Source organism: Priestia sp. JNUCC 25 (genome assembly GCF_053667915.1).
In genome coordinates this window covers 4259210-4316880 of record NZ_CM132211.1, presented here as the reverse complement: position 1 = coordinate 4316880, position 57671 = coordinate 4259210, and the positions used below count along the sequence as shown (strand labels likewise).

Annotated in this window: 64 protein-coding genes, 2 pseudogenes and 1 riboswitch (2 of these 67 running past the window's edge); of the genes and pseudogenes, 59 read left to right on the top strand and 7 right to left on the bottom strand. The window is 38.7% G+C overall.

Annotation, left to right across the window (positions count from 1 at the left end; translation table 11 throughout):
- From JNUCC25_RS22660 to JNUCC25_RS22590, 15 genes are all read left to right on the top strand, one after another.
- On the top strand, positions 1 to 838 hold the final stretch of the coding sequence (locus JNUCC25_RS22660) for a peptidoglycan D,D-transpeptidase FtsI family protein (RefSeq protein ID WP_025601560.1). Its footprint begins 1340 nt before the window's first position; the window shows 838 of its 2178 coding nt (coding positions 1341-2178); its start codon lies beyond the left edge, outside the window; the stop codon is at positions 836 to 838.
- A 143-nt stretch (positions 839 to 981) separates the two neighbouring features.
- Positions 982 to 1104 (top strand): hypothetical protein, encoded by a 123-nt coding sequence (locus JNUCC25_RS22655; protein WP_013059195.1) that lies wholly within the window; start codon positions 982 to 984, stop codon positions 1102 to 1104.
- 367 nt (positions 1105 to 1471) lie between these two features.
- Complete coding sequence (pstB, locus tag JNUCC25_RS22650; RefSeq protein WP_370506071.1) at positions 1472 to 2269, top strand: phosphate ABC transporter ATP-binding protein PstB; 798 nt, start codon at positions 1472 to 1474, stop codon at positions 2267 to 2269.
- A 22-nt stretch (positions 2270 to 2291) separates the two neighbouring features.
- Entirely contained in the window at positions 2292 to 2951 is a 660-nt protein-coding gene (phoU, locus tag JNUCC25_RS22645) for a phosphate signaling complex protein PhoU (protein ID WP_013059193.1), read from the top strand.
- 193 nt (positions 2952 to 3144) lie between these two features.
- Positions 3145 to 3639: a DUF4912 domain-containing protein gene (locus JNUCC25_RS22640; RefSeq protein WP_025601556.1), complete on the top strand. Its 495-nt coding sequence runs from the start codon at positions 3145 to 3147 to the stop codon at positions 3637 to 3639.
- Complete coding sequence (locus JNUCC25_RS22635; RefSeq protein ID WP_025601555.1) at positions 3632 to 5950, top strand: glycosyltransferase; 2319 nt, start codon at positions 3632 to 3634, stop codon at positions 5948 to 5950. Before JNUCC25_RS22640 ends, JNUCC25_RS22635 begins: the two co-directional genes overlap by 8 nt.
- Positions 5947 to 8226 (top strand): sugar phosphate nucleotidyltransferase, encoded by a 2280-nt coding sequence (locus JNUCC25_RS22630; protein WP_025601553.1) that lies wholly within the window; start codon positions 5947 to 5949, stop codon positions 8224 to 8226. Before JNUCC25_RS22635 ends, JNUCC25_RS22630 begins: the two co-directional genes overlap by 4 nt.
- Positions 8227 to 8468: 242 nt before the next feature.
- Positions 8469 to 8618, top strand: coding sequence for a 50S ribosomal protein L33 (rpmG, locus tag JNUCC25_RS22625; protein ID WP_013059189.1), 150 nt, complete (start codon positions 8469 to 8471; stop codon positions 8616 to 8618).
- A 46-nt stretch (positions 8619 to 8664) separates the two neighbouring features.
- On the top strand, positions 8665 to 9231 hold the full coding sequence (locus JNUCC25_RS22620; RefSeq protein ID WP_013059188.1) for a 5-formyltetrahydrofolate cyclo-ligase: 567 nt from the start codon (positions 8665 to 8667) through the stop codon (positions 9229 to 9231).
- Positions 9218 to 10015 carry a DUF92 domain-containing protein gene (locus JNUCC25_RS22615; RefSeq protein ID WP_013059187.1) on the top strand — a complete coding sequence of 266 codons (798 nt, stop codon included), beginning with the start codon at positions 9218 to 9220 and terminating at the stop codon, positions 10013 to 10015. Before JNUCC25_RS22620 ends, JNUCC25_RS22615 begins: the two co-directional genes overlap by 14 nt.
- A gap of 51 nt (positions 10016 to 10066) precedes the next feature.
- Positions 10067 to 10243, top strand: a complete 177-nt coding sequence (locus JNUCC25_RS22610; protein ID WP_013059186.1) for a hypothetical protein — start codon at positions 10067 to 10069, stop codon at positions 10241 to 10243.
- Positions 10244 to 10377: 134 nt separating this feature from the next.
- Positions 10378 to 11898 (top strand): rhomboid family protein, encoded by a 1521-nt coding sequence (locus JNUCC25_RS22605; protein ID WP_064472131.1) that lies wholly within the window; start codon positions 10378 to 10380, stop codon positions 11896 to 11898.
- 181 nt (positions 11899 to 12079) lie between these two features.
- Positions 12080 to 12286, top strand: a complete 207-nt coding sequence (locus JNUCC25_RS22600; RefSeq protein WP_013059184.1) for a YqgQ family protein — start codon at positions 12080 to 12082, stop codon at positions 12284 to 12286.
- A 2-nt stretch (positions 12287 to 12288) separates the two neighbouring features.
- Positions 12289 to 13257 (top strand): ROK family glucokinase, encoded by a 969-nt coding sequence (locus JNUCC25_RS22595; protein ID WP_013059183.1) that lies wholly within the window; start codon positions 12289 to 12291, stop codon positions 13255 to 13257.
- Positions 13258 to 13368: 111 nt separating this feature from the next.
- Positions 13369 to 14271 carry a M14 family metallopeptidase gene (locus tag JNUCC25_RS22590; protein ID WP_029320197.1) on the top strand — a complete coding sequence of 301 codons (903 nt, stop codon included), beginning with the start codon at positions 13369 to 13371 and terminating at the stop codon, positions 14269 to 14271.
- A 35-nt stretch (positions 14272 to 14306) separates the two neighbouring features.
- On the opposite strand, the gene JNUCC25_RS22585 is transcribed toward JNUCC25_RS22590, so the two are convergent.
- Entirely contained in the window at positions 14307 to 14483 is a 177-nt protein-coding gene (locus tag JNUCC25_RS22585) for a DUF2759 domain-containing protein (RefSeq protein WP_013059181.1), read from the bottom strand.
- A 208-nt stretch (positions 14484 to 14691) separates the two neighbouring features.
- Between JNUCC25_RS22585 and JNUCC25_RS22580 the strand changes: the two genes are divergently transcribed.
- On the top strand, positions 14692 to 15324 hold the full coding sequence (locus tag JNUCC25_RS22580; RefSeq protein WP_014458225.1) for an MBL fold metallo-hydrolase: 633 nt from the start codon (positions 14692 to 14694) through the stop codon (positions 15322 to 15324).
- Positions 15325 to 15361: 37 nt separating this feature from the next.
- Here the strand turns inward: JNUCC25_RS22580 and JNUCC25_RS22575 are convergent, their stop codons facing one another.
- Positions 15362 to 15598: a DUF2626 domain-containing protein gene (locus tag JNUCC25_RS22575; protein ID WP_013059179.1), complete on the bottom strand. Its 237-nt coding sequence runs from the start codon at positions 15596 to 15598 to the stop codon at positions 15362 to 15364.
- Positions 15599 to 15859: 261 nt separating this feature from the next.
- Here JNUCC25_RS22575 and JNUCC25_RS22570 point away from each other — a divergent pair, with 261 nt between their 5' ends.
- The 9 genes from JNUCC25_RS22570 to JNUCC25_RS22530 all read left to right on the top strand — a co-directional run bounded on the left by JNUCC25_RS22570 (position 15860) and on the right by JNUCC25_RS22530 (position 20700).
- Positions 15860 to 16243, top strand: a complete 384-nt coding sequence (locus JNUCC25_RS22570) for a Spx/MgsR family RNA polymerase-binding regulatory protein (protein WP_013059178.1) — start codon at positions 15860 to 15862, stop codon at positions 16241 to 16243.
- A 268-nt stretch (positions 16244 to 16511) separates the two neighbouring features.
- Positions 16512 to 17564 (top strand): competence type IV pilus ATPase ComGA, encoded by a 1053-nt coding sequence (gene comGA / locus JNUCC25_RS22565; protein WP_454222492.1) that lies wholly within the window; start codon positions 16512 to 16514, stop codon positions 17562 to 17564.
- On the top strand, positions 17555 to 18601 hold the full coding sequence (gene comGB, locus JNUCC25_RS22560; RefSeq protein WP_013059176.1) for a competence type IV pilus assembly protein ComGB: 1047 nt from the start codon (positions 17555 to 17557) through the stop codon (positions 18599 to 18601). Before comGA ends, comGB begins: the two co-directional genes overlap by 10 nt.
- 14 nt (positions 18602 to 18615) lie before the next feature.
- A complete protein-coding gene (gene comGC / locus JNUCC25_RS22555; RefSeq protein ID WP_013059175.1) occupies positions 18616 to 18927 on the top strand; it encodes a competence type IV pilus major pilin ComGC in 312 nt (103 codons plus the stop codon).
- Entirely contained in the window at positions 18914 to 19351 is a 438-nt protein-coding gene (gene comGD / locus JNUCC25_RS22550; RefSeq protein ID WP_057233454.1) for a competence type IV pilus minor pilin ComGD, read from the top strand. The genes comGC and comGD overlap by 14 nt, the downstream gene beginning before the upstream one ends.
- Positions 19335 to 19673 carry a type II secretion system protein gene (locus tag JNUCC25_RS22545; RefSeq protein WP_064472129.1) on the top strand — a complete coding sequence of 113 codons (339 nt, stop codon included), beginning with the start codon at positions 19335 to 19337 and terminating at the stop codon, positions 19671 to 19673. The genes comGD and JNUCC25_RS22545 overlap by 17 nt, the downstream gene beginning before the upstream one ends.
- Positions 19670 to 20107, top strand: coding sequence for a competence type IV pilus minor pilin ComGF (comGF, locus tag JNUCC25_RS22540; protein ID WP_029320214.1), 438 nt, complete (start codon positions 19670 to 19672; stop codon positions 20105 to 20107). Before JNUCC25_RS22545 ends, comGF begins: the two co-directional genes overlap by 4 nt.
- Positions 20097 to 20471, top strand: a complete 375-nt coding sequence (comGG, locus tag JNUCC25_RS22535) for a competence type IV pilus minor pilin ComGG (protein ID WP_013059171.1) — start codon at positions 20097 to 20099, stop codon at positions 20469 to 20471. Before comGF ends, comGG begins: the two co-directional genes overlap by 11 nt.
- Before the next feature lie 43 nt (positions 20472 to 20514).
- A complete protein-coding gene (locus JNUCC25_RS22530; protein ID WP_013059170.1) occupies positions 20515 to 20700 on the top strand; it encodes a YqzE family protein in 186 nt (61 codons plus the stop codon).
- Between the two features lie 24 nt (positions 20701 to 20724).
- On the opposite strand, the gene JNUCC25_RS22525 is transcribed toward JNUCC25_RS22530, so the two are convergent.
- Positions 20725 to 21549, bottom strand: coding sequence for a YqhG family protein (locus JNUCC25_RS22525; RefSeq protein WP_013059169.1), 825 nt, complete (start codon positions 21547 to 21549; stop codon positions 20725 to 20727).
- On the bottom strand, positions 21536 to 23209 hold the full coding sequence (locus JNUCC25_RS22520) for a DEAD/DEAH box helicase (protein WP_014458233.1): 1674 nt from the start codon (positions 23207 to 23209) through the stop codon (positions 21536 to 21538). The genes JNUCC25_RS22525 and JNUCC25_RS22520 overlap by 14 nt, the downstream gene beginning before the upstream one ends.
- Positions 23210 to 23389: 180 nt before the next feature.
- Positions 23390 to 23482: riboswitch (glycine riboswitch) on the top strand.
- Between the two features lie 212 nt (positions 23483 to 23694).
- Between JNUCC25_RS22520 and gcvT the strand changes: the two genes are divergently transcribed.
- The 3 genes from gcvT to gcvPB are packed head-to-tail and all read left to right on the top strand — an operon-like array spanning position 23695 to position 27633.
- Positions 23695 to 24795, top strand: coding sequence for a glycine cleavage system aminomethyltransferase GcvT (gene gcvT, locus JNUCC25_RS22515; RefSeq protein ID WP_029320217.1), 1101 nt, complete (start codon positions 23695 to 23697; stop codon positions 24793 to 24795).
- A 20-nt stretch (positions 24796 to 24815) separates the two neighbouring features.
- Positions 24816 to 26162, top strand: a complete 1347-nt coding sequence (gene gcvPA, locus JNUCC25_RS22510; protein WP_029320219.1) for an aminomethyl-transferring glycine dehydrogenase subunit GcvPA — start codon at positions 24816 to 24818, stop codon at positions 26160 to 26162.
- Complete coding sequence (gene gcvPB, locus JNUCC25_RS22505; protein ID WP_013059165.1) at positions 26155 to 27633, top strand: aminomethyl-transferring glycine dehydrogenase subunit GcvPB; 1479 nt, start codon at positions 26155 to 26157, stop codon at positions 27631 to 27633. Before gcvPA ends, gcvPB begins: the two co-directional genes overlap by 8 nt.
- Positions 27634 to 27677: 44 nt before the next feature.
- On the opposite strand, the gene JNUCC25_RS22500 is transcribed toward gcvPB, so the two are convergent.
- Entirely contained in the window at positions 27678 to 28061 is a 384-nt protein-coding gene (locus JNUCC25_RS22500) for a rhodanese-like domain-containing protein (protein WP_013059164.1), read from the bottom strand.
- 230 nt (positions 28062 to 28291) lie between these two features.
- Between JNUCC25_RS22500 and JNUCC25_RS22495 the strand changes: the two genes are divergently transcribed.
- The 5 genes and pseudogenes from JNUCC25_RS22495 to JNUCC25_RS22475 all read left to right on the top strand — a co-directional run bounded on the left by JNUCC25_RS22495 (position 28292) and on the right by JNUCC25_RS22475 (position 33980).
- Positions 28292 to 29125 (top strand): lipoate--protein ligase family protein, encoded by an 834-nt coding sequence (locus tag JNUCC25_RS22495; protein ID WP_013059163.1) that lies wholly within the window; start codon positions 28292 to 28294, stop codon positions 29123 to 29125.
- 312 nt (positions 29126 to 29437) lie between these two features.
- Positions 29438 to 30874 (top strand): annotated as a pseudogene (locus JNUCC25_RS22490) (vitamin B12-dependent ribonucleotide reductase); the annotation flags it as partial.
- Between the two features lie 285 nt (positions 30875 to 31159).
- Positions 31160 to 32281 (top strand): annotated as a pseudogene (locus JNUCC25_RS22485) (ribonucleoside-diphosphate reductase); the annotation flags it as partial.
- A gap of 284 nt (positions 32282 to 32565) precedes the next feature.
- Positions 32566 to 32997: a transcriptional regulator MntR gene (gene mntR, locus JNUCC25_RS22480; RefSeq protein WP_013059162.1), complete on the top strand. Its 432-nt coding sequence runs from the start codon at positions 32566 to 32568 to the stop codon at positions 32995 to 32997.
- A gap of 101 nt (positions 32998 to 33098) precedes the next feature.
- A complete protein-coding gene (locus JNUCC25_RS22475) occupies positions 33099 to 33980 on the top strand; it encodes a patatin-like phospholipase family protein (protein WP_013059161.1) in 882 nt (293 codons plus the stop codon).
- Between the two features lie 30 nt (positions 33981 to 34010).
- On the opposite strand, the gene JNUCC25_RS22470 is transcribed toward JNUCC25_RS22475, so the two are convergent.
- Positions 34011 to 34409 carry an SA1362 family protein gene (locus JNUCC25_RS22470; protein ID WP_013059160.1) on the bottom strand — a complete coding sequence of 133 codons (399 nt, stop codon included), beginning with the start codon at positions 34407 to 34409 and terminating at the stop codon, positions 34011 to 34013.
- 48 nt (positions 34410 to 34457) lie between these two features.
- Positions 34458 to 35414 carry a DUF1385 domain-containing protein gene (locus JNUCC25_RS22465; RefSeq protein WP_013085002.1) on the bottom strand — a complete coding sequence of 319 codons (957 nt, stop codon included), beginning with the start codon at positions 35412 to 35414 and terminating at the stop codon, positions 34458 to 34460.
- Positions 35415 to 35727: 313 nt separating this feature from the next.
- Between JNUCC25_RS22465 and JNUCC25_RS22460 the strand changes: the two genes are divergently transcribed.
- The 26 genes from JNUCC25_RS22460 to spo0A all read left to right on the top strand — a co-directional run.
- Complete coding sequence (locus tag JNUCC25_RS22460; protein WP_029320228.1) at positions 35728 to 36264, top strand: YqhR family membrane protein; 537 nt, start codon at positions 35728 to 35730, stop codon at positions 36262 to 36264.
- A 121-nt stretch (positions 36265 to 36385) separates the two neighbouring features.
- Positions 36386 to 36823, top strand: a complete 438-nt coding sequence (gene aroQ, locus JNUCC25_RS22455) for a type II 3-dehydroquinate dehydratase (protein ID WP_013059157.1) — start codon at positions 36386 to 36388, stop codon at positions 36821 to 36823.
- Position 36824: 1 nt separating this feature from the next.
- Complete coding sequence (locus JNUCC25_RS22450; RefSeq protein WP_013059156.1) at positions 36825 to 37883, top strand: M24 family metallopeptidase; 1059 nt, start codon at positions 36825 to 36827, stop codon at positions 37881 to 37883.
- 19 nt (positions 37884 to 37902) lie between these two features.
- The gene (gene efp, locus JNUCC25_RS22445) at positions 37903 to 38460 is read left to right on the top strand and encodes an elongation factor P (protein ID WP_013059155.1); all 558 of its coding nucleotides are present in this window, start codon (positions 37903 to 37905) and stop codon (positions 38458 to 38460) included.
- 135 nt (positions 38461 to 38595) lie between these two features.
- Positions 38596 to 38877 (top strand): YqhV family protein, encoded by a 282-nt coding sequence (locus JNUCC25_RS22440; protein WP_013059154.1) that lies wholly within the window; start codon positions 38596 to 38598, stop codon positions 38875 to 38877.
- A 65-nt stretch (positions 38878 to 38942) separates the two neighbouring features.
- On the top strand, positions 38943 to 39890 hold the full coding sequence (spoIIIAA, locus tag JNUCC25_RS22435) for a stage III sporulation protein AA (protein ID WP_013059153.1): 948 nt from the start codon (positions 38943 to 38945) through the stop codon (positions 39888 to 39890).
- Positions 39891 to 39896: 6 nt separating this feature from the next.
- Complete coding sequence (spoIIIAB, locus tag JNUCC25_RS22430) at positions 39897 to 40409, top strand: stage III sporulation protein SpoIIIAB (RefSeq protein WP_013059152.1); 513 nt, start codon at positions 39897 to 39899, stop codon at positions 40407 to 40409.
- 19 nt (positions 40410 to 40428) lie between these two features.
- Positions 40429 to 40635 (top strand): stage III sporulation protein AC, encoded by a 207-nt coding sequence (gene spoIIIAC / locus JNUCC25_RS22425; RefSeq protein WP_013059151.1) that lies wholly within the window; start codon positions 40429 to 40431, stop codon positions 40633 to 40635.
- 20 nt (positions 40636 to 40655) lie between these two features.
- Entirely contained in the window at positions 40656 to 41039 is a 384-nt protein-coding gene (spoIIIAD, locus tag JNUCC25_RS22420; RefSeq protein WP_013059150.1) for a stage III sporulation protein AD, read from the top strand.
- A 24-nt stretch (positions 41040 to 41063) separates the two neighbouring features.
- Positions 41064 to 42248, top strand: coding sequence for a stage III sporulation protein AE (gene spoIIIAE, locus JNUCC25_RS22415; protein ID WP_013059149.1), 1185 nt, complete (start codon positions 41064 to 41066; stop codon positions 42246 to 42248).
- Positions 42249 to 42253: 5 nt separating this feature from the next.
- The gene (gene spoIIIAF, locus JNUCC25_RS22410) at positions 42254 to 42874 is read left to right on the top strand and encodes a stage III sporulation protein AF (RefSeq protein WP_013059148.1); all 621 of its coding nucleotides are present in this window, start codon (positions 42254 to 42256) and stop codon (positions 42872 to 42874) included.
- Positions 42871 to 43533: a stage III sporulation protein AG gene (spoIIIAG, locus tag JNUCC25_RS22405; protein ID WP_013084996.1), complete on the top strand. Its 663-nt coding sequence runs from the start codon at positions 42871 to 42873 to the stop codon at positions 43531 to 43533. The genes spoIIIAF and spoIIIAG overlap by 4 nt, the downstream gene beginning before the upstream one ends.
- A 7-nt stretch (positions 43534 to 43540) precedes the next feature.
- Positions 43541 to 44191 (top strand): SpoIIIAH-like family protein, encoded by a 651-nt coding sequence (locus JNUCC25_RS22400; protein ID WP_223268967.1) that lies wholly within the window; start codon positions 43541 to 43543, stop codon positions 44189 to 44191.
- A 352-nt stretch (positions 44192 to 44543) separates the two neighbouring features.
- A complete protein-coding gene (accB, locus tag JNUCC25_RS22395; RefSeq protein ID WP_029320234.1) occupies positions 44544 to 45050 on the top strand; it encodes an acetyl-CoA carboxylase biotin carboxyl carrier protein in 507 nt (168 codons plus the stop codon).
- Between the two features lie 12 nt (positions 45051 to 45062).
- Complete coding sequence (gene accC / locus JNUCC25_RS22390) at positions 45063 to 46415, top strand: acetyl-CoA carboxylase biotin carboxylase subunit (protein ID WP_013059144.1); 1353 nt, start codon at positions 45063 to 45065, stop codon at positions 46413 to 46415.
- Between the two features lie 29 nt (positions 46416 to 46444).
- Positions 46445 to 46846, top strand: coding sequence for an Asp23/Gls24 family envelope stress response protein (locus JNUCC25_RS22385; RefSeq protein ID WP_013059143.1), 402 nt, complete (start codon positions 46445 to 46447; stop codon positions 46844 to 46846).
- A 221-nt stretch (positions 46847 to 47067) separates the two neighbouring features.
- Entirely contained in the window at positions 47068 to 47460 is a 393-nt protein-coding gene (nusB, locus tag JNUCC25_RS22380) for a transcription antitermination factor NusB (RefSeq protein ID WP_029320236.1), read from the top strand.
- Positions 47461 to 47544: 84 nt separating this feature from the next.
- On the top strand, positions 47545 to 48885 hold the full coding sequence (xseA, locus tag JNUCC25_RS22375; RefSeq protein WP_064472126.1) for an exodeoxyribonuclease VII large subunit: 1341 nt from the start codon (positions 47545 to 47547) through the stop codon (positions 48883 to 48885).
- 3 nt (positions 48886 to 48888) lie between these two features.
- Positions 48889 to 49122 carry an exodeoxyribonuclease VII small subunit gene (locus JNUCC25_RS22370; RefSeq protein WP_013059140.1) on the top strand — a complete coding sequence of 78 codons (234 nt, stop codon included), beginning with the start codon at positions 48889 to 48891 and terminating at the stop codon, positions 49120 to 49122.
- Positions 49122 to 50018 carry a polyprenyl synthetase family protein gene (locus JNUCC25_RS22365; RefSeq protein WP_454222486.1) on the top strand — a complete coding sequence of 299 codons (897 nt, stop codon included), beginning with the start codon at positions 49122 to 49124 and terminating at the stop codon, positions 50016 to 50018. Before JNUCC25_RS22370 ends, JNUCC25_RS22365 begins: the two co-directional genes overlap by 1 nt.
- Before the next feature lie 321 nt (positions 50019 to 50339).
- The gene (dxs, locus tag JNUCC25_RS22360) at positions 50340 to 52241 is read left to right on the top strand and encodes a 1-deoxy-D-xylulose-5-phosphate synthase (protein ID WP_454222484.1); all 1902 of its coding nucleotides are present in this window, start codon (positions 50340 to 50342) and stop codon (positions 52239 to 52241) included.
- Positions 52238 to 53065, top strand: coding sequence for a TlyA family RNA methyltransferase (locus JNUCC25_RS22355; RefSeq protein ID WP_064472124.1), 828 nt, complete (start codon positions 52238 to 52240; stop codon positions 53063 to 53065). The genes dxs and JNUCC25_RS22355 overlap by 4 nt, the downstream gene beginning before the upstream one ends.
- 161 nt (positions 53066 to 53226) lie before the next feature.
- Positions 53227 to 53676: a transcriptional regulator AhrC/ArgR gene (gene ahrC / locus JNUCC25_RS22350; RefSeq protein WP_013059136.1), complete on the top strand. Its 450-nt coding sequence runs from the start codon at positions 53227 to 53229 to the stop codon at positions 53674 to 53676.
- A gap of 16 nt (positions 53677 to 53692) precedes the next feature.
- A complete protein-coding gene (recN, locus tag JNUCC25_RS22345) occupies positions 53693 to 55420 on the top strand; it encodes a DNA repair protein RecN (RefSeq protein WP_013059135.1) in 1728 nt (575 codons plus the stop codon).
- A 182-nt stretch (positions 55421 to 55602) separates the two neighbouring features.
- On the top strand, positions 55603 to 56883 hold the full coding sequence (spoIVB, locus tag JNUCC25_RS22340) for a SpoIVB peptidase (RefSeq protein WP_016765539.1): 1281 nt from the start codon (positions 55603 to 55605) through the stop codon (positions 56881 to 56883).
- Positions 56884 to 57110: 227 nt separating this feature from the next.
- Positions 57111 to 57671, top strand: partial view of a sporulation transcription factor Spo0A gene (spo0A, locus tag JNUCC25_RS22335; RefSeq protein ID WP_013059133.1) — the 5' portion only. 228 nt of this gene lie beyond the right edge of the window; 561 of the gene's 789 nt are visible here — the first part of the coding sequence; it begins with the start codon at positions 57111 to 57113; the stop codon falls past the right edge of the window.

Sequence of the window (57671 nt, the reverse complement as noted above, 5' to 3'; positions counted from 1 at the left end):
TGAGGCTGAAGGGCTAGGACCCTTAACGTATTCATCTGCGTTAAAATATTCATCCAACGTATTTATGTTTAAAACGGTAATGGCTATGGCTGGGTTACAGTATCATAAAAACATGACTTTACCGATTAAACCTGATACATTCAGCGAACTGCGTTCTTACTACAGTCAGTTCGGCTTAGGCGTATCAACAGGCATAGACCTTGATAACGAATCAACAGGTGTCCAAGGTGGAAGCGATGTTCCAGGTACGGCGCTTGATTTAGGAATTGGTCAGTATGATACGTACACGCCGCTGCAGCTTGTTCAATATACTTCTGCAATAGCTAATGGAGGGTATCGCATTAAGCCGCAGCTAGTAAAAGAAATCCGAAAACCAACGATTAAAACCGATGAAATTGGCGGTACGCAGCATTCATTTGAGCCTGATGTGTTAAATCGTATCACGATGAAAGAAGAATACATTAAAGATGTTCAAAGTGGCTTTAAGCGCGTTACGCAAGAACAAGGCGGTACAGGGTATGCAGCTTTCCATACAGCGAACTATAATCCTGCTGGTAAATCAGGAACGGCACAAGCCTATGAGAAAAACCCAAGCGGAGGGGACCCTATTAAAGTTAATAATTCAAACTTTGTGGCCTTTGCTCCGGCAAATAATCCTGAAATTGCAGTAGCTGTGGTGGTACCATCGGCATTTGTGCCAAGTGCACCAAATACCATTACAAAAGAGCTTGCTCGTTCTGCGCTCGATACGTATTTTGATTTAAAGAAAAAAGGTGAACAAGAAGTAAAAGACCAAGAAGAGAATCAACAGGCTGTCATTGCAAACGACGCCAATTAAAGAGGCTGGAACAAAAACATATTAATTGAAGTTAAGATCCGAACAAAGTTGGTTAAGAATCAACTTTGTTCGGATTTTTTATTTGTAGGGTGAACGTAGATTTCGTGTATGTAGGTGCTTTTAGCGGTTGATTGGAGGGCAAGGTGAAGACTCCTGCAGGAAAAGCGAAGCGACGAGGAGACTCACCGGCCGTTCGTGGAAAGCGAAGTCTTGCACGAAAATCAACAGTGGTGTCGGAAGTAATTCATACTGGCTTATTTATCTAATTTATCCATCTTTAGATTGAGTTGATTTAGTTATGTCTCTACCTCTTCTTTTTTTGTTAAAAATCTTTACATATATGGTTTTTTATTGAATTTAAGGGTCGTAAGAACTAGTTTTTTACCTAAAAAACACGCAGATAGACCTTCGTTTACAAAAGCTTTACATTGAGTTAAAACACAATTAATAGTCGGCTATTATTCTGTAAGTGTAAGGATTAATAGAAATGATCAAAATAAGGGGAAGCGTTTCGGCTTCTCGTATTTATTTACACTGATAGTAAACAATAGATATTAAATAGACATAGAGAGACTTTTATTGTGCTCAAAACGGTTAAAGACGATGAAGGAGGATTATCCAATGGCAATAACAATGGAATTGACTAACAAAGAAAAAGTAAATACTCCGCAAACAAAAGAAATTGTATATAAAACAAAAGGTTTGAATTTATGGTATGGCAACACACATGCCTTAAAAAATATTGATTTAGACATTCATGCTAACGAAGTTACCGCGATCATCGGTCCATCAGGCTGCGGAAAATCAACATATATTAAAACGTTAAATCGTATGGTAGAAATGACTCCAATTGTCCGTACATCAGGTGAGATTGAGTATAGAGGGAAAAATATTTTTGATAAATCGTACCACGTGGAAGAGCTGCGCACGCAAGTAGGAATGGTTTTCCAAAAGCCAAATCCGTTCCCGAAATCTATTTATGATAATATTGCGTACGGTCCAAGAATTCATGGCGTTCGCAACAAGAAAAAACTAGATGAAATTGTTGAAAAAAGTTTACGAGGAGCAGCTATTTGGGACGAAGTTAAAGATCGTTTGAATCAAAATGCAAATGGGTTGTCAGGTGGACAACAGCAGCGTATCTGTATTGCGCGCTGCTTGGCAATTGAACCTGACGTTATTTTAATGGATGAGCCTACTTCTGCGCTCGATCCAATTTCAACATTAAAAGTAGAAGAGTTAGTACAAGAATTAAAGAAAGACTTCAGCATTATTATTGTTACCCACAATATGCAGCAAGCGGCACGTATTTCAGATAAAACAGCATTTTTCTTAAATGGAGAAGTGGTAGAGTACGCAGAAACAGATAAAATCTTCTCAATGCCATCTGATAAACGCACAGAAGATTATATTACAGGTCGTTTCGGTTAAGACATACAAGGAGATGGGATGAGTGGTTGTACGCGAAAAGTTTCATGGTGATTTAAAGATATTACGTGAAAAATTATTAGAAATAGGGCGCTTAACGCATGAGGCGCTATCAAAATCAATTGAAGCGTTGCAAACAAGCAACGTTGAGCTGGCGCTAGAAATTATCGACGGCGATTCATACGTGGATGACTTAGAAGAAGAAATTAATGACCTAGCTATCTTACTGATCGCAAAGCAGCAGCCGGTGGCTATCGATTTAAGACGTATCATTGTGGCAATTAAAATTGCTTCGGATGTTGAGCGTATGGCAGATTTTGCGGTTAACGTAGCAAAATCAGCTATACGAATTGGAAACGAAGAATTAATTAAGCCGTTAGAACACGTAAAGAAAATGCACGATATTTCGATTGAAATGTTGAGCCTTTCGTTAAAAGCTTATCACGAGGAAGATCTTGTGCTGGCTAAAAAAGTAGCGGAAATGGACGATCAAGTGGATGAACTTTACGGAATAACAATCAAAGAACTTTTAAGTCTTGCTAAAGAAAAGCAGGAGGCTATGAACCAAATTACGCAGCTTTTATTTGTAGCCCGCTATTTAGAGCGTATGGCTGATCATACCACTAACGTAGCAGAAAGCGTATTTTACCTTGTAAAAGGCAAACGCTACGACTTAAACGAATAGTAGAAAAACCTCTTCTAATAAGCGAAGAGGTTTTTTTGTTAGTAAATTATAATTACTATGTTAACCTGAATTTTTAACACAAATCGACAAATTGCGTTTATTGTGGCAACTTTTTCTGAATGGTAAGATGTTAATAAGTTTATACGGCATTTATATGTAGAAAAAACATTCTAAGAAACGAAGTGATAAAACAGTGGCTGCTAATCTTATTCAAAACTTAAATGTGTGTATAGCTACTCAGCTTGACTCATCTCGTATTTATGTTCACTGGTCGTTTTCTGAGCATATTCGAGAGATGGTAGAAAGTATGTTTTCGACACGGTGGGAAGAATTGAATCTAGCTATGTGTACGTATGATATAACAGGTCTTCATTTTAACGGCCATGAATCACACCGCTATTATATGAAGGGTCTTACTCCTAAGCAAGACTTCATGTTTATGAACAGCTTGGAAAGTGAGCGCACGTATGTAATAGATATTGGTATTCAAGATAAAGAAGGAAGTTTTTTTTCCCTTCTTCGTTCGAATCCAGTTTATTTGATGAAAGAACAACATGAACAAGTGAATGTAACTTCGTTAGGCTGGATGTACGAACCTGTAAAAGTTCACCAGGGTGTTCAAAATGAATTTAGCACATATTCCTTATATTCAAATGACTTGGAGCAGGTGAAGAAGCAATATGAATAGTGATGACTGTATTTTTTTAACTTATATGCATTGTCCGTTGCTACATGTACTTCAAACAGAGAGTGAGTATCCGCTGTTTGAACAAGTAACGAACGAGTTCATCCCTTTTTTAGATCAAATTGAGTCTAAGAAATTGATAGGTGCAACAGCTGTGATGTCTTGTGTGTTTTTGAACGCATTAAACGACGAGGAGTTTAACACTCGTTACGCTCAATATTTACACCAGTTTTCAAGCCGGCAGCATCAGAGAGCACTCACTTTTTTAAAAAAGTGGAACGGGAGCTTGTTCTCAGCCTGCAAATATTTCTTTCAGCATGACATGATGGAATGTATTCCTACTACCGTAACGAACGCGTTCGTTTCCACCCTTAAAACCGAACAAACATTAAATCTCCAAATTACAGAAGCAATACGTGTTTTTCAACAGTTTTTTGAAAAAAAGCCCGTCGGTTTTTTTATACAGCAAGGAGAGTATACTCATCAAGTAGATATGCTCCTAAAATCTCATGAAATGCGCTATACCTTTGTGAAGTCATCAACAGATGAACTAAAAAAGTCGCCTGCTGGCATTATCTTGTTTCCATATCCTAAGCAAGGAAAACAAGTTGAGGAAGGAACAATGAATAAAGCGAGCGCTGTTTTGGATTTGAAGGCTAAGGACACGCTTGGCTTTCAGCGAATACAAGCAGCAAGCGGTACATTTCAATATCCTTTAGATTACGCGAGGGATATAGAGTTTCATCAAAACGAAACTCTTGCACTCTACGGTGCAACAAAAAGCGCTGAATTTGTTAGTGAGAACAATCAATTGTTTATTTCAACCGTACAGAAGTCAGAGGCGATGCTAGATTTTATCGATTCTAAACATCCTAGCGTGGTGAATGCTATCTACCGACAGTGGCTCCTTTTAAGTAGCAGCGATTGGCTTTATAATTTTGAAAAAGTCAGAGATGAATACGAAAGGCAAGTAAAACTATTTGATTTTCTTTGTCACGAAGAGAATCCAAGGATGGATAGCGAAAACAGTTTTCTTTCAGGAAGTTCTTTTTTATACCCTACAAAAGAGATAGAGCCGGCGGCTTTATCAGTAAATCAATATAAAGGCGGTCTCTCCATTTTAATGCTTGCATGGGAATTCCCTCCTCTAGTTATCGGAGGACTTGCACGACATGTATTTGATTTATCCAGAGCGTTAGCAAAGGCGGGCCATCATGTTAGTGTATTAACAACGTATGTAGAGGGGCTGCCGGAATATGAGCGTTTATACGGTGTTCACGTTTACCGAGTTAAAAGCCTGCAGCCTCATCATCCGGATTTTTTGACATGGGTAAACAGTTTGAACGTGGCTATGGCTCTTAGAGGACTGCAGTTAGGCTACAAGCTGTCTTTTGACGTTATTCATGCCCATGACTGGCTTGTTGCATCCGCTGCAAAATGTTTAGCAGATAAAACGGATAGACCGCTAATTACGACCATTCATGCAACAGAACATGGGCGCAATAATGGTATTCATAATGACATGCAGCAGAAAATTCACTTGCAAGAAGAGGAGCTGATTCGACAATCAAGCTCAATCATTGTCTGCAGCGACTATATGAAGAAAGAATTAATCACTTTATTTCACGTAGAGCAAGATAAAATTGCTATATTTCCAAATGGAATTGACAAGCAGCTGGTAGTCGACGCAGTAAATGAGCGGTTAAAAGAAAGTTTACAAAAGAAATATAATTTTAGAAAGGCCCCTATTATTTTTTCAATTGGACGAATTGTATATGAAAAAGGATTTCAGCTATTTATTGAAGCAGCGGAACTATTTAAGAAAAAACAAATAGATGTTCAATTCGTTGTGGCAGGAAAAGGGCCTTTACTTCATGAGTTTCGAACACAGGTAAGTGAAAAGCAATTAGACAAATACGTGTATTTTATTGGATACATTACCGATAACGAACGAAATCAGCTTCTTCAAGCTTGCAAAATGGTTGTTTTTCCAAGTCTATATGAACCTTTTGGAATTGTGGCTTTAGAGGGGATGGTAGCCAAGAAGCCAACTATCGTTGCCGATACAGGAGGTCTAAGTGATATTGTTTCACATTTCGACACGGGCCTGACGTTTGCCCGAGGAGATACGCTCGAATTAATCAACTGTATTGAATTTTTGTTAAAAAATGAAAAAACGGCTGCGAAAATCAGCGAAAATGGGTATAGAAAAGCAACAACTATGTTTAGCTGGGAAAAAATCGCTATTGATACAAGTAAGCTGTTTCAACATCACATTTGCCAGGATAAAAAAAGGAGGGAGGCAAAAAATTGAAAGCCATTATACTTGCTGGCGGTAAAGGAACAAGACTGCAGCCCTTGACCTATACGATTCCAAAGCCTATGCTGCCGCTTTACGATAAACCTGTGATGGAATATAGCATTGAACTGCTTAAGAAACATGGAATTACAGAGATTGGGATTACGCTGCAGTATAGGCATGAACAAATTATTGAATACTTTGGGGATGGCTCTCAGTGGGGAGTGACGCTTACTTATTTTATCGAAAAAGAGCCTCTTGGAACAGCGGGCGGAATTAAGCGAGCAGAGGCCTTTATTGAGGAAGACTGTATTATTATTAGTGGAGATGCCTTAACAGAAATTAATCTTCAAGACGTTATTCATTTTCATTATGAACAAAAAAGCGAAATGACCATTGTTACAAAAGAAGTAAACGACGTGCGGGGTTATGGAGTGGTGACGATAGATGAAGGGCATCGAGTCACGGGATTTGTAGAGAAACCGACCTACGAACAGGCCAATAGCCGATTGATTAATACGGGAGTGTATGTGATCAAAAAATCCGTTCTTGATTACGTGAATTCTTATGGTCCTACAGATTTTAGCTTTGACATTATCCCGCTTCTTTTGGAATATAATCATACTGTGTGCAGTTTTGTAACGGAAGATTATTGGATTGATATTGGGCAAATCCACCATTATCGTCAAGCACACTATGATTTGTGGAGGAAGTGGTTTGGCAATAGACAGGAAAGTATTGTCTCAGATGACGCGCTTATAGAAGAAGGGGTGACTATTTACGATCCGGTTTACGTAGGAGAAAATGTGGTGATTAGAAAAGGTGCTTCAATTGGTCCTTACACGATTATCGGAACCAATAGTATCATAGAAGCACATGCTGCAGTCGATAAAACGATTTTGCTTCAAAACGTAACGGTGGGGGCAGAATCGTTTTTATACAACGCTACGATAGGTCCCTATGTAAATGTTCAAGCAATGACTACGTATGTCCAAGATACAGTAGCTGAAAATCAAGTGCTACCTCAACTTTCTGTAAAACCAGATGTTTCTATCTTCAAAAACGGTCGCCTGTATGTACATTCATCTGTTGATCGAGAAAGACTATACAATGCGTTATTACTTGTATGCAAACACCAAGGGTCGTTCTGTCTAGCAAGCGATGATGAAGGAGAAGCCATTCAACTTCGCAAAGAATGCTTTTCTTTTTTACGGAGTAATCATTCAGCTGTGTATGATATTAAAAAAGAAGCTCTTCCGGTATTTCGATATTACATGATGACTTCACAAGCGAGCATTGGTATTTATATTGGTGTGGATAGCAAAAACAGCGGCCTCTTTTTAGAAATATATGATAAGAAAGGGCAATTAGTTAATCAGCTTATTGAAAAAAAGATTGAGCGGATGTACCTTCAAGCTAAAAAAGCAAACATAACAACTTCTGTTTCACTTAAAGAAACAAGCATAGGAAATATCAGGGAAGAATATTGCGATGCTTTAGTAAAATCAATTAATCAGCATATTTTATTAGAAGACAGTACGAGGATTGGCGTGATTTGTTCGCCGTTTATACAGGAAGTTGTCGAATTATTATGTAAGCGTCTTCGTGTCCACGTTTTATTTTTAAACAAATGGGAGAAAACAGAAGAAATCAAACGAATAATTAAACGAAATAAGCTGTCTTTTTGTATTCAGATTAAAGAAGATGGAGAAACATTTGCTCTATATGATGAAAAAGGCTGCAGCGTAAATGACTCAGAAATTATGTCGCTTTATATTTATAGCGTATACATGACAAAAAAAGTAGCATTCGTTCCTATTCCTATACACTATTCATCCACACTAGAAACATTTGCTCAATCTCTCAATCAATCATTTATGAGGACAAAAGCAAAAAAACGTGATTTGCTTAGTCTTTTGGGGCCCGTTCAATTTCAGTTAGATGCCATGTACGCTTTATGTCAGCTGATCGAATTAATTATGGTGCAACAGCGGAAAATTTCTGAAATGATTCAATATGTCCCGCACGCTTATATGAACTGGCGGTATATTTCATGTCCGCTAGAAATTCAAGAACAAGTGATGAAGAAACTATTAGAAGAAGCAATCGGTAAACAAGTGTATGTCATTGATGGCTTAAAAATTTACCATGATCCCCATGAATGGACGCTTATTTTGCCCGATGGTCACTTGCCTGTATTAAATATTTATTCAGAGGCGTTAAACACTCAGACTGCCAAGAAGCTGTCGGCATATTTTGTAGAAAAAATACAAGAGTATCAAAGAGTGTAAATAATGGCTTTTATTTAAAAGAAAGGAAGTACACCTCTCATAAAAAGAGTTCCGCTTATTTCAAGAAACTTCATCTATATATAAGGCGTAGCAGAGAAGGAGCTCAGGGCTCTAAGAGGAAAGAAAAAGTGAAGAAATGAAATTAAATGACTTTCTTCAAAAAAACAGACTGGCATTTCCTTTCGAAAAATGATATTATATTAAAGTCTGATTTATGTTTATAATGTTTGGAGGGAAAATAGATGCGCGTAAACGTTACATTAGCTTGCACTGAAACTGGTGACCGTAATTACATTACAACTAAAAACAAGCGTAATAACCCAGATCGTCTTGAGTTAAAAAAATACAGCCCAAGACTTAAAAAAGTTACACTTCATCGTGAAACAAAGTAAGCAGTAGGAGTACAATCCTGCTGTTTTTTTTATAGGGGGAATTAAAATGAAATCTCATCTGCGCAAAGAGATGAAGCGCGTTCTTAATTTAATTTCTGAAGAGCAGCACGAGGCACATTCAACAAGCATAGCAAATGCACTGTATGAAACTTGTTTATGGAAAGAAGCTAGAGTCATTGCAGCTACGGTTTCAAGAAATAAAGAAGTTAATACGAAAGCCATCATTGAACGTGCTTGGAAAGATGGAAAGAAAGTAGCTGTTCCAAAATGCAACCCCACAACATCTCAAATGGTTTTCTACGAGATTACGAATTTTTCACAGCTTGAAACAGTGTACTACGGGTTAGCGGAGCCAATTGTTGAAGAAACTGTTCCCGTTTCAAAATCTTCAATTGATTTACTCCTTGTGCCTGGCGTGGTATATAGCAAAAATGGATATCGTATCGGCTATGGAGGCGGCTATTACGATCGTTATCTAACAGATTATACCGGACAGAAGCTAAGCCTTGCGTTTGATTGTCAAGTCGTTTCAGAGGTCCCCCATGAATCTCATGATATTCCCGTTGAATATATTTTGACAGAGAAGGAGCTTATTTGCTGTGAATCCGTTTGATGCTGTCATGATAATTGTAATATTACTCATGGCAGGAGCAGGCTACATAGCAAAAGCACTGACAGTATCGGGAGCCTGCATGTCTTTTCTCGTAGGAGCGAGCGTTTATATCGGTTTTTCGCTTCAAGGTTTTTTACTCTTACTCTTATTTTTTAGCACTTCTACGTTGTGTAGTAAGTACAAAAAAGAAAAAAAACGCGCATTAGAAGAAAAGCTAGAGAAGCACGACAGACGAGATTATATTCAAGTCCTTGCTAATGGAGGTGTAGCTGCTGCTTGCGGTTTGTTATATGCAGCAACAGCTTTTCCTGTTTACATGTGGATGTTTATGATCAGTATCTCAGCTGCTAATGCGGACACATGGGCATCTGAAATAGGGTCTCTTAGTAAGAAGCCGCCGTTTTACCTTTGGACATTAAAGAGAGTAGAAGCGGGTACCTCAGGAGCCGTTTCACTTTTAGGTACAGCAGCCGGAGCAGCCGGAGCTTTTCTTATCGCTGCCGCTTGTTATTTTGCTTTTCCATCCGTATCGCTGAGTAGTATATTGCTAGTCGGGTGCTTTGGTTTTATTGGAAACGCTATAGACACTCTTCTTGGGGCAAGTGTGCAAGTTCGCTTTCGCTGTCAAAGCTGCGGTATTGAAACGGAACGGAAAGACCATTGCCGTAAGCCAACGATAAAAGAGAAAGGAATAACTTTCTTTAACAATGATGTTGTGAATCTTGCCGCTATTTTGCTTGCTGCTTTTACAGGCGGAATCCTTATCCTGCTTTTACCTATATAAGAGCATAAAATGTTCGTCATAGGAGCAAAGTAAACGTAAGGAGGCTTGAAAATGAGACATATTGTATTAGTACTTACGCTTTTAGTTGTTGGAACGCTGGGCTATCAAATGAGATACCGTGTTTTAAATTCGCTGTTTGGAAATTCATTTATCCGCAGTCTAGCTGTTCGTTCATTTTTTAATTTGCCGTTTGTTCGGGATCGTTTAATGAAGCAGGTCTTCCGCTAAGAGCGAAAGATACATAAAAAACACCTTACAGACTTGTAAGGTGTTTTTTTGTAGAAAAAGAAAAAGGGAAAATCGTTGCTTTTTTCCTGGCTTTCTGCCATCTTTACATATAGAGAGTGTGAGGAGGTGACTATTTGTCTAGGCAAGATTTTTATTATTTGCAGCTGGCACAGCAATTGCTTGGCCATTCTTCATACGAGCTGATTTCGATGAAAGCTGATGCTTCAGAGCTATGGTTTCAGTCTTCGCATCGTAAAGATAAGTCAATCGTCCGTATAGTCCGCCGGAATTTTAAATCAGCCGTTGAGCAGCAAAAAGATGTATTGTATGCATTACAAAGAGCTGAGAATGTGCGAAAGCAGAGAGGTAAATCAACGCTTACTCTTAACACGATTTACTTTGCTGATTTTGATCCTTTTTATACAGAGCAGTCCTTAGAAAGTGCGCCAAGTCCCTCTAAAGTGAATAGTTACGTTGAACAACTAACGGCAGAGAAAGCAAGCGCTTATGAACCTCTATTCGAACGGCTGGGTCTTACATTAGAAAGCGCAGACAATTGCTCTTCCGAAGAAGAAGCACAGCGAATAGAGCAGTGGAAACATAAAATTGTGCTTTTTGTACAGAAAAAACAAAGCGAAGAACAGCAAATAGCTGGATACGGGAAGCCTATTTTTACATATATATTTTTAGCGCTGCAAATCTTAATGTTTCTATTTCTGGAGTGGAAGAGCAGTACACAAAATACGCTCACTCTGATTCAATACGGAGCTAAATACAACCCCTTAATTATGGAAGGCGAATGGTGGCGTTTTTTTACACCTATAATTTTGCATATAGGACTCCTGCATTTGCTTATGAATAGTGTAGCCCTGTATTATTTAGGAACGCTTGTAGAGAGGATATATGGCAGCGGGCGTTTTGTCTTTATTTATATATTTGCCGGGTTTGCAGGATCTCTAGGAAGTTTTATATGGAATACGTCCATTTCCGCAGGAGCCTCAGGGGCCATTTTCGGTTGCTTTGGAGCTTTACTGTTTTTAGCAAGAACAAATCCACGCTTCTTTTTTCGAACAATGGGATCGAGTTTCATTGTAATCATTGTGATTAACTTGATTTTTGGATTTGTTGCGCCGAACGTCGATAATGCAGGGCATATTGGCGGTTTGGTTGGCGGATTTTTAGCTGCGAGCATCGTCAGTTTACCGAAACAAAAAAAGCTGTATATTCAGATTCCGGCTTTCATTTGCACGCTTTTATTAGTAGGAAGTCTGCTTTTTTATGGATATCATGAGCGTTCTGTTTATCAAGATGAGCCCTATGCACTCAGCGTAGCTGCTACGTATCTTCAGCAGAAGCAGTATGAAGAAGCAAAAGATGCCATTAAGCTTTTTGTTGAAAAAGGAACAGGAAATAGTAACGTGTATTTCGTCAGTGCTAGCGCAGAATTTTATCTTGAAAATTATAAAGAAGCTAAACAGCAATTGAATCAGGCTGTAAAGTATGATTCAACTTTTCATGAGGCGTATTACGAGTTAGCTCTGGTGAATATGAAACTGAATGATATTCCAGCGGCCACACAAAATATCGATAAAGCAATTGCGCTTGAACCGCAAAATGAAAAATACGAAAAGCTGAAGCGAGAGCTAGGAAATTAAAACTGTTGAATGACGAATTTAATATTTTATACTTTACTATTGTGAGAACGTTTACTAGAATATTAATATGTAGACCTAGCAGTGGGCGTTAAATACGGCCGCTGTTTATGACTGAATGACTGTTGAGTTATCTCAAAATAAATGAATCATATCACCTAGAAAATAGGATAAAGGTGACAGAATGAATACGTTATATGATGTACAACAATTATTAAAGTCCTTCGGCATTTTTATATACGTGGGCGATCGTATTGCTGATTTAGAGCTGATGGAAGCGGAAGTAAAAGAGTTATATCAGTCTAACTTGATTGATGTACGTGATTACCAAATGGCAATTCTTTTGCTTCGTCGAGAGTTAAAACAACAAAAAGAGAAAAAGGATGAATGAACATGGATGACAAATGGTTAGTTGGAGTTGATTTAGGCGGTACAACAATAAAAATGGCCTTTATTAATCATTATGGAGAAATCATTCACAAGTGGGAAATCAATACGGATGTGAGCGAGCAAGGCCGTAAAATTCCAACAGATATTGCAAAAGCAATTGATAAAAAGTTAAACGATCTTGGAGAAGTAAAATCAAGGTTAGTAGGAATTGGTATTGGTGCACCGGGGCCTGTCAACTTTGCAAACGGTTCGATTGAAGTAGCTGTCAATTTAGGTTGGGAAAAATTCCCTATCAAAGATATTTTGGAAGTAGAAACTTCTCTTCCTGTTGTAGTAGACAATGATGCAAATATTGCAGCAATTGGAGAAATGTGGAAGGGTGCTGGAGACGGAGCAAAAGATTTACTTTGCGTTACGCTTGGCACAGGCGTTGGCGGTGGCGTCATTGCAAACGGTGAAATTGTACAAGGCGTAAATGGAGCCGCTGGTGAGATCGGGCACATTACTTCTATTCCTGAAGGCGGGGCACCGTGTAACTGCGGCAAAACCGGCTGTTTAGAAACAATTGCTTCAGCAACTGGAATTGTACGTTTAACAATGGAAGAGTTAACGGAAACGGACAAACCAAGTGAGCTTCGCACAGTGTTAGAACAAAATGGACAAGTTACATCTAAAGATGTATTTGATGCAGCTCGTTCAAAAGACGAGTTAGCTATGCATGTTGTAGATAAAGTTGCCTTTCATTTAGGTCTAGCACTAGCAAACTCTGCTAATGCATTAAACCCTGAGAAGATCGTTCTAGGCGGCGGTGTGTCTCGTGCAGGCGAGGTATTACTTGCACCGGTAAGAGATTATTTCAAACGTTTTGCATTTCCTCGCGTAGCGCAAGGTGCTGAACTAGCAATCGCTACTTTAGGAAACGATGCGGGAATTATTGGAGGAGCTTGGTTAGTTAAATCTTATTTTGAATAATAAGCAAGAATCTAACTGAGATAAAAAAGCGCTTTGACATTTAGTCAAAGCGCTTTTTTATCATGCATCTTTTCAATCTTTACATATACATAGTGTAAAGGAGTGAAGATTATGCAAATTGTAGATATCCAAAAGCCCTACGATTACACACGAACAATACAAGATATCCAAACACTTTTGACGTACTACCCCTATGGTTCTCTTGAATGGATAGGGTGCAGCGTGCTTGGAAAGCCGATTCCTCATATTTTAATTGGAAACGGAGAAAGAAAGGTTCATATTAATGCGTCTTTTCATGCCAATGAATGGATTACGACAAATGTTCTTCTAAAGTTTGTTGAAGATTATTTAGCTGCTCTTCATTACGACCAGGCGTTGAACGGGCAGGAAGCAAGAGCTCTTTTTAATCAAATTACGCTTTCTGCGGTTCCAATTGTTAATCCAGACGGAGTAGATCTGGTCTTAAAAGGTCCTGCTGTAAGTGAACCTTATGCGTCTTTTCTTTCTAAAATAGGAAGAGATTTTCCTGATTTTCAAAGCTGGAAAGCAAATATCCGAGGGGTAGACTTAAACAATCAGTTTCCGGCTTATTGGGAAATTGAAAAAAAGCGCAAAGAACCTAAAGCTCCGCATTATCGGGACTTTCCAGGTTATGAATCTCTGTCTGAACCTGAAGCGCAGGCAATGGTAAAACTCGTTGAGCGTCATAATTTTGATTGTGTGATTGCTTTACATACCCAAGGAGAAGAATTTTACTGGGGGTATATGAATGAAGAGCCGACGGAAGCGGAGGAAATAGCCAGTTATTTTGAAAGGGTAAGCGGTTATAAAGCAGTCAAAACGATTGATAGTCACGCTGGATTTAAGGATTGGTTTATCTTAGAAAAGAAAAAGCTAGGGTTCACCTTAGAACTGGGGAAAGGAATTAATCCGCTGCCTCTATCTCAAATATCACGCGTATATAATCCGACCAAAGCTATTTTAGTTGCGGCAATGGAATATCTATCTATTTGAAAAGCCACGCAAAGCATATGCTTTGCGTGGCTTTTTTAATGATGTACCGCCGGATAACCGTGATGTATAATGGTCATCACGGTAAACCATCCGAACACACCGAATGTTAGTACCGAAAAACCAATGCCTAATATGTTTTTATTTCTAAAAGATGAAATAGCTGCAAATACGCCTAGCAATGTTGTTAGTGCAAAAATAATCATAAGACCCACTCGAAGAAACCTCCTTTAGGCAACTTAAAATTAAAGCGCTATCATTAGCTTATCCCTTTAATTGTAAAACTTTTCTAACCGTTTGTCGAGATGAAAACCAATCTTTCTTTCGCCTTATTAGCTTAGAAAGGTCCTTACTTTCATTTATAAGATGATGTGTGTATGATAATGCATATAACGGAAATAAATTTTACAAGGAGGATACATTATGAACTATCATCGTATACCGCTAGGACCTATTCAAACGAATTGTTATGTCGTTGCTAACGAAAAAAAAGAGTGTTTAGTTTTTGACCCGGGAGCTCAGGGAAAACAGCTCGTTGAATTTCTAGAAAAACAAACGTATAAACCGTTGGCTATTTTGCTGACACACGCTCATTTTGATCACATTGGAGGAGTAGATGAAGTGATGAATCACTACTCTATCCCGCTTTATGTACATAAAAATGAAAAAGAATGGCTTCATAATAGTGATTTAAACGGTTCGAAATTTTTTGATTTAGGAGAAATTACGGCTCCAGATGCAACCGATATTATTTCAGTCGAAGGCAATTTAACAATTGGCTCATTCCAATTTGAGGTGTACGAAACGCCTGGCCATTCTCCTGGCAGCGTTTCATATTATTTCAAATCGGGTAACTTTGTAGTATCTGGTGACGCGCTTTTTGCAGGCGGCATTGGACGCACAGATTTACCTGGAGGCAATCAAGCTCAGCTGTTAGAAAGCATCGAATCGAAATTGCTGTCCCTTCCAGAAGATACGCTTGTGCTAAGCGGTCACGGACCTGAAACAACTGTGGGACACGAAATGGATCAAAATCCTTTCCTAAATGGTTTTTAAGAATACAAAAAGCGATGGAAGCCCATCGCTTTTCTCTTTACTGTCCTGGTGTCATCATAAAAGTTGACCAGTACGTGAACCCCACAAAAAAGACGGTCAAATATGCTCCGAAAACGTAAATGTACATTCTTTCAGACAGCTTTAAATAACTAAGAATTACAAAAAAGCCTGTTTGAGCTAAAAAGAGTAAAGAAGTCTTATGCATGTGACCGAGGTAAAACATTACAGTGAAAATTGCTGTCCAGAACCCCATTACACGGTACATTCGTTCCACGTCCATTTCCTCCTTTATCAAACTTAGTTAGTGTCATGATGAATGTCATCGCTGTGTAAGCACTAGAAAGCACTTATGAAACTATATCGATACTTTTCCATTATAATACATCCTTTCTTTCCTGAAAACGCTATCTTTTCCTTGAAATACGACAGAAGAAAAAAAGTTATACAAAACATGTGCAAAATACTATACAAAAGTTATACAAAACGTGTACAATGTATATAAACAATCTATAACTAAAAAACGGGAGGGTTTCATATGGAAGAAATTAAATTTTATACGTACCCGAGCTGTACATCTTGTCGTAAAACGAAAAAATGGCTAGTGAAGGAAGATGTGAATTTTAAAGAGCGTCATTTATTTAGAGAAACACCTACTCATAAAGAAATGCTTGAACTTCTTTCTATGACAACAGAAGGGATGGATGAACTTCTTGCTAAAAGAAGTCAAGAATATAAAAAGTTAAATGTTGATGTGGATAGCATGACACTATCAGAAGTGGTCAATCTATTAATTGAACATCCTCGTTTGCTTCGCCGACCAATTTTAACAGATGGCAAAAAGCTTGTAGTAGGCTATAACGAATCTGCTCTTAAAAATTTAGTCAAGAAAAAAACAAGTCTTGCTTCTCTAGTTGTGTAAGCGTACATGATGAAGAAGTTCAATTCAGTAAATAACGAATAAAACGACAGCGTAGAGTTTTACATCACGTTGTCTTTTTTATGTAGTCGTTTAGAGGTGTACAGAAGTTGTACATCGTGTACAAGGGCTGAAGCGAAGAAAAGAAGCGTATACTGAAAAAATTATAAAAAATGAAAAAAGAAGGAGGAAAATCTCGAAAAAGGTCGAAATTACTGTTTCTAGATGTTTTACTAATCATCTTTATTACAAATAAAGGAGTGATGATCGCTTGACCGAAATTGAACAGTTTGCAACGTACATTATACGAGATGCATGTGAGTGCCGAAGTTCTGATGTGCATATTGTGCCCCGAAAGAAAGATGCTGTGATTCAGCTGCGAATTGACCAGGAGCTTATTTTAAAGAGGGTTATTTCAAAGGAAATGTCTGAACGGCTCATTTCGCATTTTAAATTTTTAGGGGGAATGGATATTGGCGAGCGCAGAAAACCTCAAAATGGTGCATTGACCACTTCCATTGATCACTATCAAGTAAATTTGCGTTTATCAACCCTTCCTACTTCTCATGATGAAAGTCTTGTTATTCGGCTTTTGCCTCATCAACAATCTACATCTCTCAAACATTTATCTCTTTTTCCTGAACACACTAAAAAGCTTATTTCTCTCTTGAAATTCTCTCATGGATTAATTATTTTTACCGGTCCTACAGGGTCAGGTAAAACCACTACTCTATATACTCTTTTACACGAAGTAAAGCACCTTTTTAATCGAAATGTTATTACACTAGAAGATCCTATTGAAAAACCGAGTGAAACCGTGCTTCAAGTACAGGTAAATGAACGGGCGGGGATTACGTACACGACTGGTTTAAAAGCTATATTGCGCCATGACCCAGACATTATCATGGTGGGAGAAATAAGAGATAGTGAGACTGCCAAAATTGCTGTGAGAGCAGCGCTTACCGGACACTTGGTTTTGACAACGATGCATACTAAAGATACAAAAGGATCTTTGTACAGGCTGCTTGAATTTGGGGTTAGCTTTCAAGAAATGGAACAGACTCTTGTAGCAGTAGCTGCACAGCGCCTTGTAGAAATTCGCTGTCCGCTGTGTTCCGGAAAATGCCACCCCGCTTGTAAAAAAATGAGAAAGCATCGTCAGTCCAGCATATACGAATTGCTTTATGGCAAGGAGCTTAGTCCAGTGATGAGAGAAGTGAAAGGAGAAAATGCGGATTATGATTATAAGACGCTCCGAGATGTGATTCTAAAAGGAATCGCGCTAGGCTATTTATATCCGCATTCGCTAGACGGATGGGGGTAAAGACAAATAGACAAAAAAGGTGGTCTCTTGCTCAGCAAGCAAAAATTCTTAAGCAGGTCTCTAAGCTTTTGGAAAAAGGCTACACTCTTTCTCAAGCTCTTTCGTTTTTGACGTTTCAAGTATCTAACAAAGAAAAAACGGATATTGAAAAATGTCTTGAGCAGTTAAAACGAGGAGAATCTTTGCACGATGCTTTTGTTAAACTTCAGTTTCACCGCGATATTTTAAGCTATTTATATTTTGCGGAACAGCATGGAAACCTTCAATTTGCTTTAAAAGAAAGCAGCTCAATGATTGAAGAAAAAGTAAGGCATCGTAAAAAATTTCAAAAGCTTGTTCAATACCCCGTATTGCTACTGCTGTTTATTCTTTCCATTTTATTTGTTTTAAGTACGGTTTTACTTCCACAGTTTGAAGCTCTGTACTTATCCTTTGGAAACAAGCAGTCTTCGTTTATTCTCTTATTTATGCAGGCGATGTCGTTCTTTCCTTTTGTGTTACCTGCAGTCATCAGTATGCCAATCATTCTTTATTTGTTTTATGTGATTTATATTAAAAAATTGCCTCCAGTAGTTCAAATGCAGCTTTTTATGAGAGTTCCCGTTATCCGAACGTTCACACGGCTATTTAACTCGTACTTTTTTTCTGTTCATATGAGCAATTTACTAAATGGTGGTTTATCTATTTATGAATGCTTTGCTCTTTTTCAAAAGCAAGAGCATCATCCGTTTTTTCAAGTGGAAGCTTTTGCTTTTACAGATCAACTTTCCTCAGGAATGCGATTAGATCATATCGTTTCAGGTAAATCTCATTATGAAAAAGACTTGGCTCAAGTTATTGTGCATGGTCAGCAGAACGGTGAGCTTTCTCAAGAACTGTATGATTACAGTCTATTTATGATGGAAAGAATGGAACAGTTTATTTTTCGTATTTTAAAATATGTACAGCCGCTTACATTCTTATTCATCGGAATTGTCATTCTGCTTATGTATATGTCCGTTATGCTTCCGATGTTAGAAGTGATGTCGAGCTTGTAGAAAGGTGAAAGAATATGATTCTAAAAGGTGATAAAGGATTTACCCTTATTGAAATGCTCATTGTTATGCTCGTTATTACCGTGCTTTTGCTCATTATGATTCCAAATGTATTAAAGCATAATACGGTTATTAACAACAAAGGCTGCTCAGCTCTTGTCAAAACCGTAGAGGCTGAGGTACAAGTATACGAACTTGAAAATGGCGAAAAACCAAGTCTAGAAGAGCTTGAAGCAGGAGGCTACTTAAAAGAAGGCACCGTGTGTCCAAATGGTCAAGCCATTCAAATTGACGGTACCGGAAAGGTTACAGCTAGTGGTTCTTCTTAAGCAAAAAGGATTTACCCTCATTGAGATGCTGATGGTTTTATTTATTGTGCAAGTGATGATGTTTTCCATTATTGTAGCCATTCGTCCGCTTGTGGAATATTACAAAATCACATTATTTTTGCGACAGCTGCAAAGCGACACGTTTTATGTGCAGCAAACAGCAATGAACCGAGAATCTCCAATTAAAATTAACTTCGCACCGAAGGGAACAGAATATATTGTTTCTGATTCTCGTGCCGTTCTTTATAAGCGCGCCTATGACTCCACCATTCATATCACGTTTGGAAGCGGCAATTCCACGATACAATACAACAAAAACGGCAATATTTCTCAAGCGAAGACCATTTTTATCAGCAATCAAAAATTTAAATATAAAGTTACTTTTCAAATAGGCAGAGGGCGTTTTTATGTGGACAAGATGTAAGGGTCAGCAGGGCTACACCTTGTTAGAAATGCTTGTTTCATTTAGCATGCTTTTACTCCTAACCGGTACAATTATTCCTTTGTATGTTCAGATGAAGGAAGCAGAAAAGAAGCAATATATTTCGTATCAAGCTGATGCTATCTTGCACGAAGAGCTATTGAAATATAAATATGAAGCAGGATATAAACGGCGAGAAAAAATCGTAAAAGAAAACGTTGCGTTTTATCTGAAGTGGAACGGAGAAAGTGCTCAAAAGCTTTGTGTAGAATGGACAGATTCCGCTGAGAAAATGAAAAAGAAGTGTGATGTGATGTTGAAGTGAAAAGGGAAAAAGGCTTTACGCTTGTAGAGATGTTAGTCAGTTTTACTCTTTTTTTGATCATTGTTTCATTTTTCCCCATTATCATTCCGCTAGCTAAGCAAACATATAATCCGGATTTTAGTATGAATGAAATGGAGTGGGAAATTTTTGTGAATCAACTTGCTATGGAATATCGAGAAGCAAAAGAAGTGGGAATTAATGCGACTACGCTTACGTTGAAAATGGAAAATAATCAGATCATCACTTATGAACGCTACGAAGACAAGATAAGAAGACGAGTGGATGAAAGCGGTCATGAAGTTGTGCTGCAGCACATTAAGAATATTATGTATGAACAGCAAACAGAAAGGCTTTTGATTCGTTCAACAGACGGTGTTAACAAAGTTAGAGAAGAAACCATTACGACGTTTTTGATGCTTGCTCATGAAACATAATGAGCAAGGATTTATTCTCCCAGTTGTTTTGGCATTTTGTGCGCTTTTTCTTCTGTTAGTAGCTCAGCAAACCACTTATTTTGTGACGAAAAGTTCATTTTATCAAGAAGTAGAGCAGAAAAATCGTCTGCAGCATCTTTTAGAAAACGCGGTTGTACATGTAAAAAAAGAAATAAAAGAACATAATAAATCTCCATCTGCATCTTTAGTATTAGAAACTGGTACGGTTTCATACGAAGTAGTAAGTGAAGATGAACAGATGATCATCCTAAAAATAAAGTGTCAAACATTGCAAGGAAGAGCATTGACGGAAACGGCATATATTCAAAAAAAGGATCAGCACATTGTGAAGTGGACGGATTAAGTCTCTTTCTCTCCGGATATAATAGTGCTGAGGAGATGATTATATGAAAACGAATGATTATGTAAAATATATGACTCAGCAATTTGTACAATATATGGATCAGCCAAAAGAAGAGAGGAAAACGAAAAAAATTCAAAAAAAAGAAGAGCGAGCACCTTTTGCAAACAGATGGTTTGGAATGATTCCGCTGTCGTTTATGCTGTGGTATCGAAAGAAAAAAGAAAGATGAGCATATCATATGCTCATCTTTTTTTTAACCGGCTTGTGTTTTGTTAAATTGACGAGACATCGTTTCAGGAGATATGTAAAATAAGCCACCGTTTATAAACTTAAACAAGATAGTCGGCTCGTACAGTTCTTGAAGCGCTGTTTTTTCGGTCATATATATTTCTGGCAGCTCTTCTGCTGTTTCGTAAAAATGATCAAGAAGCGCTAAGTCTTCATACCATCTCTCCTGCGCTTTTTCAGCCCATTCAGTTGGCTGAGCTTTAACATAGTCAGTCACATATGATGTGAGTCGTGCGATGGCACTTTTAGGTTTAATAAAAGGTGAGAGAGTAAAGCAATAGTCTGAGATTTTAGATGACAAATTTTGATTAATGATTAATTCATGAAATGATTCAATAATCTGTCCATTGATTAAATTAATGCCAAGCGACAAGAGCTCATCTTTTTTACGATCGCATTTGTACGAGACTTTAATATTTAATGCAAGCCAAGGGTGTAAAGGCTGATTTGTTGGCTGAGCTGATGCAACTTGTTCATACAAGTGAATAAACCCGCCTAGTTTTTGAGTAGAAGCGAAAATTTGGTGCAGCCTAGGTGAACCGAAATGAATTCGTTCTCCTTGAACGGAATCGTCTTCAAATGCTGGATCTGTAATGAAAGTGAGCGAAGCAGGAGTTGCTTCTCCTCCCGTCTTTTCAATATAGTGCCAATAAAATGGACGATTCATCAATTCTTTATCGAGTTCAATCGTTAATTGAACCGTCAGGTAAGAAGATGTTTCTGTGACAATAGAACAATTATTAGCTAGAAAATAACGCTTTAAAAATTGATGAATATCAGTTTGCTGCATGCTGATCCTCCTCGCTGTCTTCGTATTGAATAATAGACGTCAAGTTCTCCATTTTGATTTTTATTTCTCCTTCACTCCGCGAATGAAATAAAATATCCTGAATATGCTCTTCGATATTTTTTAAATCAAGCTTTGTTAAAATATCATCTAGCTCTCCAACAACTCGTTCAAAAAGGTTTATTTTTTCGTATAACAATTTTAAAATATGTTCTTCGACCGTATGTTGAATGGCTAAATTGTAAATGTGAACATCATGTTTTTGACCTAAACGATGGACCCTTCCAATTCGCTGTTCTAGACGCATTGGATTCCACGGAAGATCATAGTTAATGATATGATGACAAAACTGAAGGTTGATTCCTTCTCCGCCTGCTTCAGTGGCAATAAATACTTGCGCGTGGCTTTCAAAAAGTTGCTTCATCCAGTCTTTTTTACCTCGCTTAAATCCGCCTCTAAAAGGTACAGAGGTAATTCCATGCTGTTTTAAATACCACTGTAAATACAGTTGAGTTGCTCTGTACTCAGTAAAAATAATGACTTTATCATCAATTTTCTGAACGAGCTCTAGCACTTTTTCTGCTTTTGCATTTTGCGGCACTTGCTGAAGTAGTTCCATTAACGGAGTGATCATATGTTCCGTTAATGCGCTGTTTTGATCTTCCTGACGTTCAAGCATGTTTTTTAATGTCATATACACCGCTTCACGGCTGCTGCAGGCCTCTCGCTGCAGGGTTAAAATTGAAAAAGCGCTTGAAGGGTGCAGTCCGTTTCCTTTAAAAGACGTAATCGCATCGTACAGCTCGCGTTCTTTTGGCGAGAATTCAACAGGAATGGTTTGAACAATTCGCTTCGTCCATTCGATACCCGTATCGTGGCGGCGATTTCGAATCATAACTTTGTTAACAAGCTCTTTTAAGTGTTCATCGTTTTGCAAAGAGCGTTTTTTAGCGGAAAATAATTCTTCGAAATAGTCTTTATTGCCGAGATGGCCAGGCTTTAAAAGAGAGACCAAGTTAAAAATTTCTTCAATTCGATTTTGAATCGGTGTTGCGGTTAGCAACAGACAAAATTTCTTTTTTAGACTTTGCACAAATTCATAGTTTTTTGTTTTGTTGTTTTTAAGTTTATGAGCTTCATCAATGATGATGAGGTCGTAGTCTTGTTCAAGCACAATTTCTCGATGAGGAGAACGTTTTGCTGTATCAATTGAAGACACAACGATGTCACACTGATCCCACACATATGATTTTCTTTGAGGGACTGCGGGAATATAAAATTTTTGATTCAATTCCATAGCCCACTGTGAAACAAGCGAAGCTGGAACTAAAATGAGAACTTTTTTAACAAGTCCGCGAATCATATATTCCTTCAAAATTAACCCTGCTTCAATCGTTTTCCCCAGTCCTACTTCATCTGCTAAAATGGCTTTCCCATTCATTGTTTCAACTACTTGTTTGGCTACTTCGAGCTGATGAGGAAGCGGCGTTAAATCAGCTAGATGTTTTGGGCTTTGTAGTCCTTCAAATTCTGAGATAAGCGTTTGGTCTTCTATTTCATAGGCAAGTTTATACAAATCCCATGCAGACCAAGGGCCGTCTTGCTCCAATTTAGTTGAGAAGGCTGCTTCCCATGTTTCATCGATGTTTAATTTCACTTTCATGATAAAAATGCTCCTTTGTAAAAAATTTTTATTGAACAAATGATAAGAATCAGGTAGGATAAAAATATATTTAGAAAATTTGAAAAAGAAAATAGATTAGCACTTTACAAATGATTGTGTGAATAAAGATAGATACATCTTTCAGTAGTATGCCCAACTTTACCAACTTTATAGAAGCGAATGACGACACGGGGAGAGACTACTTGAATGTAGCGCCGAAGGAGCAAGCAATAAAATTGTGAATCTCTCAGGCAAAAAGACTCTTGTTTGACGCAGCTCTGGAGAGTGTCTATGCGTTTATAGACCACCCACGAGGCAAACCTATTCGTTTATAGGTAAACTTTCAGGTGAAAAGGACAGAGACTTCCTACTAAATACAGTAGGGGGTTTTCTGTCCTTTTTTGTTTGGATACGTAGTGATCCCCACACTATTTGAAAACTCCCCGTTATGAAAAGTTTCACGTGAAAAAGAGGAGGACATAAATATGACAACAGAATTACACAAAACGCCGCTTTATGATACCTATCAAAAATATGGTGCCAAAACAATTGATTTTGGAGGATGGGCTCTTCCCGTTCAATTTTCTTCTATTAAAGAAGAGCATGAAGCTGTACGTACAAAGGCAGGCCTTTTTGATGTCTCTCATATGGGAGAAATTCTTGTAACAGGAGCTGATAGCTTAGCTTTTCTTCAGCACACGATGACAAATGACGTTTCTACCCTCGTAGATGGAAAAGCACAGTATACGGCTATGTGTTATGAAGACGGAGGCACGGTAGATGATTTGCTGATTTATAAAAAAGCAGATCAAGAGTATTTGCTAGTCGTAAACGCTGCTAATATTCAAAAAGACTATGAGTGGCTGGTGTCTCACAAACAAGGAGATGTAACGCTCGTTAATCAGTCTGATGAAACTGCGCAGCTAGCTTTACAAGGTCCTGTAGCAGAAAAAGTTTTACAAACGTTAACGAACGAAAATTTATCTTTATTAAAGCCATTTACATTTGCTGATGATGTAGAAGTAGCGAATGTAAAAGCTCTCGTTTCACGTACTGGGTACACCGGGGAAGACGGCTTTGAAATTTATTGTTCTTCAGCTGACGCCTCTCACTTGTGGACGGCTATTTTAGAAGCAGGCAGTGATGAAGGTGTGCTGCCTTGCGGATTAGGAGCTCGCGATACGCTTCGTTTTGAAGCTACTTTGGCTTTATATGGCCAAGAGCTTTCAAAAGATATTACGCCCATTGAAGCTCGAATTGGATTTGCAGTAAAAACGAACAAAGACAGCTTTATTGGAAAAGAAGTGTTAAAAGAACAGCGTGAAAGCGGGGCACCTCGTAAACTGGTAGGAATTGAAATGATTGATAAAGGTATACCAAGACACGGTTACGAAGTATTTGCAGATGAAGAACAAATTGGATTTGTGACAACAGGTACACAGTCACCGACATTAAAGAAAAACATCGGTTTAGCGCTATTGTCAGCAGAGTATTCAGAGCTTGGTCAGGAAGTAGAAGTGCAGGTTCGAAAAAAACGCTTAAAAGCAAAAGTGGTTTCAACACCTTTTTATAAACGTTCAAAGTAAGCTTTGGGGAGGAATTTAACATGTTACATCGCTATTTACCAATGACAGAACAAGATCAGCAGCAAATGTTAGCAGCAATTGGTGTTTCATCTGTTGATGATTTATTTTCAGATATTCCGCAGCGCGTTCGTTTTCAAGGAGAATACAATATTAAAAAAGCGGCTTCAGAGCCTCAGCTGTTAAAAGAATTAAATAGTATGGCTGCTAAAAATGCTCATTTAAAAGACTATGCTTCTTTTTTAGGAGCAGGAGTTTACGATCATTACATGCCGGTTATTGTTGATCATGTTATTTCTCGTTCGGAATTTTATACGGCCTATACTCCGTATCAACCAGAAATTTCTCAAGGAGAACTTCAGGCCATCTTTGAATTTCAAACAATGATTTGTGAGTTAACGGGGATGGACGTGGCTAATTCTTCTATGTATGACGGAGGAACTGCTTTAGCAGAAGCCGCTATGCTCAGTGCGGGTCAAACAAAAAAGAAAAAAGTACTTGTCTCTGCGGCTGTTCACCCTGAGTCAAAAGATGTGTTAAAAACGTATGCGAAGGGTCAATACATTGAAGTGGTAGAAATCCCTGCAGCAGACGGAGTAACAGATATGATTGCATTGGAAAAAGAGATGGGGAGTGACGTGGCAGCTGTTATTGTCCAATACCCAAATTTCTACGGACAAATCGAGCCGTTAAAAGAAATTGAAGAAATTACTCATCAAGAAAAGTGCATGTTTGTGGTTTCAAGCAATCCTTTATCATTAGGTTTACTTACGCCCCCTGGAGAATTCGGAGCTGATATTGTCATTGGAGATGCACAGCCATTTGGTATTCCAAGTCAATTTGGAGGACCGCACTGCGGATACTTTGCAACTACGTCTAAGCTTATGCGGAAAATTCCAGGACGATTAGTAGGGCAAACGGTAGATGAAAACGGTAAGCGAGGGTTTGTTTTAACCCTTCAAGCGCGTGAACAGCATATACGCCGCGATAAAGCGACGTCTAACATTTGTTCAAATCAAGCGTTAAATGCTTTAGCGGCATCAGTTGCAATGACAGCTTTAGGCAAGCAAGGTGTAAAAGAAATGGCGCTGCAAAACTTATCAAAAACGCATTATGCATATGAAGCGTTAAAGGCAAAAGGGATAAATGTAGCATTTGAAGGACCGTTTTTTAACGAATTAGTCGTGAAGCTTCCTGTTTCGGTAACAGAAGCAAACAATCATTTATTAGCATCAAAAATAATTGGCGGTTATGATCTTAGCCGTGATAACCAAGCGCTTGAAAATCACATGCTGCTTGCTTTTACAGAGCTCCGTACAAAAGAGGAAATTGACCAACTTGTAAATGAATTGGGGGATCTTCATGCTTAATCAAAATCAATCACTTATTTTTGAAAGCAGTAAAGAAGGGCGAATCGGCTATTCATTGCCAGAGTTAGATGTGCCGCAAGTAAATGCTGAAGAACTGCTTGGAAAAGCGTATGTGCGTACCAAAGCTCCTGAGCTTCCTGAAGTATCAGAACTCGATATTATGCGTCATTACACCGCGCTTTCAAAACGAAATCACGGAGTAGACTCAGGGTTTTATCCGCTTGGTTCATGTACGATGAAATATAATCCAAAAGTGAATGAACAAGCAGCACGCATTGCTGGGTTTGCGCATATTCATCCGCTTCAAGATGAGCAAACGGTTCAAGGTGCTCTCGAACTTTTATATGATTTACAAGAGCATTTAACAGAAATTACAGGAATGGATGAAGTAACACTTCAGCCAGCAGCAGGTGCTCACGGCGAGTGGACCGGGCTTATGATGATCCGTGCTTATCATGAAGCAAATGGTGAGACGCAGCGAACAAAAGTCATTGTTCCAGACTCAGCTCACGGAACGAACCCGGCTTCGGCAACAGTTGCGGGATTTGAAACGGTAACGGTAAAATCAAACGAACATGGTTTAGTGGACTTAGAGGATTTACGCCGCGTAGTAGGAGAAGATACAGCCGCTTTAATGTTAACAAACCCAAATACGCTAGGGTTATTTGAAGAAGATATTTTAGAAATGGCTGAAATTGTTCACGCAGCAGGTGGAAAGCTTTATTATGATGGTGCAAATTTAAACGCAGTATTAAGTAAAGCCCGTCCTGGAGATATGGGGTTTGACGTTGTGCATTTAAACCTTCATAAAACGTTTACAGGCCCTCATGGAGGAGGCGGTCCTGGCTCTGGTCCGGTAGGGGTAAAAGCAGATTTAATTCCGTATTTGCCTAAACCAGTGCTTGTGAAAACAGAACAAGGCTATCACTTTGACTATAACCGTCCTCAGTCAATTGGACGCGTAAAGCCGTTTTACGGCAACTTCGGTATCAACGTTCGCGCTTATACGTATATTCGTTCAATGGGTCCAGACGGCTTAAAAGCCGTGACGGAAAACGCTGTGCTAAATGCCAACTATATGATGCGTCGTTTAGCAGAACACTATGAGCTTCCGTTTGACCGTCACTGTAAGCACGAATTTGTTTTATCAGGAAAACGTCAGAAAAAGCTGGGCGTGCGCACATTGGATATTGCGAAACGACTGCTTGATTTTGGCTATCATCCGCCAACTATCTACTTCCCGCTTATCGTAGAAGAGTGCATGATGATCGAACCAACGGAAACGGAGTCGAAAGAAACGCTAGATGCGTTTATCGATGCGATGATTCAAATTGCAAAAGAAGCAGAAGAAACGCCTGAAGTCGTACAGGAAGCTCCGCATACAACGGTTGTGAAGCGCCTTGATGAAACGCTGGCAGCGAGAAAGCCAGTTCTTCGCTATCAGAAAGAACAGGCTGTTCAAAACGTCTAACAAAAAACCTCGCCCAAAGGCGAGGTTTTTCTATATACATACCATTATTTTTTCTTTTTTACTTTACCGTTCCACATTTTGAAGCCGCCTTTTAAATCATAGATTTCTTGAACACCGTGGCGACGAAGCATTTGTGCTGCACGTCCTGTGCGCATTCCGCTTTGACAATAGATGTAGACAGGCTGATCTGGACGAAATTCTTTAATGCGCATACGGAACTGTGAAAGAGGAATATTTCGTGCGCCTAAAATATGTCCGTTTTCAAATTCATTCGGTTCACGAATATCAACTAGCTGTGCCTTGCGGTAGCCGGTGCGGAATTCTTCTTCAGTTAACGTTTTCATAATGCGACGTTGGTAAAAGAACATAACGACAGAGTATATGATAATTACTCCAAGTAAAATGAGTACTGCTGTAATTGCTGACATGCTGATTCTTCCTTTCTTCGACAAAATCCATACTCTTATTATATAAGTGAATGAAATTAGAAGTAAAGCGATTTTGCCTTGAATCTAGCGGATTTCTTCCCGAAAATGAAAAAACTACCACATTTGAATTCACAGTTTTATGTTGCTCTTTGCTTTTCCTTAGCTCAATCTTTTGGTAGACTAAAAAACGGATTTATTTTTTATATTACATATAGCTGAGGATGAGGTAGATGAAAGCAAAGTGGAGATTTATTGATTCCAACAACCGTTCGCCTTATTACAATATGGCGTTAGATGAAGCGTTATTAGAATGGCATAGTAAAGGAGAAATTCCACCTACGATTCGTTTTTACGGATGGAACCCTCCAACGCTGTCAATCGGTTATTTTCAAAAAGCTGAAAAAGAAATTAACTTTGATAAAGTAAAAGAATTAGGACTAGGCTTTGTAAGACGTCCAACGGGCGGCAGGGGCGTGCTTCACGATGAAGAGCTTACTTACAGCGTAATTGTATCTGAAGAGTATCCTAACATGCCTAAGACAGTTACAGAAGCATATCGCGTAATCTCTGAAGGTTTACTGGAAGGATTTCGTTCGTTAGGGCTCGAGGCTTATTTTGCTATTCCTCGTTCAGAAGAAGAAAAAAATAGCTTAAAAAACCCTCGTTCGTCCGTATGTTTTGATGCTCCTTCTTGGTATGAACTAGTTGTAGAGGGCCGCAAAATTGCTGGAAGTGCCCAAACCAGACAAAAAGGAGTTATTCTACAGCACGGCTCTATTCTGTTAGAGATTGATGAAGATAAATTATTCAGCGTGTTTAATTATCCAAATGATCGCGTGAAAGAAAGAATGCAGCGCGCATTCCGTTCTAAAGCGGTAGCCATCAATGCAATTGCTGGCCGCAAAATCTCTATTGAAGAAGCAAAAAAAGCGTTTTATAAAGGATTTGCTTCGGCTCTTGATATCGATTTAGAACCGTATACACTGTCTGAAGAAGAGGAAGCATACGTAGAAGAACTAGCGCGCACAAAGTACGGATCGGATGAATGGAACTTTAAGCGCTAAACGGATGCCGATGGGAAATAGATAAAAGTGCAACTTCTTATAAGTTGCACTTTTTATTGGAATTTTTAGAAATAATTCTTGGCTGATAGAATACATAGGGAAGAAAAGTCAAACACTTTTTTTACGAAAAAAAAAATATTTCACTTGACACCCTTCTATATGTAGATGTTTGGATAAGTGTCAAATACTATATATTGAATTCGTCCAAGCCCTGTGGTAAGTTATTGATAGTTGATTGAAAAACTCTTTTTCCTTTAAAAGGAAAAAGAGTTAATAAATTTATAGATGTTCGATAGGTAAGGAGTTGTGAGAATGACTGTTTTGTTAAATCAAAAAGTGAATATGAATGTTGAAAAGCTCAATTCAGATATTGAACGCTTTCCGCAAGTACATCCGATTACACCGAATATGAAGTTGACTCATAAAGGTGTTTCAAGATTGGTAATGTTAGACCGCTATGCTTTTAAAGATACGGAAAAATTAACGTTATCAGAAGGAGATTTTGTTGTTCTAACTGTAAAAGAAGATCCAAAATTTCCAGCACGAGGACTTGGCTATGTGGAAAGCATTAATTTTGAGCAAAAGACCGCTGTTGTCAAGGTAGAAGATGAGTTTAGAGGTGCTTTATCGCCCGAAGAAGCAGAAAACGGGTTAATCACTCGTTCGCTGGATGTCATTGAAAAGCCTCTAGAGGTCTTCTACGAGCAAATTGCAAAACGTAATGCAACAGGCTTAGCTTCTGTGGAAAAAACAGAAGAAAAGCGTAAAGAGTGGTTTGAAAAGTTCTATCAAGAGCTTGTTCAGCTAAACTTTGTACCAGCTGGCCGCGTTCTTTACGGTGCAGGCGCTGACACAGACGTAACGTACTTCAACTGTTATGTAATGCCTTATGTAAAAGATTCACGTGAAGGTATTTCAGAACACCGCAAACAAGTAATGGAAATCATGAGCCGCGGAGGCGGTGTTGGAACAAATGGTTCAACTCTTCGCCCGCGCAACACGCTGGCTCGCGGTGTAAACGGCAAATCATCTGGTTCGGTTTCATGGTTAGATGATATTGCTAAACTGACGCATCTTGTTGAGCAAGGTGGGTCACGTCGTGGGGCTCAAATGATCATGCTTGCCGACTGGCATCCTGATATTGTAGAGTTTATCATTTCTAAAATGCAAAACCCTCGCATTTTACGTTTCTTAATTGAAAACACAAATGACGAAATGATTAAAAAGCATGCGCAAGATAAATTGAAGTTCACGCCGCTAACAGAGTCTGAAGAAGCGATGTACCAAGGAATCATTAACTATAAACAAATTCCTGGTCTTGGTGGGTTCAGTGAAAAAATCATTAAAGATGCAGAAGAAAAGCTGCAAACAGGCGGAACGTACAGCGTTCATAACTCAGAGTTTTTAACAGGAGCAAACATTTCTGTATGCTTAACAAAAGATTTTATGGATGCTGTTGAAAACGACGGTGAATATGAACTTCGCTTCCCAGACGTAGAAAGCTATTCAAAAGAAGAAATGGCTAACTACAATGAAAACTGGCACGAAGTAGGCGATGTGCGCGAATGGGCAAAACAAGGAAACAAAGTTCGTACGTACCGTACTATCCGTGCGAAAGAGCTATGGAACTTAATTAATATTTGTGCAACGTACTCAGCTGAACCAGGCATTTTCTTCTTTGACAATGCTAATGATATGACAAATGCTCAAGCATATGGTCAGCACGTTGTTGCAACAAATCCATGTGGTGAATAGTTTGCCTCATGTAAAACATTGCGGAATAAAGCAGGAACCCTGAGATGGGAATCTGAACCGAAGGCTAAACGTAAAGGTTTAGTCAGGGGCAACGCATAGAAGCTGATCCTGTATAACAGACTATAATGCTTCCACGAGGCCGCAACGTTACAATTTTAAAGCTCCGAAAGAGTATTTGAAAGAAATGGCTGAATAATTGTAACGAAAACGTATGCTGAACTTACGTAAATATGAAGCGTAAGAGGTAGAGGATAAAAAGCCTTTACGATAACAAATTTGGAACAACCACTTGCACCATTCTCTGTCTGCAACTTAGCTGCTGTTAACTTAGCGCAAATGGCAGATAAAGAAACGAAAACTGTTAACTTTGAAAAGTTACGTCAAACGGTTGAAACGGGCGTTAGAATGCAAGATAACGTTATTGATGCAACTCCTTATTTCTTAGAAGAAAACCAAAAGCAAGCTCTTGGCGAACGCCGCGTTGGCCTTGGTGTAATGGGTCTTCACGATCTTCTTATTTATTGTGAAACAGAGTACGGCTCAGACAAAGGCAATGAGTTAGTAGATAAAGTGTTTGAAACAATTGCAACGACGGCTTACCGTGCGTCTGTAGAGCTTGGAAAAGAAAAAGGAAGCTTCCCGTTCTTAGTGGGCGAAACAGATGCTGAAACGGCTTCTTTACGTGAAGCATTTACAAATACAGGCTTCATGAAAAAAATGCCTGAAGATATTCGTGAAAACATTAAAGAGAACGGTATCCGAAACTCTCATTTATTAACAGTAGCGCCAACAGGCAGTACTGGAACAATGGTTGGGGTGTCAACGGGTCTTGAACCTTATTTCTCATTCTCATACTTCCGAAGCGGCCGTTTAGGTAAATTTATTGAAGTAAAAGCTGATATCGTTCAAGAGTATTTAGATCAGCATCCAGAAGCAGATCCAAACAACCTTCCTGAATGGTTCATTTCAGCTATGGAACTTGCACCACAAGCTCACGCGGACGTGCAATGTGTGATTCAGCGCTGGATTGACAGTTCAATTAGTAAAACAGTAAACGCTCCTCGCGGTTACACAGTAGAGCAAGTTCAAAAAGTGTACGAGCGTCTGTATAAAGGCGGAGCAAAAGGCGGTACGGTGTACGTAGACGGCAGCCGTGATGCACAAGTCTTAACGCTAAAAGCAGAAGAAAATACGTTTGATGAAGAAATTGAAGCGCCAAAAGAAGAAACGAAACCGCACGTTGTGCTAGTTGATACAATTAATGAAATTCGTTCAACTGATGTAACAATCGGTTCTGAAGTAGGTAATACTTGTCCGGTTTGCCGTCAAGGAACGGTAGAAGAAATGGGCGGATGCAACACATGTACAAACTGTGGTGCACAGCTGAAATGCGGCCTTTAATTTTGAACATGATGGACTAGTAAAAGCTGACTCAAACGAGTCAGCTTTTATTATGTATAAAAATGGGGCATAAATAAGAAGCGGGATCGAACGGTTCTTGTATTTGAATAAGCATTGTAGTATGATTTTAATTGAATGTCTTTTATCCAGTTTTATCTTATGACATCGCTTTATTTACACGTTTTTTTCACATAGATTATCAAACATGAACACGATATCACTATAAGAAACAGACATTTATGACTTATTATTAGCAATACATAATATTAATTGGGGGAGATTTCATGCCTACACCGAGTATGGAAGATTATATTGAACAAATATATATGCTAATTGAAGATAAAGGATACGCTCGAGTGTCTGATATTGCTGATGCATTGGCGGTTCACCCCTCATCTGTAACGAAGATGGTTCAAAAGCTAGACAAAGATGAGTACTTAATTTATGAAAAATATCGAGGCCTTGTTTTAACAGCTAAGGGGCAGAAGATTGGAAAACGTCTTGTTTATCGCCATGAGCTTTTAGAGCAGCTGCTGCGCATCATTGGCGTAGATGAGACAAATATTTATGATGACGTAGAAGGAATTGAACATCATTTAAGCTGGAATTCCATTGATCGAATTGGAGATTTAGTTCAATACTTTGAAGAAAATCATAACCGTATTCAAGAGCTTCGCAATGTACAAAAACGAAATGAAGAAGAGCAAAAATTATAAGAAGAAAGCAGCGGCCAATAGCGTCACTGCTTTTTTCTTTTTATCATAACTTGTTGCTGAGTCGACTACAAATGTAGAGTGGGTAGTTTGGAGGAGAGGCTGTGTACGTCGACGGAGTGTTTTCAGGTGGCGGTATTAAAGGGCTTGCACTGATTGGCGCGTTACAAGCTCTAGAAGAAAAAGGCTTGATCTTTCGGCGGTTAGCCGGAACGAGTGCGGGTTCCATTATTTGTGCATTTGTAGCAGCCGGTTATACAAGTGAAGAAATTGTTGAAATGATGAATGAAATTGAGTTATCGTCTTTTTTAGATCAAAGAATGTCTTTTTTACCATCAAGCTTGACAAAGTGGCTGTTTTTATATTGGAAAATGGGATTGTATAAAGGAGAAAGGCTTGAAAAGTGGATTTCTGAGAAATTGCGGAGCAGAGGAATTCGTACATTTGCTGATTTGCCTGATCAGTCGCTGCGTATTATTGCGTCAGATTTGACCAACAGTACGATGCTTGTTCTTCCAGATGATTTGCCTAAATATCAAATCGACCCGAATCGCTTTTCTGTAGCAAGAGCCGTTCGAATGAGCTGCAGCATTCCATATTTTTTTGAGCCGGTTAAATTAAAATCTACCCCAAGCAGTTTAATAGTCGACGGGGGCGTGTTAAGCAACTTTCCAATTTTTCTGTTTGATGATGATAAAAGTCTTAAGAAGCGACCGGTAATTGGTGTGAAGCTGAGCCCGAAGGACGAAGAAAGGGAACGGAATAAAATTAAAAATGCCGTTGGTTTATTCAGCGCGCTTTTTGAGACGATGAAAGATGCGCACGATGCAAGACATATTTCAAAACGTCACGAAAAAAATATTATCTTTTTACCTGTTAATCAAGTTTTTGCGACAGAATTTACCCTCACAGAAGAGCGGAAGGAAGAGCTGATTGCGTTTGGAAAAAAGCGTACAAGGGCATTTTTGAAAAAATGGTGCTATTAAAAAAACAAGGAGGCTTTTCTCCTTGTTTTTTTAAAAGAATGCTCTATTTTTCTTTTTTCCTTTTTTGCCTTCGATGACGGTCAAGTGTGAGTTGTTTTTCTTTTTCTTTAGCGGTTTCGTTGATTTGGATACCGGGCGCTTATTTGAGCTTCGGTACGTATGCATATCAACTTTGTTGCTTCCTCGCTCTTTTTCTTTTTGACGCAGTTTTGATTGTTTTACTGCGCGCACATAGCCTCTATCTTGACCTTTTGTCTGAGAAGGGCGGAGAATAAACCGATAAACTAAGTAAAACAAAATGATAAACAGAAAAATATAACCTGCTTGACGTAATAAAACAGCTGGATCTGTAATCAACGTAAATGCAAAGCCAATGACTCCTAACCCGATTAGACCATATACAAGTGGTTTCACGAATGGACGTCTCATTTTGTTCACCTCCTAAAATAGTAAAAAAAGAAAGCAAAACGGTGTGGATTAGACAACTTGTTCGTCAGTGGTAGAAGAAAGTTCATTTTCAACGCGTAAAAGTTCTTTAAATGAAGCAATCGCAACTTCAACTTGATCATCTTTTGGTTCTTTGGTTGTTAAAAGCTGAAGCCATAAACCGGGATAACCTAAAAAGCGAAGAAGAGGGACATGACGAACTTTATTGGTTAACTGTAACACTTCAAATGATAAACCAAGGACAACTGGAATTAATGCAAGGCGATCCACAATTCGTAACCAAAGAGGATCCGTTGGAACGAGTAGGTAGACAAACATTCCTACAACTACGGTAAAGAGGATAAAGCTACTTCCGCAGCGATAATGAAGTCGAGATTGTGCTTGCACGGCTTCTACCGTAAGTTCAGCATTGTTTTCATATGCATTAATGACCTTGTGTTCTGCTCCATGATATTGAAACACCCGTTTAATAAGTGGCGTTTGTGAAATCACATAAATATAGCCAAGGAGCAATAATAGTTTAAATACTCCTTCAATAAAAACCTGAGCTACACTTGAAGTGAAAACAGGACGTGTCAACTGTGCTAAAAACACAGGAATCAATGTAAATAGTACTTTCCCGAAAAGAAAGGATATTACACCAATAGTTGCAACGCCAAATATTAAAGATAGTTTTGATTCTTTTTTCTCTTTTTGTTGTTCTTCTGCTACTTGAGCATCATCTTCTGGATTCACGTCATAGCGTTCAGAGGAAAAGTTCAAGTGCTGCGTACCGTTTGCACTGGCTTCAACAATAGCAGCAATTCCTCGTAAAAAAGGAATTTTTTTTAAAGCAGTGAGTACGGAATTTGATTTTCTTTTTGAATGAAAATAATCAATAGATTGATCTTTGCGGCGAATAGCCGTCACCATCATACGTTTGCCACCGAACATGACACCTTCTATAACGGCTTGACCACCATACGCAGGTTTTTGTAATTTAGACATTTCAGGCACCAACCTAACTTAACTAGACTAGACTTCTTAGTGTTTTATATTCTACAGCAAAATCAAATAAACCTCTAGGCGGATGCATGTTATCTAGTTTAGCCAATATTTTTCATCTCCACACCCTTGTTATGAATTTTTTTCCTTTCACTTATAAAATTTGTTTATGAAACTCTGTGCGAAGTAGTTTTAAAATGTCTCTTTGATATCAGGCTCCCTTCTTGCGTATAGGAAGAGTAATAAACGTAAAAACTTAGAAATGAGTCAGTAGGAAATGAGAAAAAAGTTCATACTACATCAAGAGGTGATTAATATGTCAGAACCTAAAGAACAGCATGAAAAAAAACAGGATAACCACCCTACGCATAAACAGGAAATGTCTTTTTTATTTAAAGCCATCTTTATTTCCTTTTTTGGAGGGATTTTCTGGAGCTTTATTGGCTATTTAAATTATCTATTCAGCTTTAGTGTTATCAATCCAAATATGCTTTTAGATCCATGGGCATTAGGTGATTGGAAGGATAAAGGAATAGGTGTTATCGTCAGTGTTTTTCTTATAGGGGTATTATCTATTGTTGTCGGGTTGTTATACTACGTCCTATTAAAGAAGTTTAAAACAATTTGGATAGGTTTTGCTTACGGCTTATTATGGTGGGCAATTGTATTCGTTGTTTTGAATCCGCTCTTTCCCAACTTAAAAACAATTGGAGAGCTTCCAGCTAACACGATTATTTCATCCCTCTGTATTTATATTTTATATGGTGTATTCATCGGATATTCCATTTCTTTTGAAGCTGCAGAGCTTCAAACAAAAGATGAATCTACAGATTTTCAAACGGCGAATAAGTAGTGTGAATGTTCCAACGTATGCTAATATATTCTATATAATGATTTAAAAAGAAAAATAAAGTGCAAATTCACATAAGTGAGCTGCATAAAGGGTTCGTAGTAGGGGAGAGTGTTGAATTAAGATGAATAAGATTTTAGTAATAAACGGTCCTAATTTAAATCGTTTAGGCGTACGCGAACCAGCGGTATATGGGACAGATAACCTTCAAAATCTTGAAGAGAAGCTTCAGCGAGCAGGCAGAGACCATGGGGTAGAAGTTGAGTGCGTACAGTCTAATCACGAAGGTGTAATTATCGACTGGATTCATGAAGCGGATGAGAAATTTGATGGGATTATGATCAATCCTGGTGCTTTTACTCACTACAGTTATGCCATTCGAGATGCGATTGCTAGTATATCTGTTCCTGTTATTGAAGTGCATATTTCAAACGTACATAAGCGTGAAGAGTTTCGCCACCATTCGGTGACGGCACCTGTTACACATGGTCAAATTGTCGGGCTAGGTTTATACGGATACGAGCTTGCCCTGCAGGCACTTTTACAATTAAGGGGGAAATAAAATGAAAATCGAAAAACTACGCGAACAGTTTTCAAAGTTGAATGTGGACGGTGTTGTAATTACAAGTGAATATAACAGACGCTATATGACCAATTTCACAGGATCTGCTGGTGTCGTTATCATTTCTGAAGACAAAGCGGCATTTGTAACAGATTTTCGTTATGTTGAACAAGCAACTAGTCAAACAGAAGGTTTTGATATCTTTCAGCACAAGGGTCCTATTGTAGAAGAAGTAGCGAATGTAGTGAAACAATTTGGAATTAAAAAGCTTGGTTTTGAACAGAATTATGTTACATATGGACAGCATCAATTATTTGATAAGCATATCGGCGCCGAACTTGTTCCAATCTCGCACGCAATCGAAAACTTACGCTTGATAAAGAGTGACTCAGAGATTAAGATATTAAAGGAAGCTGCAAAAATAGCAGATGCAGCATATGAACATATTTTAACCTTTGTTCGTCCTGGTTTAACAGAGCTTCAAGTATCTAATGAACTGGAGTTCTTTATGAGAAAACAAGGCGCAACATCTTCATCTTTTGATACAATTGTTGCTTCAGGGCATCGCGGGGCTTTACCGCATGGTGTTGCTTCTGACAAAGTAATTGAAAAAGGCGAACTTGTAACGCTTGATTTTGGCGCATACTATAATGGTTACTGTTCAGATATCACACGAACATTTGCCGTCGGTGAAGTAAGTGATAAGCTAAAAGAAATTTATAATGTCGTACTGCAAGCGCAGCTTAACGGAATGAGCGGCATCAAAGCAGGTATGACGGGTAAAGAAGCAGATGCGCTAACGCGTGATTATATTACAGAACACGGATACGGCCAGTATTTTGGACATTCGACCGGTCACGGCGTAGGGTTAGAAGTACATGAAGGCCCATCACTTTCTGTGAAATCTACAGATGTACTGCAGCCAGGTATGATTGTAACCGTTGAACCAGGTATTTACATACCAGACTTAGGGGGCGTTCGTATTGAAGATGATACGATCGTCACAGCAGAAGGTAATGAGGCATTATCGCACTCATCAAAAGAGTTCATTATTTTATAAAATGTAGGAGGATTTCTTCATGATTTCAGTAAATGATTTTCGTACAGGTTTGACAGTAGAAGTAGACGGAGGTATTTGGCGTGTAATGGATTTCCAACACGTAAAGCCTGGTAAAGGCGCTGCATTCGTTCGCTCAAAACTACGTAACCTTCGTACAGGAGCTGTGCAAGAAAAAACGTTCCGTGCAGGTGAAAAAGTAGGAAAAGCCCAAATTGATAACCGTAAAATGCAATATCTATATGCAAGCGGCGATCAGCACGTATTCATGGACAACCAGTCTTATGAGCAATTAGAGCTTCCGGCAAGTGCAATTGAATATGAGCTAAAATTCTTAAAAGAGAATATGGAAGTAGCAATTATGATGTACCAAGGTGAGACATTAGGTGTTGAACTTCCAAACACAGTTGAGCTTAAAGTAACAGAAACTGAACCTGGTATTAAAGGTGACACAGCTTCTGGCGGTACAAAACCGGCAACTGTTGAAACTGGCTTAACAGTAAACGTTCCGTTCTTCGTAAATGAAGGCGACGTATTAATTATCAACACAACAGATAGCAGCTACGTATCACGCGCGTAATTCGGTCGTGTAAGCAAGCAAACACACAAAAAAGGCAGAGAATCATTCTCTGCCTTTTTTGTGTGTTTTTTTGTGCTAACTCTTCTTTATTTTGCATAGGTTGTACTAAACAACGCAGAGATATAGGAGGGGCTTATGAAGCAGTGGTTGGATCATTTAAACGGTACGGTATTGACGATGGCGTGCCTTCGATTTATTTCTTCATTTATTGAGTTTATTGCCGCTATTTTAATTGTCACAAACAATGATGTGAAAAAAGCGTTAATGATTAATGGAATGTTAGCGCTTGTTGGTCCGATTGTAATGGTGAGTTCTTTTACCATAGGTTTAGTGTCCGTAGCTGATCAATTATCTTTTGGGAAATTAATCATGATTGTAGTAGGAGTGCTCTTTATTTTAATCGGTGTTTTTAAATAAAAGGTAGGCATAAAATGGTCAAGCTTATAATACATTGAAGTGAGTTCAAATATGAGGGGATGAATATGTTAAACGAAATACTTGCAATCTTTCCGCCTAATTTAAAAAAGACTGTTGAATTTTATGTCACAAACCATTCTCATGTACTAGAAGAAATTCGAGTGCGCATAGGAAGACCTGTCGAATTTACAATCAACAATCAGCCATATTTCGAATCGTATCTTCCAAGTGCAGAAGATGCTTTATTTATCTTAAATAAATTAAGCCAGTTTTCGATTTATATGATTGAAGAAGAATTGAAAAAAGGATATGTCACCATTGAAGGCGGGCACCGGGTTGGACTAGCGGGAAAAGTTGTAACGGAAAATGGACAGGTTCGTGTGATTCGAGATGTATCATCCTTTAATATCCGGATTGCTAAACAAAAGATTGGTATTTCGAATCAGCTTATTCCTTTTTTATACAATCGCTATTGGCAAAGTACGGTCATTATAGGACCTCCTCAAACAGGAAAAACAACCATGATTCGCGATTTAGCTAGAGTAATAAGTACTGGCATAGAGCGCTCTAAGATTCCTCCGTTTAAAGTGGGAATTGTAGATGAACGATCAGAAATTGCTGGGGCTGTTAAAGGCGTTCCTCAGCATACATTCGGATCTAGAATGGATTTATTAGACAGCTGTCCGAAAGCTGAAGGCATGATGATGATGATTCGCTCCATGAGCCCCGATGTGCTGATCGTGGATGAAGTTGGAAGTGAAGAAGATTGTAAGGCCGTACTTGAAGCGGTTAATGCTGGCGTTCGTGTCATCATGACTGTTCATGGCTATGACATTGACGATTTAATGAAGCGTCCCACTTTGCAAGCTTTAATGAAACTTCACGTATTCAAACGGTATGTTGTGCTATCGAACAGCCGAGGTCCTGGAACACTTCAGGCTATCTACGATGAGCACTATAATTCCATGAAAACGTCCGCTGAAAAGTCACTTATTGAAAATAGTAAAGGGTGATGGTGTATGAAACTGTTTGGTGCCATCTTTATCTTATTTGCTTCCACTTACACAGGATTTGAGTTTGCAAAGCAGCTTAGTGCAAGACCTAGGCAGCTCAGGCAATTAAAAACGGCTCTGCGGTCGTTAGAAGCGGAAATTATGTACAGCAATCGGCCTCTTCAAGAAGTTGCCCATTTGTTATCTCTACAGCTTCCTAATCCTTTGGCCTCTTTATTTAATGAGTTTTCAATGAAATTAAAAGAAGGTACTGAAAGTGTCAAGGAAGCTTGGGAAAAGACGTTGGACCAATTTTGGAAACAAACCGCACTTAAAACGGGAGAACTAGAAATCTTAAAACAATTTGGTGAAACGCTTGGTCAGCATGATCGTTATTCGCAGCAAAAGCATATCTTACTGACGCTGAATCATCTTGAACGCGAAGAACAAGATGCAGTTGATAAGCAGAATCGCTATGAAAAAATGGTTAAAAGTTTAGGCTTTCTATCTGGGTTGCTACTGGTCATTCTATTGATGTAGCGATGGAGGAGGATTGAATGTGGGAATTGATATGAACACCATTTTTCAGATTGCTGGGATTGGTATCGTCGTAGCTTTTTTAGTCACCGTACTCGAACAGATGGGAAAAAAAGATTACGCGAACTGGGTTACCCTCATCGGTTTTATTTATATTTTATTTATGGTTGCTTCGATTGTAGAGGACTTATTTCAAAAAATTAAATCGGTTTTTTTATTTCAAGGGTAGAGGGGTGAATTGCCATTGAAATGCTTCAAATTGTGGGCTTAGGATTAGTAGCTACGTTTTTGGCTCTTATTTTAAAAGAACATAAATCACCTATTGCTTTTTTACTTGTTGTATTCGTGGGATCCGTGATCTTTCTTTTTTTAATTGATCAAATCTACGAGATTATTAAGATGGTCGAGCGGCTGTCGATTAATGCTCACGTTAACATGATTTATGTGGAAACCATTTTGAAAATTATTGGTATCGCCTATATCGCCGAATTTGGTGCTCAAATTACGAAAGATGCAGGGCAAGGTGCCATTGCTTCTAAAATTGAACTAGGTGGAAAAGTGCTGATTCTCTCCATGGCAATTCCTATTTTAACGGTCATTATTGAAACAATTATTTCAATGCTGCCCAATTAATTTTACTTAATATGAGGTGACGAAATGAAGCGGTGGACGTTTAAAGTGAATATACTCGCTCTTCTTTTGTTCCTCTTTTTTTTCTTTCCAGAAAATGTACAAGCTTCCGAACCCCCGAAGCAGCAAGAACTTGTCAATGAACAAATTGATAAGCTCGGTATCGATGAAGTCAAACAGTTTTGGGACGATATTATTACCCAATACGGCGGCTTTTTACCCGAGAGTCAGAAGGGAAGTTTAGTCGATTTTTTAAAAGGAGAAAAAGAGTTCTCTCTTAAAGAATGGCTAGGAGGTCTTGTAAAGTTTTTATTTCACGAAGTATTAGCAAATGGAAAGCTCCTCGGTACGCTCATTATGCTAACGGTTTTTAGCGTGTTTTTGCAAACGCTCCAAAGTGCGTTTAATCAGCAAACCGTAAGTAAAGTAGCGTATGCGCTTGTATATATGGTTTTGATTATCATTGCTCTTAATAGTTTTCAAATTGCTATCTCTTATGCAACGGGAGCGATTGAGACCATGACCAAATTCATTTTAGCTCTGGTGCCGCTGCTGCTTGCCTTAATGGCATCATCAGGAGGAGTTGTATCGGCAGCCTTTTTTCATCCGATGATTTTGTTTTTAATGAACACAAGCGGTTTGCTTATTCAATACGTAGTGATGCCGCTGCTTTTTCTTTCAGCACTGCTTAGCATTGTGAGTACGATTTCAGATGAGCATAAGGTTACACAGCTTGCTCAGCTGTTGAGAAATATAAGCATTGGCGTGCTCGGAATATTCCTAACTGTTTTTTTAGGAGTGCTGTCCGTTCAAGGGGCCACCTCAGCTGTTGCCGACGGTATTACAATTCGAACGGCAAAGTTTGTTACAGGGAACTTTATACCTGTTGTAGGACGTGTATTCACAGATGCGGCTGATACAGTCATCAGTGCCTCGCTTCTATTAAAGAATTCAGTAGGGATTGCTGGAGTAGCAGTCTTACTGTTAATCGTCGCGTTTCCGGCTATTAAAGTGTTAACGCTCGCTTTTATCTATAAGCTAGCAGCAGCTCTTCTTCAACCTATTGGAGGAGGACCAGTTATTTCCTGCTTGAGCATTATCAGCAAAAGCGTCATCTATATTTTCGCGGCGCTTGCGGTTGTCTCGCTTATGTTTTTCTTATGTTTAACGGTCATCATTACAGCGAGCAACGTCACAATGATGGTGAGGTGAAGAAATTGCAGGCCTTAACGACGTGGATTACTAATATCGTTCTTTTTATCTTATTAGCTACCATTATTAATTTACTGTTGCCCAATTCTAGTTTTCAAAAATATACAAAGCTGGTGGTTGGACTTCTTTTAATGCTGATCATTATTACACCCGTTTTTCAAATTTTCAAAGTGGATGTTAATCAAATGCTGAAATCACTTAGCTTATCATCTATTCGATCTGATCAGCAGGTAGAAAATTCAATAGAAAATCAGAAAAAAGAAATACAAGCTTCACAACGTGCATATATTTTAGAACAAATGGCTGTCCAAATGGAGGCAGATGTAAAAGAGGAGTTGATGGATCAGTATGGTGTAGCAATTGATCGAATTCACATTGAAACAAAAAAGCCGAACGACGAACCTACCGCTGACAATATTAAATCCATTTCAGTTGCCGTAAGTAAAAAAGCATCGGATGATTCCGAGGTTGTTTCAGCTGTGAAAGTTATTTCTATTGATACCTCCACACCGATCGAAACAAACAAACCAACAGAATCCAAGAAATTATCCAACTATCTAGCAGCAAAATGGGATGTGAAACAAGGCCAAGTTGTTGTGAATATGGAGGAGGGAGACACGAAATGAGTCAAAAGCCAGAAAAAGGTGACCCATCATTTTTTCAGCGGTTCTTTTCACTTAAACAGTCATCAACTACGAAGAAACCTTCAAAGTTAATGTATATAGGCATTTTACTAGCTGCAGGCGTTATCTTTATGGTATTTAGCAACTCACTCACAACATCTATGAATTCAGGCGGATTATTAAAGAGTGCAAGCAAAGAAACCAGCGCACCACCGGTATCACAGGATGTTCCCGCTTTTAGCTCCAAAAAGACAACAACGATGACAGGTTATGAAGAGCGGTATGAGGAAGAATTGAAAGATATTTTGGATCAAGTTAGAGGCGTAAGTAAGGTAAAAGTAATTGTGAACCTAGATGCAACAGAATCCAAAATATATGAAAAAAACAGCGTCACAAAATCGCAAACGACCAACGAAACGGACCGTGAAGGAGGGACTCGTAAAGTTGAAGATTCCTCAACAGACGAACAGCTGGTCATTGTGAGAAGTGGAGAACAAGAAAAGCCTGTTGTAGTTAAAACCGAAAAGCCAAAAGTAAGAGGCGTGTTAGTTGTCGCTAAAGGAGCTGATAATATCGAGGTAAAGAAATCTATTATTGAAGCCGTGACAAGAGCGCTCGATATACCAAGTCATAGAGTAGCAGTATTAGCGAAAAAAGGATGAGGGGGAAATGAATATGTTATTAAAAAAGCAAACGGTTTGGTTATTAACAATGTTAAGTTTAGTTGTTGTGTTATCGGTATATTATATGACAACGCCAGAAAATCCTCAGAGTAATGTTGCGCTAGTAGACAATGAAAAACAAAGCGAAAAGCAAGCTGATGACAAGGCTCCTGCAGAAGATACAAAACAACAAGCAGATGAGAAATCAGGAACAAAAGAAGATTCAAAAACTGAAGGCTCAGCAGAAGATGTAAAGAAGGAAACGGCTAAAAATGCAAAAGAATCAGCGGTTGTATCAAGCACAGATAGCGATGAGCTATTTACGGCGCTTCGTTTGGAATTAAATGATGAAAGAAGTCAATTAAAAGAAGAGTATCAAGAAGTAGCTGCATCAAAAAATGTGACGCCTGCGGAAGTAAGCAAGGCGATGGATAAAATTGATGAATTATCAAAGCTCGGGGAAAAAGAAGCCACGCTGGAAACATTAATTAAAGCAAAAGGATACAGTGACGCGCTAGTAAGAGCAGACGGAAAGCAAGTACAAATTACGGTTAAGACAGAAAAACACTCAAAAACAAAAGCAAATCAAATCATTCAGCTAGTCAAAAAAGAAATGGGTCCAAAAGAAGTAGCGGTAGAGTTTCAGCCAACTAAATAAAGGGAATAAAAGAAGTGTGAAACAGCCGTAAATTGGGGTTGTTTACACTTCTTTTTTTATGAAATGACTAAAATCTAAGCGATACGGTAAAAATTTTAACATGGCTTTCTTTTTTTACTTCGGTTATAATAGGTTTCATAATCTTATATTAGTACTAGGTGACAAATGTTTTCATAAGTGTTGTCATCTGTAAAGCTATGTTTCCATTTATAAAACGATAACGCTAAAAAGTTATTATAGAGTAAGTGGAACTTCTTTTTAATGTTTGCCAAACGAATTGAATGGCTGTAGCCATCTGTCGTATTATTAACATTGTAGAGAATTCTATTTTCATGAGGTAGGAGTGTTCAATATGTTAAAAATTCAAGAGATCCGTGAGATCATTAAACTAGTTGATCAATCATCAATCGAGGAGTTCACCTATGAGCACGAAGGCTCCAAAATCAAGATGAAGAAAAAAGACGCAATTGTTTCCAAACAAGCGCAGCAAGTAGTGGTTTCGGCACCTGAACAAGCGGCAGCACCTGCACCGCAGGCAGCAGCGGCTCCAGCGCCAGCCCCAGCAGCACAGTCTGCTCAACCAAAAGAAGAACAAGCGGCCCCAGCGGTTGATGAAAGCTTACATAAAATTACATCTCCGATGGTAGGGACATTCTATGGGTCATCATCGCCAGAATCAGATGTATACGTGACTCCTGGAGATAAAGTACAAAAAGATTCGGTTGTATGTATCGTAGAAGCAATGAAATTATTTAATGAAATCGAAGCAGAAGTTAAAGGTGAAATCGTTGACGTATTAGTTGAAAATGGACAACTTGTAGAATACGGTCAACCTCTTTTCTTAGTAAAGCCTGAATAAGGAGCGGTAAATATGATTAAAAAGCTATTAATTGCGAATCGAGGAGAAATTGCGGTTCGAATTATTCGAGCGTGTAAAGAGTTAGGTGTAGAATCAGTAGCTGTTCATTCTCAAGCTGATCGCGATTCTTTGCATGTACAATTAGCAGACGAAGCGTATTGTATTGGACCAACGTCATCTAAAGACAGCTATTTAAACTTTACAAACATTATGAGCGTTGCGATGCTAACGGGCTGTGACGCCATTCACCCTGGATACGGCTTTTTAGCTGAAAACGCTGATTTTGCAGAGCTATGCAGAGAGTGTAACGTTACATTTGTAGGACCAAGTCCTGAAGCCATTAACAAAATGGGGACAAAAGACGTAGCGAGAGAAACGATGCGTGAAGCCGGTGTCCCAATTGTTCCTGGTTCAACTGGAATTGTAGAGTCAGTGGAAGACGGTATGTCGATCGCTAATGATATTGGCTATCCTGTTATTATTAAAGCAACGGCAGGAGGCGGAGGAAAAGGAATCCGCGTTGCGAAAAATGAACAAGAGCTTATTAAAGGTATTGCAATTACACAGCAAGAAGCTGCTACAGCTTTCGGTAACCCTGGTGTGTACATTGAAAAGTTCATTGAGGATTTCCGTCACGTTGAGATCCAAGTGTTGGCTGATTCTCATGGGAATACTGTACATTTAGGAGAGCGTGATTGCTCGATTCAACGCCGTCTTCAAAAATTAATTGAAGAAACGCCTTCTCCAGCATTAGACGAAAAAACGCGTGAATTAATGGGCGATGCTGCTGTTAAAGCCGCTCAAGCCGTTAATTACACAGGAGCCGGAACAGTGGAATTCATTTATGATTACCGTGAAAACAAATTTTACTTCATGGAAATGAATACGCGTATCCAAGTAGAACACCCTGTTACCGAGATGGTGACGGGAGTTGACTTAATTAAAGAACAAATCAAAGTGGCAAATGGTGAAACTTTACCGTTTACGCAAGAAGAAGTGACATTTAACGGATGGGCAATTGAGTGCCGAATCAACGCAGAAAACCCAGAGAAAAACTTTATGCCATCACCAGGTACGATTCAAATGTACTTGCCGCCAGGTGGCTACGGAGTGCGCGTAGACTCTGCTGCATACCCGGGCTATGCAATCCCGCCTTACTATGATTCAATGGTGGCTAAATTGATTGTTCATGCGCCAACTCGTGAGGAAGCTATTGAACGAATGAAGCGCGCGTTAGATGAATTTGTTATCGACGGCGTTGCGACCACTATTCCTTTTCACCAAAAACTATTAAATCATGAAAAATTTGTTAGTGGTGAATTCAACACGAAGTTTCTTGAGCTATATGACGTAATGAATTCTTAGTATAATATAAACTATAGGAGGTGCTGTACATGAATGAAAATCATGTATTAGAAATGGAAGAACACCCAAATTCTCTTGGCAAAGTAGAAATTGCTCCTGAGGTTATTGAAGTCATTGCGGGTATTGCTGCTTCTGAAGTAGAAGGCGTTTCTGCAATGAGAGGAAATTTTGCAGCTGGCGTTGTGGAGAAACTAGGAAAGAAAAACCACGGTAAAGGTGTAAAAGTGGACTTAACAGAAAACGGGATAAAAGTAGACGTATTTTGTATGATGAAGTTTGGGGTGTCTATTCCAAACGTAGCGCAACAAGTACAAGATAACATTCGTCAAGCCCTTAAAAATATGACAGCTATTGATCTCGATGAAGTAAACATTCATATCGTAGGGATTCAGTTTGATACGCAAAAAACTGATATTGAAGAAGTTGAATAAAACAAACGTTTACCTAACGGCTGTTGCTAAAATGGAATAACGTATGATTACTTGTTCCTTTTCAACACAAGCTATGGTAAAGTGAAAAAGACTGTCTCGTCATAAAGACGGTCTTTTTCGTGTTCTACAAACTTCGTATAAGAACAATGAAGTATCGTTTTATAAACTATGCTATTATCTAGGTATACTAGTTGAAGAAGATAAATAAAGGAGCAAAAATAATGAAAAGACATACAGCACGCCAAAAAGCATTACAAGCACTATTTCAGCATGATTTAGGGCAGACCGAGCCAATGGAGGCAATCGGAAATGTTGTACAAAATGAAAAGTCTGATCAATTTTTAGAAAGTCTCGTGCTAGGTGTGGTTGAACATCAGCAAGAAATTGATGAACTTTTACGCAATCATTTAGAAAAATGGACGTTAGATCGTGTAGCCACTGTAGACCGCGTTATCCTACGTATTGCCATATATGAAATGAAGTATGAAGAAGAAATTCCTACGAGCGTTACGTTAAATGAAGCGATTGAATTAGCGAAAACGTTTGGCGATGATCAATCAAGCAAGTTTATCAATGGCGTATTGTCTAAAGTGTTAACAACTTTATCTAAATAAAGGTGCATCTTGCCAAATCAAGTGACCAAAATGCTTCTCTCCTTTATATAAAGGGGAGAGGGTGACTGCAAAGGAGGCAAAATGATGAGTGAAGTGCGTTATCTAACCGTTACGGCTCTTACACGATACATTAAGCGCAAGTTTGATGTAGACCCTCACATGCAAGATGTATGGATTAAAGGAGAAATTTCTAACTTTAAACGTCATAGTCGGGGACATATGTATTTCACCTTGAAAGATCAAAATGCTCGTATCGCAGCCGTTATGTTTGCTGGGCATAACCGGCAGCTTAATTTTCAGCCTGAAGAAGGAATGAATGTGCTCATTCGAGCTGAAATTTCGGTTTATGAACCAAGCGGAAATTATCAAATGTACGTAAAAGAAATGCAGCCTGACGGCGTTGGAAACTTATACTTGGCCTACGAACAGCTGAAAAAAAAGCTGGAAAAAGAAGGCTTATTTGATCCTGCTAGGAAACGAAAACTGCCGAAGTATCCAACAACAATAGGTGTTATTACATCTCCAACTGGAGCAGCCGTACGTGATATTATTACGACATTAAAGCGCAGATATAACGCGAACATTATTGTTATGCCCGCTCTTGTTCAAGGAGTGAATGCGGCACCGTCTATCATTAAGGCAATTGGAGAAGCAAACCGTCGTAAAGAAGCAGACGTATTAATTGTTGGCCGCGGTGGTGGGTCAATTGAAGAGCTTTGGGCTTTTAACGAAGAAAGCGTTGCTCGTGCAATTTTCACTTCTAATATTCCTGTTATTTCAGCGGTTGGACATGAAACCGATTTTACAATTGCAGATTTTGTAGCAGATCTTCGCGCTCCTACTCCAACGGGTGCTGCGGAATTGGCTGTACCTCATATCAGTGAAATTACAGAAAGATTGACTCAGCGAAATATCCGTCTTCTTCGTTCGATGAAAGAAATGCTTCAGTCTAGTAGCCGCAGGCTTGAACGATCCCAGAAATCATATGCTTTTCGTTATCCTCAAAAGTTGGTCGAGCAAAAAGAGCAGCAGTTAGATCAGTTGATGGAGCGTTTTTATCGTGAAGGCAGAAGGTACATTGAACATAAACGGACGAACTACGAGCAACTAACAGCTGCTTTGTTGCGCAATCACCCCGAGCATCAGTTAACGAAAGCGGCGGAGCGTCAACAGCAGCTGACGAAAATGCTGACCAAAGAGATGCAGCAGCTGCTAAAGCAAAAACAGCTTTTATTTGCAACGGCAACGTCAAAATTACATACGCTTAGTCCATTAAAAACAATGGAAAGAGGCTACAGCTTAGTATACGATAAAGAAAAAGAGTTAATTAAATCAACCAAACAAGTATCCAAAGGCGATGTGGTAAACGTTCGTTTGACCGATGGACAGTTGCAGTGTGAAGTTTCGAAAATAGAGGAGCGATGAAAAATGGCGACAAATAAAGAGTATACGTTTGAAGAGGCGATGGAGCAGTTAGAAACCATCGTAAACAAGCTAGAAGAAGGCGACGTGCCTTTAGAAGAAGCAATTCAACAATTCCAAGAAGGAATGACTCTTTCAAAATTCTGTCACGATCGTCTTCAGCATATTGAAAAGCAAATGGAAACTATTTTACGTGAAGACGGAACGCTTGAGCCATTCTCGGTACAGGAGGAAGAGTGATGGTGAATGAAATGAATTTAAAAGAGTATATTTCTTTTACAAAAGATCGAGTAGAAACACGCTTGCCTGAAGTGGTAAAAGCATTACATGCTCCGGTTAACTTAAAGGAATCCATGCTTTACTCGCTTACTGCAGGAGGAAAGCGACTTCGCCCAGTGCTGTTGTTTGCAACGCTACATGCGTTTGGAAAAGACGAGAGCATGGGATTAGAAACAGCATGTGCAGTGGAAATGATTCATACATATTCTCTCATTCACGATGATTTACCTAGCATGGATGATGACGACTTAAGAAGAGGTAAACCAACGAATCACAAGGTGTACGGCGAATCAACGGCTATATTAGCTGGAGATGCTCTTTTAACAAATAGCTTTCAGCTCATTTCTGAAGCGGCACATCCTGAGATTACATCACATATGAAGCTTCAGCTCATTACAGAACTGGTAAAAGCAAGCGGAACAGAAGGTATGATCAGCGGACAGGTTGCGGATATGGAAGGGGAAAAAAAGCAGCTCACGCTAGACGAGCTTGAATATATTCACCTTCACAAAACGGGGAAGCTGCTAGGGTTTTGTGTAAAAGCAGGAGCTATTCTTGCAAAAGCTACGCCTCTACAGCAAGAATTATTAGAAGAATTCAGTAAGCATGTAGGGTTAGCGTTTCAAATTCAAGATGATATCTTGGATGTGGAAGGGTCTGAAGAAAAATTAGGAAAGCCAATTGGCAGTGATACGGAAAATGAAAAAACGACATATCCTTCTTTGTTAGGTATGGAAGCGGCCAAAGAAAAGTTACAGTATCATGTTGAACAAGCACTTCTCTCGTTACGTCAAGCTCAAATTAAGCACGGATTACTAGAAGAAATTTGTTTATATATAGCAAAACGTGATAGTTAATGACGATTTCTGTCAGGTTTTTTTGAGTGATACAGTAAAATAAGATTGAGTCCCAATAGGGGCTATGCTATAATGATTTTACTACTGTATAAAAGCGTAGTGCATAGGTTTGAAAGACATATACAATATCTTGGTGGCCGTTATCACATTTGTGTTAGCGGCTATTTTTTCACTGTTTTCCTTTGAATATCACTGGTTTACTGATAGAATATCAAAGGTATTGTAAGTAATAAGGAAATACTAAAAATTGACTATACGTATAAAACAATAGACAATGTATTAAGGTAACTTTATAACAAGTACGAAAGTGAGTGATCCACCTTGGATCTTACAACGATAAAAAATCCTGAGTTTTTAAAGAAAATGTCAGTAACACAATTAGAAGAACTAAGTGAAGAGATTCGTCGTTTTTTAATTACAAAGCTTTCTGCAACTGGTGGTCATATAGGGCCGAATTTGGGGGTTGTTGAGTTAACGCTTGCACTCCATAAAGTGTTCGACAGCCCAAAAGATAAATTTTTATGGGACGTCGGGCATCAGTCGTATGTCCATAAAATTTTAACAGGACGAGCGGGAGAGTTTGATACAATCCGTCAATATAAAGGATTATGCGGTTTTCCAAAGCGTGACGAAAGTGAGCATGACGTATGGGAAACGGGACATAGTTCTACATCTCTTTCAGCCGCAATGGGAATGGCTGCTGCAAGAGATTTGCAAAAAACAAAAGCTCATATTGTTCCTATCATTGGTGACGGAGCTTTAACAGGTGGTATGGCTCTTGAAGCGCTTAACCACATCGGGCACGAGCAAACGGATATGACCGTTATTTTAAATGACAATGAAATGTCTATCGCTCCTAACGTGGGGGCTGTACACAGTATTCTAGGACGTTTGCGCACGGCAGGCAAATACAACTGGGTAAAAGATGAGCTTGAAGTCTTGCTGAAAAAAGTGCCTGCAGTAGGCGGTAAGCTTGCGGCAACGGCAGAACGTGTAAAAGATGGCCTAAAGTATATGGTCGTGTCAGGCATGTTCTTTGAAGACCTTGGCTTTACGTATTTAGGCCCGGTTGATGGCCATAGCTATGATGATTTATTGGAAACGTTACAATATGCAAAGAAAACAAAAGGTCCGGTACTGATTCACGTTATTACGAAAAAAGGGAAAGGGTACTTGCCGGCGGAAAGCGATAAAAGCGGAGCATGGCATGGTACAGGCCCTTACAAAATTGAGTCCGGTGACTTTATTAAAGACAAAAATGTTCCGATTGCTTGGAGTAAACTAGTAAGTGATACGGTATTGAAGATGGCTAGGGAAGATGATCGTATTGTAGCTGTAACGCCAGCAATGCCTGTGGGTTCAAAACTCGAAGCATTTCAAAAAGAGTTTCCGCATCGCATGTTTGATGTTGGGATTGCAGAGCAGCATGCAACAACAATGGCAGCGGGTCTTGCAACTCAAAATATGAAGCCCTTTTTAGCTATTTATTCTACGTTTTTACAGCGTGCATACGATCAAGTGGTTCATGATATTTGCCGTCAGAAGCTAAATGTATTTATTGGGATTGATCGCTCTGGGCTAGTAGGTGCTGATGGTGAAACGCATCAAGGCGTGTTTGATATTGCATTCTTACGTCATTTGCCTAACCTTGTTATTATGATGCCAAAAGACGAGAATGAAGGCCAGCACATGGTTCACACTGCTTTGACTTATGAAGAAGGTCCGATTGCTATGCGCTATGCTAGAGGAAACGGATTAGGTGTTGAACTAGATTCAGAACTGAAAAACATTCCGATCGGTACATGGGACGTATTAAAAGAAGGTTCAGATACAACCATTTTAACGTTTGGTACAACGATTTCAATGGCGATGGATGCAGCAGCAGAACTTGAGAAGCAAGGAATCAGCGTCAAAGTGGTAAATGCTCGTTTTATTAAACCGCTGGATGAAGAAATGCTTCATGAGATTTTCCAAACTAGTAAGCCTGTGATTACGGTAGAAGAAGCGGTACTTCAAGGCGGTTTTGGAAGCGCGGTGTTAGAGTTTGCATCAGAGCACGGCTATTATGATACGCGCGTTGAACGTATGGGCATTCCAGATCGCTTTATCGAGCACGGCAGCGTAACAAAACTTTTAGAAGAAATTGGCTTAACCAAAGAAGAGATTATAAATCGAGTTAAAAAACTCGTAACACCAACACAAAAGAGGCTTGAAGTTAAGTGACAAAAAAAGAACGAGTAGATGTATTATTAGTAGAACGAGGTTTGATTGAAACAAGAGAAAAAGCAAAGCGTACAGTGATGGCAGGACTTGTCTATGCGAATGAAGTCCGTTTGGATAAGCCGGGAGAGAAAATTGAACGCGATACGCCGCTGACAATTAAAGGTGCAGTGATGCCTTACGTCAGCAGAGGCGGCTTTAAGCTTGAAAAAGCGATTAAAGAATTTAATGTCCATGTAGCGGATAAAATCATGATTGATATTGGTTCTTCTACTGGAGGCTTTACTGATTGTGCGCTTCAAAATGGAGCGAAGATGTCCTATGCGCTAGACGTAGGCTATAATCAGCTAGCTTGGAAGCTTCGTCAAGATGAACGAGTAGAAGTAATGGAACGAACAAATTTCCGTTATGTGACGCCAGCTGATTTATCAAGAGGCTTGCCTGAATTCGCTTCTATTGATGTATCATTTATTTCCTTAAGACTCATTCTTCCAGTGTTAAAAAAACTTCTTGTTCCACACAGCGATGTTGTTGCGCTCGTTAAGCCACAGTTTGAGGCTGGAAGAGAGCAAGTTGGGAAAAAAGGAATCGTGCGTGATTCAAAAGTGCATGAAGAAGTTCTTCAAGGCATGGTGGATTTCTCGCTTCGTCAAGGATACGATGTATATAACATGTCGTATTCACCGATAACGGGAGGAGATGGAAATATCGAATTTCTTCTCCACCTGCGCTGGAAAGGCGAGCGTGAACTTGGTGAAAATCAAGCTCCGCTTACTGTGCGTGAAGTAGTCGAAGAAGCACATAAGACGTTAAAAGAGAAAAAGTAATAATGGCCAATGTTAAGCAAAGACTTAGCATTGGCGATTTGATTATGACTCTTTATACAAAAGGTGCATAATCAAGTTGAACACATTATGATACTTAATTAGTGAAAGACTTATAAACAACAAAACAAAAAGAAGATTACATATTAATGTGAGGTGCCAACATGAATAAAGGGCAAAGACATATTAAAATTCGTGATATTATCACGAATAATGATATTGAAACACAGGATGAATTGGTAGATATTTTAAAAAACCAAGGTTTTAATGTAACACAGGCAACAATTTCTCGTGATATTAAAGAACTGCACTTAGTCAAAGTGCCTTTGATGGACGGTCGATACAAATACAGCTTGCCTGCAGATCAGCGTTTTAATCCCTTACAAAAGTTAAAGCGCTCTCTTATGGACGCATTTGTAAAAATTGATTCAGCTGGGCATATGTTGGTGATGAAAACATTACCGGGAAATGCAAATGCGATTGGCGCATTAATTGATCATTTGGACTGGGATGAAATATTAGGAACAATTTGTGGAGACGATACATGTTTGATTATTTGCCGTACTCCTGAAGATACGCAAATTATATCAGACCGATTCTTAGAAATGTTATAAAGGTGAGTGAAGCAGGTTGTTAGCTGAATTATCCATTAAAAACTTTGCGATTATTGATGAACTTTCTGTTTCATTTGAAAAAGGCTTAACGGTATTAACAGGCGAAACAGGAGCGGGGAAATCGATTATTATTGATGCCATTTCATTGTTAGTAGGTGGAAGAGGCTCTTCCGAGTTTGTACGCCACGGAACAGACAGAGCCGAAATTGAAGGACTTTTCTTATTTGATGAAGAACAGCATCCGAGTCACGAAAAAGCCAAACAAGTCGGTTTGGAAGTGGAAGATGGAATGATTGTGCTTCGCCGAGATATCACTACAAATGGGAAAAGTATTTGTCGCATCAACGGTAAGCTCGTAACGTTAGCTATCCTACGTGAAGTCGGACAGACGTTAATTGATATACATGGACAGCACGAGCACCAAGATTTAATGAATCAAGATCGTCACTTAACTCTTCTTGATCAATATGGAGGAGAAAAAGTAGAAGAGGCTTTGACGGAGTATCGAGAGGTATTTTCTAGGTATACATCGCTAAAAAAGCAGCTCGATCAATTAACTGAAAATGAACAGCAGATGGCACATCGCCTCGATCTTATTCAATTTCAATTAGATGAAATCAAAGCGGCAAATTTGCAGCTGAACGAAGACGAGGAACTAAATGAAGAGCGTTTGAAGATTTCTAACTTTGAAAAGATCTATACGTCGCTAAACGATGCGTACAATGCGCTGCACGGTGAACATCAAGGTTTAGATTGGGTAGGCGTAGCAATGAATCATACGGAGGATATTTCGTCACTGGAAAAAAACTATGCCGAAATTTCTGAGATCATTTCATCGAGCTTCTATCAGCTAGAAGACGCATCTTATAAAATTCGTCAGCAGCTTGATTTATTAGAATTTGATCCCAAACGCTTAGACTTTATTGAAGCGCGTTTAAATGAAATTAATCACTTAAAGCGTAAATATGGTCAAAGTGTAGATGAAATTCTAGAATATGCAGCGCAAATTGAAGATGAAATTGATCGTATTGAAAATCGAGATACGCATGTGAGCAAGATCAAAGAACAGTTAAACAGTGTAGCACAGGATTTATTAGTAGAAGCTAATAACGTTTCAGCTATTCGAAAAAAACTTGCTCAAGAGTTAACGGACAGCATCCATCATGAGCTTCAAGAACTGTATATGGCTAAGACCGTATTTCAAATTAAATTCTCTGTTGTAAATGCAGGTAAAAATGACGTTGAATTAAATGGAGAAAGAATAAAATTCACCAAAGACGGCATTGACAACGTAGAATTTTATATTTCTACCAATCCTGGTGAACCTTTAAAGCCTCTTGCAAAAGTAGCATCAGGAGGAGAACTGTCAAGAATTATGCTGGCGTTAAAGAGCATCTTCTCTAAGCATCAAGGCGTGACGTCCATTATCTTTGATGAAGTTGATACAGGCGTAAGTGGAAGAGTAGCTCAATCGATCGGTGAAAAAATACATGCTATTTCTGTTGATTCACAAGTTCTCTGTATATCTCATCTGCCTCAGGTAGCAGCGATGGCAGATACTCATCTCTTTATTGCTAAAGAGATAAAAGGTGATCGTACAACGACATCTGTTCTTCCATTAACTCTTGATGAAAAAGTAAAAGAAATTGGTCGAATGATTGCAGGAGCTGAAATTACAAGCTTAACGAAGGAACATGCCAAAGAGCTTTTAGATTTAGCGGATAAGATGAAGCACACCATTTAAAAAAACACCTTTTAACACGTAACAGTATGTGTTAGAGGTGTTTTTTTATACAAAATGGAGGAACTGAAAATGTTTCCTTGCACTTCTTTTCATTTTTCTCTGAACTTCTGTTATAAATGCGCTCTAAGAAGGCTAAATTAAATGTGTAGCCATTTAGGCGAGGAAGCGAGGAGAGTGAAAACATGCAAAATCGATACAGACATATAATTGGTGCGATTCTCCTTGTTTCGTTCATCTTTGTAGGGTTTATTCCAGTTGTGCAACAATATATACACATTCCAAAACAAATCGTCTTATTTGAACAGCAAAAAGAAAAAATTAATACGACATTACCGCTTAGCGTAGAAGCTTCATCACCTGTTTACGATGTAACAAGTAACAAGGCGAAGCTGACTGTAGCAGGCAAACAGGTAGGCAAAGAAGAGTTGATGCTTCATTTGGCCGGTATTCCTGTAAAGCGTGTAGACGTGCAGGTATTATCTGATTTTAAAGTCATTCCAGGTGGACAATCAATCGGTGTGAAATTAAATTCAAAAGGTGTTCTTGTTGTAGGCTATCATCAGGTAGATACAGCAAAAGGTAAAAGATCTCCTGGCGAAATTGCGGGTATTCAAGTTGGAGATATGATTACGAAGATTAATGGTAAAACCATTGAAAAAATGAGTGATATTACACCGTTTATTCAGCAGGCAGGAAAAACGGGTGAACCATTAAATCTGCATATTTTAAGAGAAAAAAAGCAGTTTGACACTAAGCTGTATCCGTTAAAAGATAAGCAAGATTATGCGTACAGAATTGGTTTATACATCCGTGATTCAGCTGCAGGAATTGGCACAATGACTTTTTATGATCCAAAATCTAAAAAATACGGCGCTTTAGGCCACGTTATTTCGGATATGGATACAAAAAAGCCAATCGTAGTAGAAGATGGACAAATTGTCCGTTCGACCGTTACATCAATTGAAAAAGGTTCTAACGGCGTTCCCGGTGAAAAGCTAGCAAGGTTTTCTGAAGATAGACAAATCATTGGAAATATTACACGAAATAGTCCTTTTGGTATTTTTGGAAAATTGTCTTCAACGATGGAAAACGGAATAATGGATAAAGCAATGCCAATTGCCCTATCTCATCAAGTAAAAGAAGGACCAGCTAAAATTCTAACGGTAGTAGATGATGATCAAGTGGAAGAATTTGATATTGAAATTATGAGTACTATACCTCAAAAGTTTCCGGCTACTAAAGGAATGGTTATTAAAATTACAGATCCTAAATTGCTAAAGAAAACAGGTGGAATTGTTCAAGGAATGAGCGGGAGCCCGATTATTCAAAACGGTAAAGTCGTTGGAGCGGTTACCCATGTTTTTGTAAATGATCCTACCTCGGGTTATGGTGTCCATATTGAATGGATGCTTAACGAAGCAGGAATTGATATTTATAAAAATAATCGAAAAAAAGCGAGCTAATGTTGTCATTAGTTCGCTTTTTTTGATAAAAATTATTGTCGTAAATGTACGAGAAAAACGTCGAAAAACAAAGAAAATAAGAGAAAACCGAATAAATTCCATTTAAAAGACTTTTTTCTAAAAAAATAAAGGAAATAATGTTGCATTGTCGAATTTGTCCTTTAGAATAAAGAATAGAGACACGTAGGAAACGACGTATAACATAAAGGACTGAGGAGGAAGCTGCATTGAAAAAAATTAAAGTATGCTTGGTTGATGATAATCGGGAACTAATTGGTTTGCTTGAAGATTATATTTCAGAGCAAGAAGACATGGAAGTAATCGGAGTAGCTTACAATGGACAAGAGTGTTTATCCATTTTAAAAGATAAAAATCCGGATGTTCTTGTATTAGACATTATTATGCCGCATCTAGATGGATTAGCAGTTTTAGGTCAGTTAAAAGAAATGAAAAAAGAAAATTATCCAAATGTCATTATGCTAACAGCATTTGGTCAAGAAGACGTAACGAAAAAAGCGGTGGATTTAGGAGCTGCTTATTTTATTCTAAAACCGTTTGATATGGAAAACTTAGTGAATCATATTCGTCAAGTTAGCGGACAAACATCTTCATTTATGCAACGTTCATCTTCTTCCATGCGTTCACATCGCGACAGCAAACCAGCAAATTTAGATGCAAGCATTACGAGCATCATTCACGAAATTGGTGTACCTGCTCATATCAAAGGCTATTTGTATTTGAGAGAAGCCATTTCAATGGTATATAAGGATATTGAGCTGCTTGGGTCG

Coding starts and splice junctions, on each gene's coding strand:
- JNUCC25_RS22590 (WP_029320197.1), top strand. CDS start 13,369: ATGCAAATTGTAGATATCCAAAAGCCCTACGATTACACACGAACAATA.
- spoIIIAD (WP_013059150.1), top strand. CDS start 40,656: ATGCTTCAAATTGTGGGCTTAGGATTAGTAGCTACGTTTTTGGCTCTT.
- spoIIIAG (WP_013084996.1), top strand. CDS start 42,871: ATGAGTCAAAAGCCAGAAAAAGGTGACCCATCATTTTTTCAGCGGTTC.
- rpmG (WP_013059189.1), top strand. CDS start 8,469: ATGCGCGTAAACGTTACATTAGCTTGCACTGAAACTGGTGACCGTAAT.
- aroQ (WP_013059157.1), top strand. CDS start 36,386: ATGAATAAGATTTTAGTAATAAACGGTCCTAATTTAAATCGTTTAGGC.
- JNUCC25_RS22595 (WP_013059183.1), top strand. CDS start 12,289: ATGGATGACAAATGGTTAGTTGGAGTTGATTTAGGCGGTACAACAATA.
- accC (WP_013059144.1), top strand. CDS start 45,063: ATGATTAAAAAGCTATTAATTGCGAATCGAGGAGAAATTGCGGTTCGA.
- JNUCC25_RS22495 (WP_013059163.1), top strand. CDS start 28,292: ATGAAAGCAAAGTGGAGATTTATTGATTCCAACAACCGTTCGCCTTAT.
- JNUCC25_RS22635 (WP_025601555.1), top strand. CDS start 3,632: ATGAATAGTGATGACTGTATTTTTTTAACTTATATGCATTGTCCGTTG.
- efp (WP_013059155.1), top strand. CDS start 37,903: ATGATTTCAGTAAATGATTTTCGTACAGGTTTGACAGTAGAAGTAGAC.
- JNUCC25_RS22440 (WP_013059154.1), top strand. CDS start 38,596: ATGAAGCAGTGGTTGGATCATTTAAACGGTACGGTATTGACGATGGCG.
- JNUCC25_RS22365 (WP_454222486.1), top strand. CDS start 49,122: ATGGTGAATGAAATGAATTTAAAAGAGTATATTTCTTTTACAAAAGAT.
- comGC (WP_013059175.1), top strand. CDS start 18,616: ATGATTCTAAAAGGTGATAAAGGATTTACCCTTATTGAAATGCTCATT.
- nusB (WP_029320236.1), top strand. CDS start 47,068: ATGAAAAGACATACAGCACGCCAAAAAGCATTACAAGCACTATTTCAG.
- mntR (WP_013059162.1), top strand. CDS start 32,566: ATGCCTACACCGAGTATGGAAGATTATATTGAACAAATATATATGCTA.
- JNUCC25_RS22545 (WP_064472129.1), top strand. CDS start 19,335: ATGTGGACAAGATGTAAGGGTCAGCAGGGCTACACCTTGTTAGAAATG.
- comGG (WP_013059171.1), top strand. CDS start 20,097: ATGAAACATAATGAGCAAGGATTTATTCTCCCAGTTGTTTTGGCATTT.
- JNUCC25_RS22570 (WP_013059178.1), top strand. CDS start 15,860: ATGGAAGAAATTAAATTTTATACGTACCCGAGCTGTACATCTTGTCGT.
- pstB (WP_370506071.1), top strand. CDS start 1,472: ATGGAATTGACTAACAAAGAAAAAGTAAATACTCCGCAAACAAAAGAA.
- JNUCC25_RS22400 (WP_223268967.1), top strand. CDS start 43,541: ATGAATATGTTATTAAAAAAGCAAACGGTTTGGTTATTAACAATGTTA.
- JNUCC25_RS22385 (WP_013059143.1), top strand. CDS start 46,445: ATGAATGAAAATCATGTATTAGAAATGGAAGAACACCCAAATTCTCTT.
- JNUCC25_RS22600 (WP_013059184.1), top strand. CDS start 12,080: ATGAATACGTTATATGATGTACAACAATTATTAAAGTCCTTCGGCATT.
- JNUCC25_RS22520 (WP_014458233.1), bottom strand. CDS start 23,209: ATGAAAGTGAAATTAAACATCGATGAAACATGGGAAGCAGCCTTCTCA.
- spoIIIAB (WP_013059152.1), top strand. CDS start 39,897: ATGAAACTGTTTGGTGCCATCTTTATCTTATTTGCTTCCACTTACACA.
- gcvT (WP_029320217.1), top strand. CDS start 23,695: ATGACAACAGAATTACACAAAACGCCGCTTTATGATACCTATCAAAAA.
- comGB (WP_013059176.1), top strand. CDS start 17,555: ATGGGGGTAAAGACAAATAGACAAAAAAGGTGGTCTCTTGCTCAGCAA.
- JNUCC25_RS22530 (WP_013059170.1), top strand. CDS start 20,515: ATGAAAACGAATGATTATGTAAAATATATGACTCAGCAATTTGTACAA.
- JNUCC25_RS22620 (WP_013059188.1), top strand. CDS start 8,665: ATGAAATCTCATCTGCGCAAAGAGATGAAGCGCGTTCTTAATTTAATT.
- JNUCC25_RS22370 (WP_013059140.1), top strand. CDS start 48,889: ATGGCGACAAATAAAGAGTATACGTTTGAAGAGGCGATGGAGCAGTTA.
- spoIIIAA (WP_013059153.1), top strand. CDS start 38,943: ATGTTAAACGAAATACTTGCAATCTTTCCGCCTAATTTAAAAAAGACT.
- JNUCC25_RS22470 (WP_013059160.1), bottom strand. CDS start 34,409: ATGAGACGTCCATTCGTGAAACCACTTGTATATGGTCTAATCGGGTTA.
- JNUCC25_RS22525 (WP_013059169.1), bottom strand. CDS start 21,549: ATGCAGCAAACTGATATTCATCAATTTTTAAAGCGTTATTTTCTAGCT.
- ahrC (WP_013059136.1), top strand. CDS start 53,227: ATGAATAAAGGGCAAAGACATATTAAAATTCGTGATATTATCACGAAT.
- spoIIIAE (WP_013059149.1), top strand. CDS start 41,064: ATGAAGCGGTGGACGTTTAAAGTGAATATACTCGCTCTTCTTTTGTTC.
- spoIVB (WP_016765539.1), top strand. CDS start 55,603: ATGCAAAATCGATACAGACATATAATTGGTGCGATTCTCCTTGTTTCG.
- JNUCC25_RS22500 (WP_013059164.1), bottom strand. CDS start 28,061: ATGTCAGCAATTACAGCAGTACTCATTTTACTTGGAGTAATTATCATA.
- gcvPA (WP_029320219.1), top strand. CDS start 24,816: ATGTTACATCGCTATTTACCAATGACAGAACAAGATCAGCAGCAAATG.
- JNUCC25_RS22465 (WP_013085002.1), bottom strand. CDS start 35,414: ATGTCTAAATTACAAAAACCTGCGTATGGTGGTCAAGCCGTTATAGAA.
- accB (WP_029320234.1), top strand. CDS start 44,544: ATGTTAAAAATTCAAGAGATCCGTGAGATCATTAAACTAGTTGATCAA.
- JNUCC25_RS22580 (WP_014458225.1), top strand. CDS start 14,692: ATGAACTATCATCGTATACCGCTAGGACCTATTCAAACGAATTGTTAT.
- xseA (WP_064472126.1), top strand. CDS start 47,545: ATGAGTGAAGTGCGTTATCTAACCGTTACGGCTCTTACACGATACATT.
- gcvPB (WP_013059165.1), top strand. CDS start 26,155: ATGCTTAATCAAAATCAATCACTTATTTTTGAAAGCAGTAAAGAAGGG.
- JNUCC25_RS22460 (WP_029320228.1), top strand. CDS start 35,728: ATGTCAGAACCTAAAGAACAGCATGAAAAAAAACAGGATAACCACCCT.
- JNUCC25_RS22450 (WP_013059156.1), top strand. CDS start 36,825: ATGAAAATCGAAAAACTACGCGAACAGTTTTCAAAGTTGAATGTGGAC.
- JNUCC25_RS22610 (WP_013059186.1), top strand. CDS start 10,067: ATGAGACATATTGTATTAGTACTTACGCTTTTAGTTGTTGGAACGCTG.